50 protein-coding genes, 2 tRNA genes, 1 rRNA gene and 1 other RNA gene (1 of these 54 running past the window's edge) are annotated in these 57671 nt (G+C 66.4%); 33 read left to right on the plus strand and 21 right to left on the minus strand.

Translation table 11 applies throughout. From position 1 onward, the window contains the following. Positions 1-3: 3 nt before the first annotated feature. Positions 4-120: ribosomal RNA gene (gene rrf, locus ACLJQ7_RS41305) — 5S ribosomal RNA — on the plus strand. A 122-nt stretch (positions 121-242) separates the two neighbouring features. Here the strand turns inward: rrf and ACLJQ7_RS41310 are convergent. Next, on the minus strand, positions 243-689 hold the full coding sequence (locus tag ACLJQ7_RS41310; RefSeq protein ID WP_410653640.1) for an Lrp/AsnC family transcriptional regulator: 447 nt from the start codon (positions 687-689) through the stop codon (positions 243-245). A gap of 107 nt (positions 690-796) precedes the next feature. On the opposite strand from ACLJQ7_RS41310, the gene ACLJQ7_RS41315 reads away from it, so the two are divergent. From ACLJQ7_RS41315 to ACLJQ7_RS41340, 6 genes are all read left to right on the plus strand, one after another. Beyond that, the gene (locus tag ACLJQ7_RS41315) at positions 797-1249 is read left to right on the plus strand and encodes a rhodanese-like domain-containing protein (protein ID WP_410653641.1); all 453 of its coding nucleotides are present in this window, start codon (positions 797-799) and stop codon (positions 1247-1249) included. Positions 1250-1335: 86 nt separating this feature from the next. Then, positions 1336-2091 carry a type 1 glutamine amidotransferase gene (locus ACLJQ7_RS41320; protein WP_410653642.1) on the plus strand — a complete coding sequence of 252 codons (756 nt, stop codon included), beginning with the start codon at positions 1336-1338 and terminating at the stop codon, positions 2089-2091. A 93-nt stretch (positions 2092-2184) separates the two neighbouring features. Then, positions 2185-3315 carry an anion permease gene (locus ACLJQ7_RS41325; RefSeq protein ID WP_410653643.1) on the plus strand — a complete coding sequence of 377 codons (1131 nt, stop codon included), beginning with the start codon at positions 2185-2187 and terminating at the stop codon, positions 3313-3315. A 107-nt stretch (positions 3316-3422) separates the two neighbouring features. Next, on the plus strand, positions 3423-6395 hold the full coding sequence (locus tag ACLJQ7_RS41330) for a bifunctional [glutamine synthetase] adenylyltransferase/[glutamine synthetase]-adenylyl-L-tyrosine phosphorylase (RefSeq protein ID WP_410653644.1): 2973 nt from the start codon (positions 3423-3425) through the stop codon (positions 6393-6395). 128 nt (positions 6396-6523) lie between these two features. After that, the gene (locus ACLJQ7_RS41335; RefSeq protein ID WP_020633826.1) at positions 6524-6958 is read left to right on the plus strand and encodes an acyl-CoA thioesterase; all 435 of its coding nucleotides are present in this window, start codon (positions 6524-6526) and stop codon (positions 6956-6958) included. Positions 6959-7354: 396 nt separating this feature from the next. Beyond that, entirely contained in the window at positions 7355-7693 is a 339-nt protein-coding gene (locus tag ACLJQ7_RS41340) for a hypothetical protein (RefSeq protein WP_410653645.1), read from the plus strand. Between the two features lie 107 nt (positions 7694-7800). On the opposite strand, the gene ACLJQ7_RS41345 is transcribed toward ACLJQ7_RS41340, so the two are convergent. The 6 genes from ACLJQ7_RS41345 to glnA form a co-directional block, all read right to left on the minus strand. After that, positions 7801-10878 carry a type III restriction-modification system endonuclease gene (locus ACLJQ7_RS41345; RefSeq protein WP_410653646.1) on the minus strand — a complete coding sequence of 1026 codons (3078 nt, stop codon included), beginning with the start codon at positions 10876-10878 and terminating at the stop codon, positions 7801-7803. 4 nt (positions 10879-10882) lie between these two features. Next, positions 10883-12847, minus strand: coding sequence for a site-specific DNA-methyltransferase (locus ACLJQ7_RS41350; RefSeq protein ID WP_410653647.1), 1965 nt, complete (start codon positions 12845-12847; stop codon positions 10883-10885). A gap of 2 nt (positions 12848-12849) precedes the next feature. Next, positions 12850-13563 (minus strand): DUF4391 domain-containing protein, encoded by a 714-nt coding sequence (locus ACLJQ7_RS41355; RefSeq protein ID WP_410653648.1) that lies wholly within the window; start codon positions 13561-13563, stop codon positions 12850-12852. Continuing rightward, positions 13556-16825 carry a helicase-related protein gene (locus tag ACLJQ7_RS41360; protein WP_410653649.1) on the minus strand — a complete coding sequence of 1090 codons (3270 nt, stop codon included), beginning with the start codon at positions 16823-16825 and terminating at the stop codon, positions 13556-13558. The genes ACLJQ7_RS41355 and ACLJQ7_RS41360 overlap by 8 nt, the downstream gene beginning before the upstream one ends. Next, complete coding sequence (locus ACLJQ7_RS41365) at positions 16826-17125, minus strand: hypothetical protein (RefSeq protein WP_410653650.1); 300 nt, start codon at positions 17123-17125, stop codon at positions 16826-16828. It abuts the gene before it with no gap. 689 nt (positions 17126-17814) lie between these two features. Beyond that, positions 17815-19239: a type I glutamate--ammonia ligase gene (gene glnA / locus ACLJQ7_RS41370; protein WP_007033879.1), complete on the minus strand. Its 1425-nt coding sequence runs from the start codon at positions 19237-19239 to the stop codon at positions 17815-17817. Positions 19240-19411: 172 nt separating this feature from the next. Here glnA and ACLJQ7_RS41375 point away from each other — a divergent pair, with 172 nt between their 5' ends. Beyond that, positions 19412-19897, plus strand: a complete 486-nt coding sequence (locus ACLJQ7_RS41375; protein WP_410653651.1) for an RDD family protein — start codon at positions 19412-19414, stop codon at positions 19895-19897. Positions 19898-19962: 65 nt separating this feature from the next. Here the strand turns inward: ACLJQ7_RS41375 and ACLJQ7_RS41380 are convergent, their stop codons facing one another. Both ACLJQ7_RS41380 and ACLJQ7_RS41385 read right to left on the minus strand, forming a co-directional pair. Further along, the gene (locus tag ACLJQ7_RS41380; RefSeq protein WP_410653652.1) at positions 19963-20472 is read right to left on the minus strand and encodes a hypothetical protein; all 510 of its coding nucleotides are present in this window, start codon (positions 20470-20472) and stop codon (positions 19963-19965) included. Between the two features lie 548 nt (positions 20473-21020). Beyond that, on the minus strand, positions 21021-21749 hold the full coding sequence (locus ACLJQ7_RS41385; protein ID WP_410653653.1) for a DUF4191 domain-containing protein: 729 nt from the start codon (positions 21747-21749) through the stop codon (positions 21021-21023). A gap of 63 nt (positions 21750-21812) precedes the next feature. Here ACLJQ7_RS41385 and ACLJQ7_RS41390 point away from each other — a divergent pair, with 63 nt between their 5' ends. From ACLJQ7_RS41390 to ACLJQ7_RS41415, 6 genes are all read left to right on the plus strand, one after another. Next, positions 21813-23900: an ATP-dependent DNA helicase UvrD2 gene (locus ACLJQ7_RS41390; RefSeq protein ID WP_410653654.1), complete on the plus strand. Its 2088-nt coding sequence runs from the start codon at positions 21813-21815 to the stop codon at positions 23898-23900. A gap of 216 nt (positions 23901-24116) precedes the next feature. Then, the gene (locus ACLJQ7_RS41395) at positions 24117-24383 is read left to right on the plus strand and encodes a hypothetical protein (RefSeq protein ID WP_410653655.1); all 267 of its coding nucleotides are present in this window, start codon (positions 24117-24119) and stop codon (positions 24381-24383) included. A 167-nt stretch (positions 24384-24550) separates the two neighbouring features. Then, positions 24551-24934, plus strand: a complete 384-nt coding sequence (locus ACLJQ7_RS41400) for a WhiB family transcriptional regulator (RefSeq protein WP_410653656.1) — start codon at positions 24551-24553, stop codon at positions 24932-24934. Further along, entirely contained in the window at positions 24931-25182 is a 252-nt protein-coding gene (locus ACLJQ7_RS41405; protein ID WP_410653657.1) for a hypothetical protein, read from the plus strand. The genes ACLJQ7_RS41400 and ACLJQ7_RS41405 overlap by 4 nt, the downstream gene beginning before the upstream one ends. A gap of 104 nt (positions 25183-25286) precedes the next feature. Further along, positions 25287-26156 (plus strand): class I SAM-dependent methyltransferase, encoded by an 870-nt coding sequence (locus ACLJQ7_RS41410; RefSeq protein WP_410653658.1) that lies wholly within the window; start codon positions 25287-25289, stop codon positions 26154-26156. Next, positions 26153-26332, plus strand: a complete 180-nt coding sequence (locus ACLJQ7_RS41415) for a hypothetical protein (protein ID WP_219145742.1) — start codon at positions 26153-26155, stop codon at positions 26330-26332. Before ACLJQ7_RS41410 ends, ACLJQ7_RS41415 begins: the two co-directional genes overlap by 4 nt. Positions 26333-26335: 3 nt before the next feature. Here the strand turns inward: ACLJQ7_RS41415 and ACLJQ7_RS41420 are convergent, their stop codons facing one another. The 3 genes from ACLJQ7_RS41420 to ACLJQ7_RS41430 all read right to left on the minus strand — a co-directional run bounded on the left by ACLJQ7_RS41420 (position 26336) and on the right by ACLJQ7_RS41430 (position 29842). Then, a complete protein-coding gene (locus ACLJQ7_RS41420; RefSeq protein ID WP_410653708.1) occupies positions 26336-27247 on the minus strand; it encodes a hypothetical protein in 912 nt (303 codons plus the stop codon). A gap of 142 nt (positions 27248-27389) precedes the next feature. Further along, the gene (locus ACLJQ7_RS41425) at positions 27390-28730 is read right to left on the minus strand and encodes an ABC1 kinase family protein (protein ID WP_410653659.1); all 1341 of its coding nucleotides are present in this window, start codon (positions 28728-28730) and stop codon (positions 27390-27392) included. Between the two features lie 77 nt (positions 28731-28807). Beyond that, on the minus strand, positions 28808-29842 hold the full coding sequence (locus ACLJQ7_RS41430) for a hypothetical protein (protein WP_410653660.1): 1035 nt from the start codon (positions 29840-29842) through the stop codon (positions 28808-28810). A gap of 163 nt (positions 29843-30005) precedes the next feature. On the opposite strand from ACLJQ7_RS41430, the gene ACLJQ7_RS41435 reads away from it, so the two are divergent. After that, positions 30006-30569 carry a M48 family metallopeptidase gene (locus ACLJQ7_RS41435; RefSeq protein ID WP_125789290.1) on the plus strand — a complete coding sequence of 188 codons (564 nt, stop codon included), beginning with the start codon at positions 30006-30008 and terminating at the stop codon, positions 30567-30569. A 6-nt stretch (positions 30570-30575) separates the two neighbouring features. Here ACLJQ7_RS41435 and ACLJQ7_RS41440 read toward each other — a convergent pair whose 3' ends face one another. After that, positions 30576-31925 carry a zinc-dependent metalloprotease gene (locus ACLJQ7_RS41440; protein ID WP_410653661.1) on the minus strand — a complete coding sequence of 450 codons (1350 nt, stop codon included), beginning with the start codon at positions 31923-31925 and terminating at the stop codon, positions 30576-30578. 203 nt (positions 31926-32128) lie between these two features. Between ACLJQ7_RS41440 and ACLJQ7_RS41445 the strand changes: the two genes are divergently transcribed. Beyond that, positions 32129-33133: a PDZ domain-containing protein gene (locus tag ACLJQ7_RS41445; protein WP_410653709.1), complete on the plus strand. Its 1005-nt coding sequence runs from the start codon at positions 32129-32131 to the stop codon at positions 33131-33133. Positions 33134-33262: 129 nt separating this feature from the next. On the opposite strand, the gene ACLJQ7_RS41450 is transcribed toward ACLJQ7_RS41445, so the two are convergent. Beyond that, the gene (locus ACLJQ7_RS41450) at positions 33263-33811 is read right to left on the minus strand and encodes a PPA1309 family protein (RefSeq protein ID WP_410653662.1); all 549 of its coding nucleotides are present in this window, start codon (positions 33809-33811) and stop codon (positions 33263-33265) included. 156 nt (positions 33812-33967) lie between these two features. Between ACLJQ7_RS41450 and ACLJQ7_RS41455 the strand changes: the two genes are divergently transcribed. Together ACLJQ7_RS41455 and ACLJQ7_RS41460 are read left to right on the plus strand one after the other, a co-directional pair. After that, entirely contained in the window at positions 33968-36964 is a 2997-nt protein-coding gene (locus tag ACLJQ7_RS41455; RefSeq protein ID WP_410653663.1) for a UPF0182 family protein, read from the plus strand. A 67-nt stretch (positions 36965-37031) separates the two neighbouring features. Further along, a tRNA-Met gene (locus ACLJQ7_RS41460) sits at positions 37032-37105 on the plus strand. 230 nt (positions 37106-37335) lie between these two features. Here ACLJQ7_RS41460 and ACLJQ7_RS41465 read toward each other — a convergent pair. Continuing rightward, complete coding sequence (locus ACLJQ7_RS41465) at positions 37336-38793, minus strand: FAD-dependent oxidoreductase (RefSeq protein WP_410653664.1); 1458 nt, start codon at positions 38791-38793, stop codon at positions 37336-37338. A gap of 93 nt (positions 38794-38886) precedes the next feature. On the opposite strand from ACLJQ7_RS41465, the gene ACLJQ7_RS41470 reads away from it, so the two are divergent. From ACLJQ7_RS41470 to ACLJQ7_RS41505, 8 genes are all read left to right on the plus strand, one after another. Further along, on the plus strand, positions 38887-39480 hold the full coding sequence (locus tag ACLJQ7_RS41470) for a TetR family transcriptional regulator (protein WP_410653710.1): 594 nt from the start codon (positions 38887-38889) through the stop codon (positions 39478-39480). Between the two features lie 83 nt (positions 39481-39563). Beyond that, a tRNA-Met gene (locus ACLJQ7_RS41475) sits at positions 39564-39637 on the plus strand. A gap of 272 nt (positions 39638-39909) precedes the next feature. Continuing rightward, positions 39910-40410, plus strand: coding sequence for a PadR family transcriptional regulator (locus tag ACLJQ7_RS41480; RefSeq protein WP_410653665.1), 501 nt, complete (start codon positions 39910-39912; stop codon positions 40408-40410). A 66-nt stretch (positions 40411-40476) separates the two neighbouring features. Then, entirely contained in the window at positions 40477-41580 is a 1104-nt protein-coding gene (gene prfB / locus ACLJQ7_RS41485; protein ID WP_034322242.1) for a peptide chain release factor 2, read from the plus strand. A 135-nt stretch (positions 41581-41715) separates the two neighbouring features. Continuing rightward, a complete protein-coding gene (gene ftsE, locus ACLJQ7_RS41490) occupies positions 41716-42405 on the plus strand; it encodes a cell division ATP-binding protein FtsE (RefSeq protein WP_076161040.1) in 690 nt (229 codons plus the stop codon). Between the two features lie 51 nt (positions 42406-42456). Next, entirely contained in the window at positions 42457-43350 is an 894-nt protein-coding gene (gene ftsX, locus ACLJQ7_RS41495; RefSeq protein ID WP_410653666.1) for a permease-like cell division protein FtsX, read from the plus strand. Positions 43351-43401: 51 nt separating this feature from the next. Beyond that, positions 43402-43884, plus strand: a complete 483-nt coding sequence (smpB, locus tag ACLJQ7_RS41500; protein ID WP_034322147.1) for an SsrA-binding protein SmpB — start codon at positions 43402-43404, stop codon at positions 43882-43884. After that, positions 43881-44777 carry an amidohydrolase family protein gene (locus ACLJQ7_RS41505; RefSeq protein WP_410653667.1) on the plus strand — a complete coding sequence of 299 codons (897 nt, stop codon included), beginning with the start codon at positions 43881-43883 and terminating at the stop codon, positions 44775-44777. Before smpB ends, ACLJQ7_RS41505 begins: the two co-directional genes overlap by 4 nt. Here ACLJQ7_RS41505 and ACLJQ7_RS41510 read toward each other — a convergent pair. From ACLJQ7_RS41510 to ACLJQ7_RS41530, 5 genes are all read right to left on the minus strand, one after another. Further along, positions 44767-46092 carry an acyltransferase family protein gene (locus ACLJQ7_RS41510; RefSeq protein WP_410653668.1) on the minus strand — a complete coding sequence of 442 codons (1326 nt, stop codon included), beginning with the start codon at positions 46090-46092 and terminating at the stop codon, positions 44767-44769. The genes ACLJQ7_RS41505 and ACLJQ7_RS41510 overlap by 11 nt on opposite strands. 93 nt (positions 46093-46185) lie before the next feature. After that, positions 46186-46419 (minus strand): hypothetical protein, encoded by a 234-nt coding sequence (locus tag ACLJQ7_RS41515; RefSeq protein WP_410653669.1) that lies wholly within the window; start codon positions 46417-46419, stop codon positions 46186-46188. An 81-nt stretch (positions 46420-46500) separates the two neighbouring features. Then, positions 46501-47142 carry a response regulator transcription factor gene (locus ACLJQ7_RS41520; RefSeq protein WP_219145731.1) on the minus strand — a complete coding sequence of 214 codons (642 nt, stop codon included), beginning with the start codon at positions 47140-47142 and terminating at the stop codon, positions 46501-46503. Positions 47143-47194: 52 nt separating this feature from the next. Continuing rightward, positions 47195-48334, minus strand: coding sequence for a sensor histidine kinase (locus ACLJQ7_RS41525; protein ID WP_410653670.1), 1140 nt, complete (start codon positions 48332-48334; stop codon positions 47195-47197). Then, entirely contained in the window at positions 48331-49008 is a 678-nt protein-coding gene (locus tag ACLJQ7_RS41530) for a sensor domain-containing protein (RefSeq protein ID WP_410653671.1), read from the minus strand. Before ACLJQ7_RS41530 ends, ACLJQ7_RS41525 begins: the two co-directional genes overlap by 4 nt. A 155-nt stretch (positions 49009-49163) precedes the next feature. Here ACLJQ7_RS41530 and ssrA point away from each other — a divergent pair. Next, positions 49164-49536: a transfer-messenger RNA gene (gene ssrA, locus ACLJQ7_RS41535) on the plus strand. 466 nt (positions 49537-50002) lie between these two features. Continuing rightward, the gene (locus tag ACLJQ7_RS41540; protein ID WP_125680489.1) at positions 50003-50218 is read left to right on the plus strand and encodes a hypothetical protein; all 216 of its coding nucleotides are present in this window, start codon (positions 50003-50005) and stop codon (positions 50216-50218) included. Here ACLJQ7_RS41540 and ACLJQ7_RS41545 read toward each other — a convergent pair. After that, positions 50206-50991, minus strand: coding sequence for an IclR family transcriptional regulator (locus ACLJQ7_RS41545; RefSeq protein ID WP_410653672.1), 786 nt, complete (start codon positions 50989-50991; stop codon positions 50206-50208). The two genes, ACLJQ7_RS41540 and ACLJQ7_RS41545, sit on opposite strands and share 13 nt — an antisense overlap. 339 nt (positions 50992-51330) lie before the next feature. On the opposite strand from ACLJQ7_RS41545, the gene hutH reads away from it, so the two are divergent. The 5 genes in view from hutH to hutI are tightly spaced (at most 4 nt apart) and all read left to right on the plus strand, a layout consistent with a single transcriptional unit that may run on beyond the window. Beyond that, complete coding sequence (gene hutH, locus ACLJQ7_RS41550) at positions 51331-52857, plus strand: histidine ammonia-lyase (protein ID WP_410653673.1); 1527 nt, start codon at positions 51331-51333, stop codon at positions 52855-52857. A gap of 4 nt (positions 52858-52861) precedes the next feature. Further along, complete coding sequence (hutU, locus tag ACLJQ7_RS41555) at positions 52862-54514, plus strand: urocanate hydratase (protein ID WP_410653674.1); 1653 nt, start codon at positions 52862-52864, stop codon at positions 54512-54514. Continuing rightward, positions 54511-55707 (plus strand): allantoate amidohydrolase, encoded by a 1197-nt coding sequence (locus ACLJQ7_RS41560; protein ID WP_410653675.1) that lies wholly within the window; start codon positions 54511-54513, stop codon positions 55705-55707. Before hutU ends, ACLJQ7_RS41560 begins: the two co-directional genes overlap by 4 nt. Then, positions 55704-57008 (plus strand): formimidoylglutamate deiminase, encoded by a 1305-nt coding sequence (locus tag ACLJQ7_RS41565; protein WP_410653676.1) that lies wholly within the window; start codon positions 55704-55706, stop codon positions 57006-57008. Before ACLJQ7_RS41560 ends, ACLJQ7_RS41565 begins: the two co-directional genes overlap by 4 nt. Continuing rightward, positions 56996-57671, plus strand: partial view of an imidazolonepropionase gene (gene hutI, locus ACLJQ7_RS41570; protein ID WP_410653677.1) — the 5' portion only. The gene runs 491 nt beyond the window's last position; 676 of the gene's 1167 nt are visible here — the first part of the coding sequence; it begins with the start codon at positions 56996-56998; its stop codon lies beyond the right edge, outside the window. Before ACLJQ7_RS41565 ends, hutI begins: the two co-directional genes overlap by 13 nt.

Here is a 57671-nt window from a genome sequence, read left to right on the forward strand (position 1 = left end):
TGTTTCGGTGGTTATAGCGTCAGGGAAACGCCCGGTCCCATTCCGAACCCGGAAGCTAAGCCTGACAGCGCCGATGGTACTGCAACCGAAGGGTTGTGGGAGAGTAGGACACCGCCGGACTAACATTGAAGTAAAGGGTCCAGGCCCCGGTCGAGAACCACGAGTTCTCCCGGGGCCTGAACCCTTTTTCATGTCTGCCTCGCCAAGTGGTAGCAAAGGTCCCTTGCTCCCCCGCTCGTCGCTCAGCAGGTGGGCCGGACGACCGCGCGCCTGCGCACAGGAGACGAGAAGACCAGGGAAGTCGTCGTCTCCCCATAGCGCTGCATCCGCTCTACGAGTTCCTCCAACTCCGCGGTGTTCCGGCAGGCGACTCGCACCAGCCAGCATTCGTCACCCGTCACGTGATCGGCGTCGAGAACTTGGGGAAGCGGGAGGATGGTTTCGCGGAAGCGAGCCGTGTCCAAACTCCGCACCTTCGCCCGAACCACCGCCTCGATCGGTAACCCGAGCTTCGCCACGTCGACGTTGGCCGAGTATCCGGTGATGATCCCCTTCTTCTCGAGCCGACGAACCCGCTCGGTCACCGCGGGCGCGGACAGCGACACGCGTCGACCGAGTTCCGAGAAGGTCAGCCGGCCGTCGGACTGGAGTAGTTCGAGTAGCTGCCAGTCGAGATCGTCGAGGTTCACAGAACTCCAGGTTGATCGTCGTGTCCACCAGGAAACTCCAGGCTAGACGCCGGCAAGGCCTGGATTGTCCGATGTTGTGGATGATCACTGGTCAGCAGGATTGAGGCATGACGACCGAACCCCGTGTACTCATGTTCCCGCCCTTGGACAGCGCGACGGCCGCCGCCCACCTGCGCGCCGAGCTCGCTCTCGAGGTAGACCCGGATGACCTGGTCCGTGACCTCACCTCTGGTACTCAGCAGGAGTACATGATCGTCGAAACTCGAGCTCCCGAAGCCTTCGCGTCAGCTCGCATCCCCGGTGCGATCAATCTCCCCTACCGGGAGATGACGCCCGAGTCGGTCCGCGAGTTGGACCGTGACCTCGTCTACGTCTGCTACTGCGAGAGCATCCACTGCAACGCCGCGACCAAGGGAGCACTGAAACTCGCGGAGCTCGGCTTCAAGGTGAAGCGCCTGTCCGGCGGCATCACCGCCTGGCAAGCAGCCGGCTACCCCGTTGACCGGGACGCCTCGGTACCAGCTACCGCCCCGACGGCCACTCCCCGCTGCGCCTGCTGACCAAGGAAGCAGGGGACCTTTGCTACCGCGATCCCTCGAGCGATAGCAAAGGTCCCCTGCTCTCCCGGCGGTCGTAGGCTGGGGACGTGACCGCTCTCAAGTTGCTCGTCATCCAGCCGGATGCATCAGACCCGATCGGCCCTCTCGGTGACTGGCTCACCGAGGCGGGAGCCGAGCTTGACATCAGGTTGCTGCCCGATCAGACGCTTCCCCTCGATCTTGATGGGTACGCGGGCGTCGTATGCCTCGGCGGGGGGATGGGCGCCAATGATGACGGCGATCATCCGTGGCTGGCGGACGTACGGAAGCTTCTTTCGAGGGCCGCGGGCGCGCGCATCCCGACCCTCGCGATTTGCCTCGGCGGACAGCTCCTGGCGGTGGCCTTGGGCGGCAGCGTCGCCACAGGCGATCAAGGGCCTGAGGTCGGCCCAGGTCTTGTGTCCAAGAAGGACGCTGCTTGGACCGATCCGCTCTTTGCGGACTTGCCGCTCATGCAGGACGTCCTGCAGTTTCACAACGACGCGATCACTCGGCTGCCCGTAGGCGCCGAGCTTCTCGCCTCCTCGCCGCGGTATGCCTGCCAGGCCTTCCGATTCGACCGTTGTGCCTACGGTGTCCAGTTCCATATCGAGACGACGCCGGAAGTGGTCCTCGACTGGGCGGGGCAGTCGCCGGAAATGGCAGAACTCACCCGGCCGGACGTACTGACCCCGGAAAATCTCGCTCGGGTGCATGCCGACATCACCGAAACCTGGCGGCCGTTCGCCCATCGCTTCGTCCGACTGGTGTCCGGTGACCTCGCCCCGGCTGCGCAACGTCAACGTACATTGCCGATGGCTTAACGGCCCATGTCTCAAATGCGTATGGGTTATTAACACTCAGGTCATGCCGTCAGGTACCTTGCGAAGGGAATTTCGAAGGGTTCGGAGGTCGGGGTGGAGCCCTCAGTGTTGGTCGTGCTCGTCGTCGTCACGGCCCTAATTTTCGATTTCACGAACGGGTTCCACGACACGGCCAACTCGATGGCGACGTCGATCGCCACCGGGGCGTTGCGCCCCAAGGTCGCGGTGACGATCTCCGCGGTCCTGAACCTGGTCGGCGCCTTCCTGTCGGTCGAGGTGGCCAAGACCATCTCCAACGGACTGGTCGACGACTCCAAGATCGGGCCGGCGATCGTCTTCGGCGGCCTGGTGGGGGCGATCGTGTGGAACCTGATCACGTGGTTCGTCGGACTGCCGTCCAGCTCGTCCCACGCGCTGTTCGGCGGGCTCATCGGTGCCACGTGGGTATCGGCCGGAACGGACTCCGTCCATTTCGGAAAGATCGTCGAAAAGGTGCTGGTCCCGGCGGCGCTGTCACCGGTCTTGGCCGGCCTCGTCGCGATGATCGTGACGTACTTCGTCTACCGGATCTTCGTTCGCCGCGGCCGCACCGCCGGCTTCCGGGTCGGCCAGATCATTTCGGCCTCGCTGGTCTCGCTTGCCCACGGCACGAACGACGCGCAGAAGACCATGGGCGTCATCACACTGACGATGATCACCGCCGGAACCCTCCCCGCCGGGGCGGGGCCGCCGCTCTGGGTGATCGTCAGCGCGGCGCTGGCGCTCGCGCTCGGCACGTACCTGGGTGGCTGGCGTATCACCTTCACTCTGGGTAAAGGCCTGACGGATATCGATGGCCCGCAGGGCTTCGCCGCGCAGACCAGCTCGGCGGCGGTCATTCTCGCCTCGACGAATTTCGGCTTCCCGCTTTCGACGACCCATGTGTGCTCCGGCGGCATCGTCGGCTCCGGGGTGGGCAGGAACGAATCACCGGTTCGCTGGCGCACGGCCGGCCGCATGGTGACCGCCTGGCTGTTCACCCTGCCCGCCGCTGCCATCGTCGGTGCCGCGGCCGGCCTCGTGACCTCGACAGGCACGGTGGGCACGATCGCTGTCGGTGTCGCGGGCCTGGCGATCGGCATCGGGATCTACCTCCTTTCACGGCGGAGCCCGGTCAACGCGGGCAGCTTCGCCGGCCCAGCCCCGACAGTTCCTGAACAGGAAGTGGGCAGGATCGCCGCTTAGGAGAGCAAGGGACCTTTGCTACCGCTTCCACGTGCGGTAGCAAAGGTCCCTTGCTCCCGTGCGCGTCCGTCTGGTCTCGGGCGTAAGGGCGACTACGGTGGAAGCCGATGGTTGAGCGCGCCAGGCCGACCGCTTCCGTGGCGAGATACGGCTTCACCGATCCCCGTGCCGACGGGCAGCTGCGTGCTGCCGGTTGGTGGACCGAATCAGGCCCGGACGGCTCCGCCGCTGACGTGTTGTCGGCACTTTCCCGTGCGGCGGATCCCGATCTCGCCCTGAGCGGACTGGACCGGATCAGGGAAGCCGACCCCGGCACCTGGAATGAGCTCGACCAGGCGCTCCGTACCCACCGCACCTTCCGGGGCCGGTTACTCGGCGTTCTGGGCACTTCGAGCGCGCTCGCGGACTTCCTGGTCGCGAACACCGACTGCTGGAAGACCCTCCAGGGCGAGAAGAACATTGCCCCAGATCAGTATGTGAACAGTCTGCTCGATCACTTGCGACCGGACGGTGAGCTGCTCACAGGCCTCGAGTCGGAGCAAGCACTTCGCACCGGCTACCGCGAACTGCTGCTCGGAATCGCTGCGGCAGACCTCGGGCATCTCGTCGAACCTGGTCTCCGCCAGCCGCCCTATGCCGAAATCGGGGCCCAGCTCACGACGCTGGCCGAGGCCGCGCTCCAGGTTGGGTTGCTGGTCGCGGAGGCCGAGGTGGGTGCCGCTGCCGAAGGGCACCTGGCCGTGATCGCGATGGGCAAATGTGGCGGTCGAGAGCTGAACTATGTGAGCGACGTGGATGTCATCTTCGTCGGAGATGGAGACCTTTCGGCCGCCACGCGGCTGGCCAGCACGATGATGCGCGTGGTCGGCAAGGCATGTTTCGAGGTCGATGCGGCGTTGCGTCCGGAGGGCAAGGCGGGCGCCTTGGTCCGAACCCTCGACGGTCATGCCGCCTACTATCAGAAGTGGGCTAAGACCTGGGAGTTCCAGGCCCTGCTCAAAGCGAGGCCGGTCGCAGGCGATGCCGAGCTCGGACGTCAGTACGCGGAGATGGTCGCACCAAAGGTGTGGGCAGCGGCCGATCGGGAGAATTTCGTTCCCGAGGTGCAGAAGATGCGGCGCCGCGTCGAAGGCCATGTGCCGTCCGCACACGCCGAACGTGAGCTGAAGCTGGGGCGCGGTGGCCTTCGCGACGTCGAGTTCGCCGTGCAGTTGCTGCAACTGGTCCACGGCCGGATCGACGCCGAGCTGCGTTCCCCGTCCACGATGGACGCACTCGCTGCCCTGGGGGACGGCGGGTATGTCGGGCGCAAGGACGCTGCGGAGCTAGCAACGTCCTACGAGTTCCTCCGGACCATCGAGCACCGGCTCCAGCTTCGCCGACTACGGCGTACGCACTTGTTCCCTGCTGCTTCGGACGTCGGCGAGTTGCGAACGATCGCGAGGGCGAGCGGCGTGCGGTCGGCCCGGGGCAGAAGTGAAGAGGACGTGTTGGTGGCGGAGTTTCGCCGCCATCTGCAGAGCATCCGGCGTCTTCACGAGAAACTCTTCTACCGACCGCTGCTGCAATCGGTCGCGAATGTGCCGACCGAAGCGCTACGGCTGACTACGAAACAAGCCGAGAGCCGCCTCGCCGCGCTCGGTTACGCCGCGCCTGACGGGGCCTTGCAGCACATCAAGGCGCTGACCGCGGGAATGTCCCGCCGGGCGGCCATCCAGCAAGCTCTGCTGCCGGTCTTGTTGGACCTTCTCGCTGATACCCCGGACCCTGACCGTGGACTCCTGTCCTACCGGAAAGTCTCGGAAGCACTCGAAGAAACGCCTTGGTATCTCAGGGTTCTTCGTGACGAGGGCGCCGTCGTCGAGCGGCTCGCATTTCTCCTCGGCACGTCACGTCTGGTTCCGGACCTGTTGGCTCGAGCGCCGGAAGTACTGCAGTTGCTCGGTGATCCAGCGAGGCTGGCCGGCCGTACTCCGGCGGAGGTAGCCACTTCGCTGCGAGCCGCCGTGCGGCGTCAACCGGGGTTGCATGCCGCGGTCGCGGCCGCGAGATCGTTGCGCCGGCACGAGATGCTCCGGATCGCGTCGGCGGATTTGCTGGGGTTGCTCGAGGTCCCAGCCGTCTGCGACGCGCTGTCCAGCGTGTGGGTCGCCGTGCTTCAAGGTGCCTTGGCGGCCGCTTTTCGCCAGCGCCAGACCGAGCTCGGCCAGACTCCCGCGAAAATCGCTGTCATCGGTATGGGGCGGTTGGGCGGGGCCGAACTCGGCTACGGTTCCGACGCTGACGTTCTCTTCGTGTGCGAGCCCGCCGAGGGCGTGTCGGACTCCGAAGCAGCGAAGTTCGCTTCATCCGTCGCCGAGACGGTTCGCAAGATCCTCGGCGCCCCCAGCCCTGACCCGGCACTGATCGTCGACGCCGATCTTCGCCCGGAGGGGCGAAGCGGCCCGTTGGTGCGAACCCTCGAGTCTTATCGCAGTTACTACGGGCGGTGGGCGGAGGTCTGGGAATCACAGGCGCTGCTCCGGGCTCGGTTCATTGCCGGTGACGACGACCTCGGTGCGCGGTTCATCGAGATGATCGACCCCATTCGCTACCCGGAGGCAGGCCTCGACGCGGTTCGCGTGCGGGAGATCAGGCGGATCAAGGCGCGCGTGGAAACGGAACGGATGCCCAAGGGCGCCGACCCGACCCGGCACACGAAACTCGGCCGTGGAGGGCTCGCCGACGTCGAATGGACCGTGCAGCTCATGCAACTGCGTCACGGTCACCAGATCAAGGGGCTCCGGACCACCTCGACGATCGAGGCACTGAAGGCCGCAGCAGAGGCGGGGCTCGCCGAGCCTGCCGAGGTCGAGTCCCTGACCGAGGCCTGGTTGCTGGCGACGCGCGTCCGTAACGCCGGGATGCTGGTTCGCGGTAAGGCGGTCGACGAGATTCCCAGCTCTGGTCGTGACCTCGCCGCTGTCGCGCGAGTGCTCGGCTACTCGGCCGATGACGATCCAGGTGAGTTCCTCGACGCCTACCGACGGACGACGCGACGTGCCCATGCGATCGTGGAGAGCCTTTTCTACCAGGGCTGACCGCTCTGACCTGCGGTTAGGGAGCAAGGGACCTTTGCTGTCGCTTGCGCGGGTTGGAGGAGACGGCAGCAAAGGTCCCTTGCTCACACTCGGCGTCGCGGACGGTGAGTGGCGCTTACAGTGGACCGGTGACTGTGCGCGAGCCATTTCGCACCCGGATCAAGGTGCGTCATTACGAGCTGGACACCCTCGGCCATCTCAACCACGCCGTCTACCACTCGTACGGCGAGGTCTCCAGACTTGAGCTGATGGAGCTCGCAGGTGGGCTCAACTCAGGCATGCGCGATGCGAATCTTGCCTTCGTGCTGCTCGAATCCCACATCGTCTTCCGACGCGAGCTTCGGGCAGGCGATGTCGTCGACGTGACCTGCGACGCCAAGTTCGGTACCGGCAAGACCTTCCACATGGACTCGAACATCTACAAGGTCGACGGCACCCTCTCCGCGGAGATCACGTGCACGCTGGGCTTGATGGATCTCGAGCGACGCAAACTTGTGGACGATCCGCGTGGCCGTATCGAGCGAGCTGGCGTCGACCTCAAGGTTCTTTCGACTTCGGAGTAGCCGTACTGGCCTGGCCGAACAAGAAACGCCGGTGATGAGGGCGCTTCCGCACCTCACCACCGGCGTGCTCTTGGTGTTTCCTACCGCACGATCACACGTCGTAGTAGCGCGCAGCTGATTCGCTGACCTGCATCTTTGCTGGCGGCACCGTACTTGACCTGGTGGTTTGTGGTTGTTGTCAGTGTTGCGGTCAATATTTTTCAACGCATGACGACTTGGGCCCAGGGTTCCACTGGCGCTGTTGCTGGATACTTACTGTGAGCTGTCATCATGCGTGTGTCGGCGTCGCGTGAAACGGCATCATTGTCGAAGGGCAACGGGACCCGCTCGGTGAAAGTAGGGAGTGCCCAACGTGGAGGACTGGGCGGAGTCCGCCCTCGTTACCGGGCTCAGAGGATGCCGATCAAGTCCATCGCGCGTCAGCTCGGGATCGGCCGCAACACCGTCCGTGGTGCGCTGGCCTCCAACGAACCACCGAAGTACCAGCAGCTGACCAAGAGATCGATCGTGTACGCGGTCGAGCCGCAGATCCGGCAGATGCTGGTGCAGTGGCCGACTGTGCCGACGACGGTGACCGCAGAACGGATCAGTTGGACCGGGTTCGGGCAGCTCGGCCGGCCGCCGATGCTGGTCGTGGGGGCGCCGTCCCGCCAGAGCCTGGACCTGCGGGCCGGAAACCGCGTCGCACCGATGTCAGCGAACCAAGCGATGCGGGTATGCCACGTCAGAGGATGAACCATGGCATACCCGGTGTCCGCTGGCAGATCTTGATCAAAGCTCCGCGTTTGCCCTTCCTCGCCGGGCCGAACCCCGGTAGTCAATCCTGAGGATTTACCCCCCAGTTACGCCCCTACGATCTGGAGCAGGTTCTCGAAGGTGTCGACCACGTCATAGGTGACGTTCTCAGTGCCTGCCTTCTCGTTGAGCGATCTGAAGAACTTCCGAGCGCACTCGATCTTTGCTTCCTCGATTCTCCTTAGCTGGAGCGTGGACATCGTGCCCTTGGTCTCGGCGACGAAGTAGACATGCTTGACCTTGTTCTCGCGGAAGGCAATCGCCCAGTCCGGGTTGTAGTCGCCGACCGGGGTTGGGATGAAGAATCCGCGCGGCAGCTTGGAGTAGACGACAACCTCGTCGCTGACGTCGAGCTTTTTGACGAACAACCGCTCACCCTTCGAGTCGGTGACCACGTACTCGTAGACGCTCTTCTTGAGCTTGTCGCCGGCCTTCGACAGGTCTTGCGCGGTCTGATTCTCGGTGAAGATCGAGGAGTCGTAGCGGCCTTCGAGCGGGTCGTAACTGAGGTGCTCGACGATCACCGTGGCCTTCTGCTCGTTGATGAGCCGGGCGGCCTCGGTGATGAACTGCTCGGGGTTCTGCTTGAACTTCGCGAACGTGCCGGGGTTGATGCCCGTAAGGATTGCCGCGCAGGTCTGGCGGGTGAGCTGGGTCTTCTCCGCGATTTCCCCGAGCAGGTCGTATTTCACCGTGGAGCCCGCCGAGACGGCGGAGTGCTCGACCTTCGTCTCCGACACCTTGAACCCGGTCCCTGCTTCGAGCTGCTCGACTTCAAGTCCCACGACCTGCTTGCCGGCCTCGACCAGGTACTGCATGACTGTCACGTTGAGCGACTTGTCGAGCGTGTGGATGCAGTTCTTGATCAGCTCGGCGGAGTCGAACTCGACCTGGTAGACGGACTTGTGGTTGATGCGGCTCCACAGCTCTTGGAACTCGCGCTTCTTGAAGTTCGCTTCGTTGAACGGGATCTTCTTCGGCTTGCGGCCGTCGGCCGGCTTGGGCACGTCGAGGTACAGCGCATCGACGAGTGGCCACACGAAGTCGATGACCGGCTTGAGCACTTCGGCCATGGGGGCGGCGAGTGTTCCGTCGGCGCGGGCGTCCCTGTACGCCTGCGTCACCAGGCCATCGTCGTCGATGTAGTCGTTACGGATCAGGTGGTTGTAGAGCGCCTGCGCGAGCGACTTCTCCAGCACGCTGGTGGAGCCGTCGGCGAGCTTGATTTGCTTACCGATGAAGTAGTCGACTGTCGCCTTGCGCGGGCGGGCCGACAGCGACTCGATGATCTCCTTCTGCAGGGCGGTGACGAAGTCGGTGTAGGACTCGTCGGTGACGACGGTGAGCTCGTTGATTTCGTGGACGATGACAGGATTGTCCATCCGCTCGCCGTGCTGGTCGACCGACAGACGCAGGCCCCGGCCGATCTCCTGTCGCCGCGTGGTGGTGTTGTCGCTCTTCTTGAGCATGCCCATGACGAACACGTTGGGGTTGTCCCAGCCCTCGCGCAGCGCCGAGTGCGACCAGATGAATCGCACCGGCTCCTCGAACGACAGAAGCCGTTCCTTGTCCTTGAGGATCAGGTCGTAGGCATCGACGTCGTCCGACTGACCTGCGAAGTCGCCACGCGCGGCGATCTTGCCGTCGATTGAGTGGCCGGTCTTCTTGTCGATCGAGAAGTAGCCCTCGTGCGTCGACCGCACCGGGATCGCCTCGACATGCGCGCGGTATCGCTCGGCGGCCTCGTCGAAGTCGAGCTGGCCCAGGTAGTCAGCGAGCACCGCCTCGTACTCCTCCTCGAACACGCGGGCGTACTCGCCCAGCGTGTCCACGTTGTCGTAGTCACGGTATTTGACGACCTCGTCGATAAAGAACAGCGACAGTGCCTTGATGCCTTGCGCGAACAGTTCGCGCTCTTTATCGAGGTGGGCGCGGATGACTTCCCGGATCTGAATCCGGCGCTTCACGTCGTCGGTCACGTCTTGGGTGATCTCGCCGGCACCGATGAGGTCACCGTTGCTTAGCTCGACGATGTCGCGGTTCGCATCGACATCCCTGATGAACAGGCCCCTGTACGCCTCGATGCCGCCGGAGATGTCGTGCAGATTCATGCCCTGGCTCAGCCGCTTCACCTGCCGCCTGATGCCCTGGGCGGTCTGCACCTCCAGCTCGATCCGAGCCTTCGGGAAGTCCGTACCTTTGCCGACCTCCAGCCCGTCCACATACAGGTAGGCGGTGCTGCCGGCCAGGTGCCTGACCTTGATGCCGCGCACCGCGATCTTCTTCACCAGCTTCTGGTTGTACGCGTCCACGGCGTCCAGGCGGTGTACCTTGGTGCGCTCGATCTTGTGGGTCGCCGAGTAACGCAAAGCGAACAGCGCCTTGAACAACCCGAGCGCCTCCAGCGATTTCGACGGCTTCTTCCCATCGCCCTCGATCTTCTGCGGCTCATCGATGATCAGAATCGGACGGTTCGCCGCGATCACGTCGATTGGCCTTCGCGACTGGAAGTCGTCGAGCACCTCGTAGATGCGGCGGGCGTCCTTGCCGGTGGCGTTGAACGCCTGGATGTTGATGATCATCACCTGCACGCCCGAGTCGGAGGAGAATCGCTCCAGCTCGTGCAGCCGCGAGGAATTGTAGACGAACGTGCGAGGCTTGGTGCCGTAGAGCTGCTGGAAGTGCTCGGCAGTGATGTCGAAGGACTTCTTCACGCCCTCGCGGATCGCAATCGACGGCACGACCACGATGTACTTCGACCACCCGTACCGCTTGTGCAGCTCCATGATCGTCTTGATGTACACGTAAGTCTTGCCCGTACCGGTTTCCATCTCGACGTCGAGATTGATCGGGGCCGCTGACCTCTTGACGGGGTCCTTGAGGTCTTTCGACTGCTCCAGCCCGCGCGCCTGTTGCACTCGGTGCACGTTCGTCAGTAGTTGTGGGGGCGTCAGAGCGATCTCCGCGTTGCGCAGACCGGCGTCGTCCAGCAAGGTTTGTGCAGCGTCCTTGCCGGGGTCGATGCGGTACTTCACGCCGTCGGCGTACGGCTGCCCGGTGAACACGTCGACAACGGCATCGACGGCCTCGGTCTGGTACTGCTGGACCTTGAACTGGAGCTTCATCGGGTCAGATCGCCCTTACCTCTGTCTCAGGTGACACCTCGCGGAAGATCTGCTCGGCGTTGATGCGTGCGGCGTCGGTCGCGAAGCCCGCATCCAGGAACACGGCGCGCAGCGGATGCCGCGCCGCGATTGCCCTTACGACCACGTCGGTCACTTCGTCGGCAAAGCACGCGATCAGAGCGCCATCGGCGACCGACAGCACTCGCCGGGCACCAACGTCCTCGACCGTGATCGGCTCGGCGACGTCGAGCCCCCAGTCGAGCAGCACCTGGAAGAGCAGGTCTTCGTCGGTGCGGCCGGGCTTCACGCTGCCGATCGCCTCGATGAGCGCGTTCTGCACCAAGTCATCGGCGGTCGCGAGCGTGTCAGCCATGCTGGTCGTGGCAACGTGCAGCGACCGAAATCCGACATCGAGGTCGGCACTCAGCAGCCCGCCCCCCTGCTTCACTTGTGCGCCGGCGCGGCGTAGGCGCTCCCGGGCGATGTCGGCGATGGAGTTGTAGTCCGGGTGGTCAACTGCCTCGTCGAGCTGGACGAGGATGTATCGGCGATGCCCGCCATCGGCTGCATTGAGGTCCATGACGGCGTGGCCAGTCGAACCGGAGCCGGCAAAGAAATCGAGGACGACGGCGTCCTTAGCCCCACCGGTGACGAGACGGAGCCATCGCGCAAGGACGCGCCGGTCCTTGGGGTTCTCGAAGACGATCTCGCCCATGAGGTTGCGCATGTCGGTGCTAGCGGCCTTGCGATCCTGCTCGAACACCGAGATCGCGACCTGCTCGCTCGTCTCGTCAAGGAAACGAATCCCCCGGGGGATCGCGGTCTCGTCCGGCCCGAACCAGATCTGCCCTCCCGCGATCCGGCGATCCATCTCGTCCTTCTGATAGCGCCAGCCGGTTTTCGGAAGCGTTACCGGCTTTCCCGTCTTCGGATGGAGAACCTGGTATGTGGGCCCGCCCCGGCCCGGCCACGTGATGTCGTGGTATGTGTTCATCGGTCGGCCGGTCCCGGACTGAAGCTGGTCGTACCGCGCCACTGAATCGGTGATTTCACCGGCGGCCTTTTTGCTCTTGAGCCAGGCCTTCCACTGGACGGACGCGACGTCGTCGCTCGGACGAGTCGACCAAATCGAGGCGGCTTTCGCCAGCGCCGTGTCGAGACCTACCTTGGGCTCGCGCCACCGCACTCCAAGTTCGCCGAGTCGCGTCGCATTCTTCGCGTAGATCAGCATGTAGTCCGCGCCGTTGGAGACGTATCGGGAGTCATTCTTGCGCCCGCTCTGCCAGACGACGTTTGAGATGAAGTTCTCGGCTCCGAAGACCTGATCAAGGAGCAGGCGGAGATTCGCATGCTCGTTGTCGCCGATCGCGGCGATCATGATCCCGTCGTCCGTCAGCAGACCACGCGCCAGCTTCAGCCGGGAGTACATCATGCTCAGCCAGTCGGAGTGGAAACGACCGTTGGCCTCGGTGTTCGCGATGAGGCGGTCGCCGGTCTCAGACTTTTGGCCCGAGCGGGCGAGGTAGTCGGCGCTCGACTCGGCGAAGTCGTCGTCGTAGACGAAGTCGTTGCCCGTGTTGTACGGGGGGTCGATGTAGATCACATTGATCTTGCCGAGGTAGGACTCCTGGAGCAGCTTGAGTGCTTCAAGGTTGTCACCCTCGATAAAAAGGTTCCGGGTCGTGTCGAAGTCGACCGACTCGTCGCGGACGGGGCGCAAGGTCTTGGCGATCGGCGCGTTGGCCGCGAAGGCGGCGGCGCGCTTGCCTGGCCAGTCGAGCTGGTAGCGCTCCTGTGGGCCTTCGATAATGTGGTCGGATAGCTCCTGGCGCAGCAGATCGAAGTCGACGGCGCGCACCGGCTCGCCATTGGAGTCGATAGTCTCGGTGACGACCGTGGGGAACAGCTCGGCGATGGCGTCGATGCTGCGCTGGGTGAGGTCTGGCGAGTGCATCTTGAGCTTATCCACTGTCATTCCTTGTTGTTCGGGGTGCGGTCGATCAGCTCGGTGAGCACTGCGGTGCGTTCCTTGATCTGCTTGCGGATTTCGATCTTACGGTTGAGTTGTGGTTCGGTGCGCAGCTTCTTGTTCAGTGCGGCGATTTCACGCTCGAGCTTGCGGGCGCGGCCCAGTCTTTCGGTTGCCTGTGACACCGTCTCGCCGACGCGGGTCGCGACTGGTAGTAGCGATGCAAGTATGGCCGCGTACAGGCCCGGTAGATCGAGCGCCGTGGGTAGAGGTCGTCGGGGCGCGTCAGAGGGTTGCCAGTCGGTCGTGAAGTACGGTCCGATCTTCGGCACTTTGCCGTCGAGCGCCTTCTGGGCTGCGACTGTACGCAGACGGTCGTTGCAAGCGACCTCGAAGATGATCGGGAAGTGCACAGATCTGTCGATGGCGGTCAGCACGTCGTCGGAGACATCCTCGCCCTTGGTCTCGACGGTGAAGATCTGGATCTCGGGCACCGCGGTCGTGCCGCGCAGGCGGATGGTGTCGTCGGCGAGCTTGTAGGCCCAGGTGATGCGCTGAATGTCATCGACGAATCTCGCGCGCAGTGCGGTGCGGACGTTGCCATGCTCGTAGAACTTCGTCTTCGGGACGGTGCGGCCGAACGCGGCGTTCGCGGGCCAGCGGTAGAGGATCGGGGTGGTTTCGGCAGTTCCGGCCGCTGGTGAGGCGTCAATCATCGGTGGGCTCGTCGACTATGGCGAGGAAGGCGATCAGCTCGAAGTCATCGAGCCCGGCGATGGTCTGCGCGAGCGCAGTCGTGTGACCGGGACTGAACAGGCTATCGACGTCGCGCTTGTCGGTGAGGTCGATCATCGAGCGGATCGCATCGGTGAGCAGGCGACTATACGTGCCCATTTCGGCCCCGTCGCGAGTGGCAGCGTTGAAAACGCGGCACACCTCCCACGCGGGCTCGTCACGGTTCCGGCATCCGGCGCGGATCAGATCGAGCAGGTGCTTGACCTCGGTGTGATCGGCGATCACCTGTCCTTCGTCGTCGAGGTAGACGAGGTAGTGCGGGTGCAGCCTGTTGCCACGGTTGAGATGCTGGTCGGCGTTGATATTGCGCAGCACGAAGATCGCGCCGGGCTTGAGCCCCTTTTCGGGCTGGGCGGGGACGACTGCATGCAGTCCCTTCGGGGTGCCGGCCAGGTCGCCATACTCCTTGAGGTAGCCGAGCAGGTCCATGCGGAAGTCGTTCAGGCCGAGGTCGGTGATCGACACGCCGGTGCGAACGTCTTCGAGTTCGATTACTTCGTCCTGGAGCTTGCGGAGCTGCTCCTTGCGGAATGCGGCATCGCTGGCCTCCGGGTCGAGAAGGTTGTCGTCGCCTGTTCCGCCGAGGTTGGCGGCGACCATGCGGTTCTCGACGCGCTCCTTGAGGTTGATGTATTCGTCCAGCGAGATGTCTGGCCAGAAGTTCACCAGCTGGATACGCTCGTTGGTCGAGCCGATACGATCGATTCGGCCAAATCGCTGGATGATCCGCACAGGGTTCCAGTGGATGTCGTAATTGACCAGGAAGTCGCAGTCCTGAAGGTTCTGGCCTTCACTGATGCAGTCGGTGCCGACTAGTAGGTCGATCTCCGAGGTCTCCTGCGGCATCACTAGGTGGCGCTGCTTCGACTGCGGGGAAAACAGGGTGAGGATCTGCTGGAAGCTGTATCCCTTGCCGACCGTCGTGGACGGGTTGCCCTGGCCGGTGACGAGGGCGCTGTGGTAGCCGCGCTGTTTCAGCACTGGGGCGAGGTTCTTGTAGAGGTACTCGGCCGTGTCGGCGAACGCGGAAAAGATCAAAACCTTGCGGTTGCCGGGGTTCAGTGGCTGCTGGAACTTGGCGTCGAGCCGCTCGAGCAGTGCTCGAAGCTTGGAATCGCGCTCGGGGGTGATGCCGCTGACCGAGCGCAACAGGTTCTGGATCACCGCGCCGTCGTGGGCGAGGTCGCGGCTCCACGACTCGACATCCATGTCGGCCAGGTCGATCTGCACCTTCCGGCCGACCGTGCCGCTGGTGGGGAACTCGAAGTCGTCATCGTTGGTGTCCACGTCGGTGAACGCGGAGACGATGTCGGCGATGTTCGCAGCGTGGTTGTCCACAGCTTCGATGGCCTCGGCGACCGCGTGCTCCAGCCGATTGAGGGTCAGGCGGAACGCTTCGATGCTGCTCTCCAGCCGCTTGAGCAGATTCACCGTCATGAGCTTGCGGATGCCCTGCTCGCGGTTGGCTGCGCCAAGGTTCGCGTTTTCACCACCCATGTAGTTCTGGCCGGCACCTGCTCCGTAGATTTGCTCGTACTTGTCTCGGCGGCTTTCGAACACGTACGCCAGCGGCGTGTAGACCGCCAGGGTCAGGAGCTGGAGCTGTTCGAAGATCTTATTGAATGTCGGAACGCCTGCCAGGTCAGTCAGCGGCGGCCGCAGGGATTCCGGTTTCATCCGCTCTGGGAACGCGCCAATGTCGGCGGTGTCGTAGAACGCCTGGATGTGTTTGCGCGAGCGCGCGATGGTCACGGCGTCCAGCAACTCGAAGAAGTCGAAGTCCAGCTGGGCGAGGATGGCGTCAGTTGTGCGCAGCTCCGGCGGTAGGTCGGACCACTCGTTAAAGACGCGCTGGGCTTGCCGAAATACCTCTTCGATCGACTGGATGTTGAGTTTCGTGGCAAGCTGCGTCGAATCCCCCGCGTAGGCGAGGGCCAGCTGATTGCGCAGATCGTTGAAACGATTGTTGACCGGGGTTGCGGAGAGCATCAACACCTTTGTCTTCACTCCCGCACGGATGACTTTACGCATCAGCCGCTGGTAGCGGGTCTCCCGCTGGGCGATGATGTCGGCATTGCGGAAGTTGTGAGACTCGTCGATCACGACTAGGTCGTAGTTGCCCCAGTTGATTAGGTCCAGTCGCTTGCCCAAGGACTCGCCACTGTCGCGCGACAAATCTGTGTGGGCGAGGACGTCATAGTTGAAGCGGTCTTTTGTGAAAATATTCGTTGTGTAGTTCGAGTTGTAGTTCGTCCAGTTTTCAGTTAGCTTCTTCGGCGCCAGCACGAGTACGGTCTTGTTGCGCAGCTCGTAATACTTGATCACGGCCAGCGCTGTGAACGTCTTCCCCAGTCCCACGCTGTCGGCAAGGATGCAACCGTTGTAGGTTTCCAACTTGTTGATCACGCCGGTCGCAGCGTCCTTCTGGAAGTTGTAGAGCGCATTCCAAATCTCGGTGCCCTGGTAACCAGTGCGGTCGTTCGGCAGCACGTCCTCGCTGATGTCTTCGAGGAACTCGTTGAAGAGGTTGTAGAGGATCAGGAAGTAGACCCGTTGTGGGGAGTTCTCGGCATACACGCTCGCGATGTGCTCTCGGACCGCCTCGGTCACGTCGTCGAGTTGGTCTGGGTTGTGCCAGATCTGGTCGAAGAGCTGCATGTATTGGCGCGTTGCCAGCTTGTCGTCGATCTTGTGCACCATGTTAGACACCGCGGGGCCGCGTTCATACCCGAGGTCGGCGGTCGTGAAGCCGTGGAGTGGTGCGTAGGCGGCGGTGTCATCGACCACAGCGAACGACTGCATCGGCGCGCCTGTGTGGTTCGAGCGGAACGTGACCTTCTGTCGCACCCACTCAGCACATTCACGTGCGATGGCCCGTTGGGTCAGCTTGTTGCGCAGCCGAATCTCGAACTCTGTGCCGTACAGTGCAGCATCCTGGCTCTTGTCGTTCGGGATAAAGAACTGCCGGTTTTCCTGCGCGGGTTTGCCGGTCGCCTTCGTCGTTGTGAACGATGGAGCGGTGAAGATGAACTCAAGTTCCTTGATCGACTGAAGTTCACGCCTCAGTGCTTCGAATGCGAAGATCGAGAACGTGCTCGCTGCGATACGCAGCTTGGAGCCACGCTTTATCGAAGCCTTTAGATCGTCGCCGAAGAACTCATTGAGGTTGTCGATGATGCGCACTCAGACGTCACCATCCTTCGGCCTGGAACCAGGTGACGCCCCGCCGCTATGTACCCGGTTGCCGGCAACCTTGCTGGCGTTGAACTCCGGGATGTTGAAGAGAGGGCGGGCCTGCGGCCGCTTGTTGCGACTGGTCATGTAGCGGTTTTTTGAGCCGCTCGCCTTGAACACGAAGAGGAACCGGCCGAACACCGTCGTCGGCCTCGGCCGAACTTCAGGCGGCAAGTGGCAGTCGCACATGGTCGCTCGCCGTTCCACGTGGGGCGACGTCGTACTCCCAGGCCCGAGTTCGTCCGTCACCTAGCCATCCCCCCAGCATCGTTTGTTGAGTGTCAAGAACGTCTTCCATTATGGGCGCGGCAGCACCAATCACCGAGCTGGCCACTCCGGCAAAGGCGGAACCACCGACTGGTCAACGCTGGCGACGAGGCGAAACAAGGCATGAGTACGCGGTCTCCCGGGCGCCCGTGGTGACGGAGACGGCATACCTGCGGGCGATCGAGAAGCCCTCCTTCGCGTGCATCTCCAACTCCGGGCCTCATGATGACGCCAGTCAGGCTGGTGGCTGGCTCTGACAGGTATAGCCAGTTGGTCGGTGTGCATCGTTACGGCCAGATCATGGTGAGCTTCGGACCAGGTCGGTAACCGCCACATCGGCTTCTGGTCCGTTGCGCACACGACCATGTTATGGCGACGAAGGATTCTGACGACGACTGGCCGGGTTCCTGCTGTTCTTCTCCACGTGAACGACCTCGGTACTTCGTCGACGAGTTGCGGTTACGTTGTGTAGCGAATTCTCGTACTGACTGGTCTTCGAGAACGGGACGTCACAGGCCAGGTCGATGTGGGCCGTGTTGATCGTGTTGGGCCGAACACGATCATGGCCCGCCAGCACAATGCTGGCGGGCCATGATCTTCGTTGTCAGACGGCCCTTAGAGTGGTCTGAACGTCGTTCCCGCTGGCCAGACTACTCTAGGGACTCCTAGGATCACACGTCGTAGTAGAGCGAGAACTCGTACGGGTGCGGACGCAGCCGCAGCGGGTCGATCTCGTTCTCACGCTTGTAGGAGATCCACGTTTCGATCACGTCGGGAGTGAACACGCCGCCCTCGAGCAGGTAGTCGTGGTCGGCTTCCAGCGTGTCGAGTACCGCGCCGAGGTCGCCCGGGACGAGCTTGACGTTCTGGGCCTCCTCCGGCGGCAGCTCGTAGAGGTCCTTGTCGATGGGCTCCGGCGGCTCGATCTTGTTCTTGATGCCGTCGAGACCGGCCATCATCATCGCCGAGAACGCGAGGTACGGGTTGCCGGACGAGTCCGGGCACCGGAACTCGGCGCGCTTGGCCTTCGGGTTGTTGCCCGTGATGGGGATACGGACACAGGCCGACCGGTTCCGCTGCGAGTACACCAGGCTGACCGGGGCCTCGAAGCCCGGCACGAGCCGGTGGTACGAGTTGACGGTCGGGTTGGTGAAGGCCAGCAGGCTCGGCGCGTGCTTGAGCAGACCGCCGATGTAGTGGCGGGCGGTGTCGGACAGACCCGCGTACCCCGACTCGTCGTGGAACAGCGGCGTGCCGTCCTTCCACAGCGACTGGTGGCAGTGCATGCCCGAGCCGTTGTCACCGGCGAGCGGCTTCGGCATGAAGGTCGCGGTCTTGCCGGCGGCGAACACGGTGTTCTTCACGATGTACTTGAACAGCTGCAGGTCGTCCGCAGCGTGCAGCAGCGTGTTGAACTTGTAGTTGATCTCGGTCTGGCCGGCGGTGCCCACTTCGTGGTGCGCGCGCTCGATCTCGAAACCGGAGCCCTGCAGGTTACGGACGATCTCGTCGCGCAGGTCGGCGAAGTGGTCGACCGGCGGGACGGGGAAGTAGCCGCCCTTGAACTTCGTCTTGTAACCCTGGTTGCCACCCGGCACGTCGGCACCGGTGTTCCACCAGCCCTCGACGGAGTCGATCTCGTGGAACGAGGCGTGCTCGGCCGAGTCGAACCGGATCGAGTCGAAGATGTAGAACTCGGCCTCAGGACCGAAGAACACGTTGTCCGCGACGCCGTACTCGGAGATGTACTGCTCGGCCTTGCGCGCGATGTTGCGCGGGTCGCGGCTGTACGCCTCGCGGGTGAACGGGTCGTGCACGAAGAAGTTCAGCGAGAGCGTCTTCGCCTTGCGGAACGGGTCGATGCGAGCAGTCTCGGGGTCCGGAAGGAGCAGCATGTCGGATTCGTGGATCGACTGGAAACCACGCACCGAGGAGCCGTCGAAGGCCAGGCCTTCTTCGTAGGCTTCCTCGTTGAACGCCTTCGCCGGAACGGTGAAGTGCTGCATAACGCCGGGCAGGTCGCAGAACCTGACGTCGACGACCTCTACGTTCTCGTCGGCGATAAGGCGCTGAATGTCGTCTGGAGTAGTGGGCACCCTCGGTGACTCCTTCTCGTTCGTTGCCGGCGGCAGTACTCTCTTCGGCTCACGCTAAGAGCGCGGTGTTGCCCGACCGTCACCCGTATGTTTCGCCGGTGTTAACGGGGCGGCGATATCGGGTAGTCGACCAGGGCGAATGTGGCCCGCGCCACCGGCATACCCTGGATGGGTGGCGAGATGGACCGGAGAATGGCTGCCCGGAGCCGGAGACGAGACGACGGCCGGTGGCGAGGGTACGCAGCGGTGGCGTGGTGAGCGACTCGGCTTGCCCCAATCGGGTGTCGGCTCGGTAGCGGGCGGCGGCGCACGCCTTCTCGGCCTGCTCATCGACCTGGCTCTGGCCTCGCTGATCACCACTCTCTTTGTGACTCCCAGTCTTCAGGATCCGGCCGTCATGCAGACCTTCAACCTCTGGTCGGTCGGAGTCTGGGCCGCGATCACGGTCATTCCCGCCGCCTTCTTCGGGTTCACCCCCGGTATGGCGGTGGTCGGAATCCGCGTCGCCAGGCTCGACGGCGCGAAAATGGTCGGAACATGGCGTGCCCTCGTACGGGGGGCGCTGACCTTCGTGATCATTCCGGCCGCGATCCGCAACATCGATGGGCGAAGCTGGCTCGATCGGCTGACCGGAACCGTTGTGATCCGCATGCGATGACCTCAGGTGGGGGAGCAGGGGACCTTTGCTCTCGCCGGAGGGGACGGCTGTCGGGCCGGCAGTCGTCAGGCGGCCGGTGCCGCAGGGACGCTCCCGAGATCTGGAGGCGGTCGTTGACGGGCTCGACGATGAGCTGCGCGCAGGTCCTGGATCACCACCATGGGCTCGTCACGTAGCTGTGCCGGACTCACCTGGACGACGATGAGGCCTGGAGAGACCATGGCCGGCCTCTCGGACACCCTGTCCGGTTCGAGAGCGACCTCGTCGTAGCGGACTTGCAGTGCGACGCCGACCTGCGGCCACCAGGCATCGGCGATCCCGACGACCATTCCGTCCGGAGCCCGTAGCTCTGCATTCCACACGGGTTTGGGCAAGCCGCTGCGCTCGACGGCAGACTCCAGCCACTGCTCGACGGCGGAGTCGACGCCGTCCTGGAGTGCGTTGACGACTATTCGAGGGAGCGCCGAGCCGATCGTGCTGGCCTGGGCCAGCTCGTCTCGAAGCTCCTCTGGAGTACAGAGCCCGCGATGGACGGCGTCGTGGATCATCGCGCGCACCGCCTTGAGTTCGTCCATGCGCCGAGCCGCGTCGATCAGGGCTCGGGCTAAAGGAGCGACAGGCAGCCCGTCGATCTCTACAGGTTCCGGCAGGTGGATCGTTCGTTCTACGACGGCGAATCCCCAGGTCGCAACCTTGCTCCGGTGAGGGATCAGGGTGTGCGCCCGTCTTTCTGGCGGGAGTCTTCGGACCCCGTACAACCTTGCGGCCTGTACTCCGGTGAGCATCGCCTCCGGGCCCGCGTGAGTCAGTGCGACCTTCAGGAGCTGGTGCTTGCTCGGTGGGGCACTGGTCAGAAGGATGACACCGGGTATCGGACGCCGCCACGGGCCACCTTCGCGGCAACGGCGCGAGATCGAGGAATGGGAGTGCCCGAGGGCGACAAGTTTCGCCCGGGCGGCCACGCCGTCCGGGAACATCGCTGCCAGCGCCTTCTGCGGGGCGCTCGAGGTTCGGTCCACACAGTGATCATGCGACCACCCACCGACAGTTTTGCCCGGAGACGAATCAGGGGTCCTTTGCTACCGCACGCGGCGGTAGCAAAGGGCCCCTGATCCTGGTTTCGTCAGCGGCGACGGATGGTGCGCTGGACGTTGCGCATCTTCGCGCCGGCGGGCATCGGGCCCTTGGGCATGGCGGCACCGCGGCTGCCGAGCGCGGCCAGCTTCGCTTCCAGCGCGTCGACCTGGGCGGGCTTGAGGTTCCGCGGCAGCTTCATCAGGTGGCTCTGCAGCTTCTTCAGCGGCACCTGCTGCTCTTCGTTGCCGATGATCACGTTGTAGATCGGTGTCTCACCGATCAAGCGGGACACACGCTTCTTCTCCTGCGCGAGCAGGGACTTCACGCGGTGCGGCGCACCCTCGGCGACGAGCACGACACCGGGACCACCGAGAACTCGGTGCACGGCGTCGAGCTGAGTGGTGGCGGCCACGGTCGGCGTCACCTTCCAGCGGCCCCGCATGTTCTCGAGCGCCCAGGCCGCGGCACCCGGCTGGCCGTCGGCCTTCGAGTACACGGTCTTCTGGACCCGCCTGCCGAAGATGATCACAGCGGCCAGCGCGCCGAGCAGGATGCCCAGCGGCAGCACTACCCAGTGGACGTCGAAGATGAACCCGATGCCGAATACGACACCGGTGATGACCAGGAGCGATCCGACCATCCAGGGGATGAGCGCCTTGTCTTCCTTGCGCTGCATCTTGAAGGCCTCGAAGATCTGCCCGCGGCGAGCCTTGCTCGCGGCGCGCTTCTCCTTCTTGGCCAGCTTCGCTGCTTCCTTGTCCTGCTTTCCCGCCATGTGACCAGGATACGGCCGCGTGCCCTGCGCCGATCCCGTCGGGCCCTCTGCGAGGATCGGGACGTGGTTAGCGCATCGTCCCCGAAGAGTCGTCCAGGCCTGCTCGATGGGCTCGACCCCGAGCAACGCGCCGCCGCCTGCGCGCCGAGGGGGCCGGTCTGTGTCCTCGCGGGAGCAGGGACCGGCAAGACCAGGACGATCACACACCGCATCGCCCACCTGGTCCGTTCCGGCCACGTCGCCGCTGGTCAGGTCCTCGCCGTCACTTTCACGACCCGCGCCGCGGGCGAGATGCGCACACGTCTTCGGGGGCTGGGTGTGGACGCCGCCCAGGCACTCACTTTCCACGCCGCAGCCCGCCGTCAGTTGCGATATTTCTGGCCCCAGGTCGTCGGGGACCGGCCTTGGGAGCTGCTCGAGAACAAGTTCCGCTACATCAGCCAAGCCGCCACCAAGGCCGGTCTCGGCACCGAAACGGAACTGCTGCGTGACCTCGCCAGCGAGATCGAGTGGAGCAAGGCCTCTTTGGTGTCGCCGGACGACTATCCGGTGGTAGCCGCGCGGACCCAGCGGGACACACCGGCGCCCGCCTCGCAGGTCGCGGAGGTCTACCGCAACTACGAGAAGGTCAAGAACGCCGCGCAGGTCCTCGACTTCGACGACCTGCTCCTGCACACCACGGCCGTCCTCGAGGAGCACACGGTGGTGGCCCAGGAGTTCCGCGAGCGCTATCGCTGCTTCGTCGTCGACGAGTATCAGGACGTAACTCCGCTGCAGCAGCGGCTGCTGGACGCCTGGCTCGGCGGCCGTGACGACTTGACCGTCGTCGGCGACGCCAACCAGACCATCTATTCGTTCGGTGGTGCTTCTCCCCGGCCGCTCCTGGAGTTCACTCGGAGGTTCCCCGAGGCGACCGTCGTGAGGCTCGAGCGGGACTATCGGTCGACTCCGGAGGTCGTGGCTCTCGCCAATCAAGTGATCGGTGCCGCGCGCGGTCGTCCCGCGGGGTCGAGGTTGAAGCTGATCGGCCAGCGCCCTTCCGGGCCGGTCCCGCGGTTCGCCGAGTATGACGACGAGACCGCTGAGGCCGCGGCTGTCGCGCGCAGGATCCGTGATCTGCTCGACAGCGGGGTGGCGGCCAGCGAAATCGCGGTGCTTTACCGCGTCAACGCCCAGTCCGAAGCCTACGAGCAGGCCCTGGCGGAGATGGGCATCCCGTACCTGGTCCGCGGCGGCGAGCGGTTCTTCGCCAGGGCCGAGGTCCGGCAGGCCATGTCCGCGCTGCGGATGGCGTCGACCGACGCCTACACCGGCGAGCTGGTGACCCGCGTGCGCTCCGTCCTCGCGAAGGTGGGGCTCACCGATCAGCCTCCTGCCGGAGGCGCGGCGAAAGAGCGGTGGGACGCGCTTCTCTCGATCGTCGAGCTGGCCGAGGAACTGGCTTCAACCGTCGACGACGCGGATCTTCCTCGATTCGTGGCCGAGCTTGAACAGCGGGCGACAGCTCAGCATCCACCGACAGTGGAGGGCGTCACCCTGGCCTCGCTTCACGCGGCGAAAGGCCTCGAGTGGGATGCCGTGTTCCTCGTCGGCCTCGCCGAGGGAACCATGCCGATCCTCCACGCCGACGGCGACGACGCGGCCATCGAAGAAGAGCGCCGCCTCTTCTATGTCGGCGTCACACGAGCGCGAGAACACCTGTCGCTGTCGTGGGCCCTGGCCAGGACGTCGGGAAATCGCCGTAATCGGCGCCGTAGCAGGTTCCTCTACGGCCTCATCCCCGAAGATCACCCGGCGGCGAGGGTCGCACGATCGCAGCAACCGAAGCAGGCCGGTAACAAGGCCCGGTGCCGCGTGTGCGGCGGGCCACTGCTGGAGACGCTCGACATCAAGCTCGGTCGATGTTCTCGTTGCCCGTCCAACGTCGACGAGCAGTTGCTCGAGAAGCTGAAGTCCTGGCGGGGGGAGCGTTCGCGGGAGCTCAAGGTGCCGGCCTTCGTCGTTTTCACGGACGCGACGCTCGTGGCCATCGCCGAGCAGCGACCGACCGATGACACGGCCTTGTGTGCCATCTCCGGGATCGGCGCGACGAAGCTCGAGCGCTTCGGAGCGGAGGTTCTCGACGTCGTGCGAGCCTCGGTGGAGACTTGACCGCGTCCCGGGCTTGATCCACGCGGCGAACCTGCTGCTCAGAGCCGATCTTCGCAACTTCGACGGATTTTCTGGAAAATAAGTTGCCTCGGTGCGGCCGGTGGCAATAACCTGCAGGTACCGGGCGGGAAGCGCCCGGTCTGGGGAAGAACTTCTACAACACAGCGTAGACCGCAGGGCGGCTCGCGCGCGACAGAGAAAGGTGGTGTCAGTGAAATGAGGATCAACATGAAGCTCACGAACCCTGGCACCCGTCTGTCCTGCGTCGCGGAAGTCCCGCAGGCACAGCGCCAGGGCACCTTCATGCCCGTGAGCATCCTTGCCGCCCGCGGCACTCAGCGTCTCAACCGCCGCTGGGTTACCGCCGACGAGACCTTCACGCACGCTGCCGCCTTCGGTGGGGCGTACGTGAACGGTGGCGTCGATCTGCCGGTCATCAAGCAGTTCCGTGTTCCGTTGTCCAAACGGGAGCGAAGTTCCTGACGTAGTCAGGATCAGAGGCTCACGAAGGCCGCGGAACCGGTTACCGGATCCGCGGCCTTCGTGTTTTTTGCTGCACAAACAAGTTGGCTGCACAACCTAATTGGGGTTCAGCGTTGTCCAGTTCCACAGTGAGTACGAATTCCGTTACGGCACAGAGGAGTGCACTTATGTCATCGGCCATAGCCTTCGCGCCGGGGGAGGCCCTGCCCTTCGCCGACGCAGGCGTCGTCGACCTGCTCGACGCCATCGACTCGCCCGAGTCGATGCTTCCCTGCCGTTCGGGCGATGCGGACCTGTGGTTCGCCGAGTCGCCGGCAGAGCTCGAGCGAGCGAAGGCGTTCTGCGCGGACTGCCCGGTCCGTTCCGCCTGCCTCGCGGGCGCTCTTTCGCGGCGTGAGCCGTGGGGCGTCTGGGGTGGCGAAATCTTCGAGCGTGGCGTGGTCGTCGCGCGGAAGCGGCCCCGTGGCCGCCCCCGGAAGAACCCGGTCGTCGAGCCCGCCGCGGAGGCTCGCGCCGTCGCGCGCAAGGTCGAGCGGAGCGCTGCGGCATGACCGTCGAACTCATCACCACCAGGGATTACGAGGCGCGGACGGGAACTCACGCGCCGGCCGAATTGAACGAGATCAAGGTCGAGGAGACCAGCGAAATGTTGCTTTATGAAGAACTGTCCAGAGCCCGAATACGAGACCTCGAGGAGGGAGTCCGCGCGCAGCGGGCTCGGAGCGGCCCACGCGCCGCGCGCAGGTGGACCAAGGTCGCCCGCTGGGCGACGCGGCGAGCCGAGCGCTATCAGGCCTGACCACTCGGGGGAGCGGGGGACCTTTGCTATCGCGGCGCGATAGCAAAGGTCCCCCGCTCCCTTTTGGGACGTTGGTGCGGCTCGGCGTGGTGTTCACTGGGGGAATGGCCGTACACACGCATGACGACATCGACTGGTCTGACCGGCTTCGTTCGCTTCGCCTGGCCGAGGCACTCGACGCCGAGCCGATGCGGGCGGCGGCCCGACGGCTGCTGGAGGGCATGCCGGACAGGCCGACCATTCTCGACGTTGGTTGTGGCGCGGGCGGGATGAGCGTGCTCTTCGCCGAGGAGCTCGCCTCCATCGGCGCCAAGATCGTGCTGGTCGACGCGACCGAGCATCTTCTCACCGAAGCGTACCGAGTCGTCAGCGCGGCTGCCGGGGAGAGGGCCACAGTCGAGACCATCCACGCCGACGTGGCCGACGAACGATTGCCCGCCAAGCTCCCTGCCGCCGATCTGGTCTGGGCTTCCCGAGTGGTCCACCACCTGCCCGATCAGCAAGCGGCCATCGGCACCCTCGCCCGGCTCGCCCGCCCCGGCGGGCTGGTCGCCATCTCCGAGGGCGGCCTGGACTTCAACTGCCTCCCCTGGGATCTAGGCATCGGCCGCCCCGGGCTCGAGGACAGGCTGCTCGCCGCGCGCGGCGAGTGGTTCGCCGAAATGCGGGCAGGAATCCCCGGTTCGGTTTCCATGCCTTACGGCTGGAACATCGCACTGCAGCGAGCCGGCCTCACCGACGTCGATTCCTTCGGCGTGCTCATCCATCACCCGGCGCCCGGCCCGGAACTGCTGCGCGAGTTCGTCATCGAGCGGGTGACGTGGCTCAAAGAGGTCGCAGGCGATCGCCTCGGCGAGGACGACCACGAGACCGCGGCCGCGCTGGTGGATCCGGCGAATCCGGCCTTCCTCGGCGTGCGCCGGGATCTGTTCCTCCAAGGGGCGAAGACGGTCCATTGTGGACGGCGATCGTGAGCGACCAGGCCACTTGCTCGTTGTGCGGCCGGATCCGCGGTGGCGACGAGGAGCCCGCGCAGACACTCGCCTGGGTTTCCACTCGCGAGAAGAACGTCGTGCGCTGGATGTGCCCCGCCTGCGCTCGCCGCCACACCCGCGATATCGAAGGAAAGCTGCCGGACGAGTACTGGTGAGCCTCAGGCGGCGTCGATCCGGCCGATCGTGCGGACCTTCGGCCTCGGTGTCCGCGTCGCTTCGCCGAACGCCCTGACGAGCTCCGCCGCTACTTCCAGCGGAACCTTCTTCAGCTGGTCGATGGTGCAGCGCACCAGTACGGTCCCGGTCGCGGTCAGCGCCAGCGGGTGGAAATTCGCGGCGCCCGGTTTCGGAGCCCGGAACTGCCACGCCATGCCGATGTCGTCCCACCAGGCGTCGGCGGTGCCGATGGGGCGCCCTCGTCTGTCGCAGAGTGTCGTGTTCCACGACGGCTCGGGCAGCGGGCAGCTGCTGAGGACTTTCTTCGCCAGTCCATGCGCGTACGTCTCCTCGGGATCGACGCGTCGCAGAGCAGTGCGGACCGCGGCCGAGCCTCGCCGGTTGCCGGAATCGAGCTCCTCGCTGAGTTCGTCGAGCGTGCACAGACCCCAATACAGCGGCAGCGAGATCAGCTCGTCGATTCGCAGGGGGTCGAGCTCCAGCCGCGCGAGATCGAGCGCCGCCCGCGCCGGCGGCGCGAACGGGACGCCGTCGATCATGGTCGGCGGCGGCATCCGGGTGGTCCTTCGCGGCAGCATGCCGGGTTCCGCAGGCACGCGCCGATAGTCGGGAACAAGGAGATGGACCTCCCGTGTCAGCGAGCAGCCGACACCTCGTGCGCGTAGCGCGTCGGCACCGGTCACCACGACCTCCGGCCCGAACCGTGCGACAGCGGCTTGCAGCAGCTGAAGCCGGGTGGGCGCGGAGTCGCGCAACAGGATCACGCCCGGCATCAGCCGTCGCCAAGGACCGCCCGGGCCGCAGAGCTTCGCGGCGTAGCGCGCGGTGACGCCCGCCTTCCGCAGCTCGCGGTTGGTGACGATCCCGGATTCGCTGGTGTTACTGAGCGCCATGAGTCGGGCGCTTCGTGTAATGGTCATGAATCGAGGATGACCGCTGGGCCGACCGGGTGGAACCACTTCCCCGAACTTGTGGACAACTCCCCCGAGCAGCCCCGTTTTCGGCTCTGTCGCCCCGTTCCCTGTGGATAACTTCTCAGGCCGCGAAGCCCGGCTGCCATCGTTCGACGATCGCGCGCGCGGGGATCTCGGCGTCGAGCTGACAGAGGATGCCGGTCGAACCGGCGGTCACCCGGTGGATCATCAGGTACTCGGGCGGCAGGTTGAGGGAGCGGCCGATCCGGAAATCCCGGCCGCGGGTGTCGCCGACCCGGCCCGCCTGTCGCTGCATCCAGCGACGGGTGAAATGAAACGTGTCGCCCGCCAGCGGTTCGGTGAACGGCGCCAGGTAGGCGAGCACGTCGTCGGCCCGCAGGTCCGCGTCACCCCGGATGAAGCCGGACTCCCTGAGCAGCCGCATCAGTTTCGCGGATTCGCCGTCGAGTGCCAGCCTGGTCATCTCGCCGAGGTGCTGCGGGATCCCCTCGGGCAGCCGGGACACGCCGCCGAAGTCGATGACGCACAACCTGCCGTCGGCGGTCAGCATGAAGTTGCCGGGATGCGGATCCGAATGCAGGAGCCGGGCTCGTTCCGGCGACGAGTAGTGGAACTCGGTGAGCAGGCGGCCGGCACGGTCTCGTGTCTCCTTGTCGCCGCCGGCGATGATCTTCGACAGCGGGGTTCCGGTGGCCCACTCGGTGACGACCACCTTCGGCGCGCTGGCGACCACGCGGGGGATCAGAAACCCGGGAACGCCTTCGAACGCCTTGACGAAAGCACGCTGGTTCTGCGCTTCGGCCTGGTAGTCGAGTTCTTCGTTCATCCTTTCGGCGAGTTCCGCCAGGAGCGGCTTCACTTCGGTTCCTGGCACGAACGCCTGGAACAACCTGCTGAACCGCTGGAGCTGCCGAAGGTCGCTTCGCAGGGCGTCGTCGGCTCCGGGGTATTGCACCTTGACGGCGACTTCGCGACCGTCGTGCCAGGTCGCGCGGTGGACCTGGCCGATGCTCGCGGAAGCGGCAGGCTCGTCGTCGAAGGCCGCGAACCGCTGCTTCCAGGTGCGCCCCAGTTGCTCGGCCAGCACCCGATGGGTCTGGCGAGTTGGCATGGGCGGCGCGGCGGCCTGAAGCTTCGTCAGGGCCTCGCGATAGGGCTTCGCCATCTCGTCCGGCACCGCGGCCTCGAAGACGCTCAGCGCCTGACCGAACTTCATCGCGCCGCCCTTGAGCGTGCCGAGGACCTCGAAGAGCTGCTCCGCCGCCTTGGCGGACAGTGTCGCGTTGACCTCTTCGGCGCTTTGCCCGGTCAGCCGCCTGCCCCAGCCGCCGACCGCCCGCCCCGCTATACCGAGCGGGATGCTGGCCAGCTTCGCCGTTCGCGCGGCCCCGTTACGGGGGATGGCGGCTTCACGGTCCTCGGCGCTGCGGGAGTCGGTCACCTTCGCGATTCTGCCTTGATTCACTGCGCCCGCGCAGCCTGTTGCGGGTGTGGGTGTGGGCTACGTCGCTCGCCGTATCAACGAGCGCCGCATCCGCATGCGGTGTGCGGCGGCCAATCGCGATGCCGGATCTTGCCGTCGAAGAAGTCGATCTCCAGCGTGGCGTTCCAAGCGGGCGGGGCCTGGTCGCTCGGGGACAGCAGCCTGAGCGCTTGCGCGGCGGCGAGCGCGGCGCAGGCCTGAACGGAGCCGAGGTCGGCTCGCTGCACACGGCCGACGAGCTGGCTCGCCACCCTCGGCCAGGAGTCGTCGCGGCCGGCCCGGTGCAGGTCGGCGCAGCGCAGGCAGCTGCTGCGGCCGGGCACCACCAAAGGTCCCACGATGCCGACCCCGTCCCGGACGCGCACCGGGAGGTGGTTGATCCCGTCGCGGAAGAGTTCGTCGACCACTTCGGGAGCGGGCACCACGGCGTCGGTGAGCAGTGCGAGTTCCGGCCGGCGGTCCGAGTAGAGCCGGGTTGTCACGGTGTCCGCCCTGGTGCGGTGCACGACCTGGGCCAGCGCGTCCCGGCGTGGCATGCCGATTTCGGCTTCGGTGTAGCCCGAGCCCAAGTCGCCTTCGAGAACCGTGCCCGAAGCCCGGACGTCGATATGCCCGACTCCGCCGTTGGCGAGCAGGACGGCGATGGCCACCGCCAGCCTGCCGTCGCCGTGGATCGCCACCGCGGTGCGTTTGCGGCGGGCCGTCATGGCCGTCTGATGGTGACGTGCGCGAAGTGACCAGAGCCCTGTCTCCGGTCTCGGTCGCGGATGGCGTTCGGACTGGCCCGCGTCGGTCACGAGACCTCGGGCGGTCAGGTCCGTCATCAGGTCCCGTAGCTGATCGTCGTGTTCGCTCTGCGCGAGCACGATGTCGTCCGCGGCCTGTTTTCCGTCCAGTCCGCGGAGGGCTTCGGCCACCTCGGAGGCGACTCCGGCGATCACCACGGCGTGTGCGGGGTCGAGGCCGATCTGGATCTCGCCGTTTCCCCGTTCCAGCACATCCAGCCCGGGAAGCAGGGTGGGGAAGGCGGGCAGGATGATCGATCGCAGGTCCGGTTCGCGCAGGTTCATGATCGCAGGATCGCACCCCTCCGTGGCCCGGCCGCTCGGAAGAACGCGAGTTATCCACAGGTTGACCCCGTTGTGGACAACTGGAGGCTGTGACCTTTCGGCTCTCGGAGTTGTCGGTGACTGGCCTTACCGTGGTCGAGTGGTCGAAGCACGGACGCCCTCATTGAGGGGCCGGGACACGACGAATCCGTCGGACACTCCCGAACACAAGGTCGAGGTACGGCGTAGCCAACGCCGCCATCGGACCGTCACTGCGTACTGGGACGAGGACACCCTCGTCGTGCTGATCCCTGCCCGGATGACCCGGGCCGAGGAGAAGCACTGGGTAGCCGAGATGCAGCGCAAACTGCTGCGCAAGGGCCCGCGGCAGGCCTCGCCGCCGAAGGCCTCCGACGAGGCGCTGCTGGCGCGCTGCGCCGTGCTCTCGGCGAAGTATCTGGACGGAAAGGCGATACCCGCGAGCGTTCGCTGGGTGCCGCCGATGCGGACGAGGTGGGCGTCCTGCACGCCGGTCGACGCGACGATCAGGGTCAGTGATCGCCTGCGCAGGGTGCCGGGTTGGGTGCTGGACTACGTCCTCGTGCACGAACTCGCGCACTTGAAGGAACCAGGGCACAACGCGGCGTTCTGGGAGCTCGTTCGCCGTTATCCCAAGACCGAACGCGCCATCGGCTACCTGGAGGGTCTGTCCTCCGCCGCCGGATGGGGCATCGCGGCGGAGGACTGACGTGCCTCAGTTCTCTTCTTCGTCGCCCTTGGGCTTGTTCTTCTCGCGCTCGGTGCGTTCGATCTCGGCGATCGGGTCGATGCCTTCGAGCGTCGACTCGCCATCGCCGAGGCGTTCGGAAAAGTCGAGCGGCTCGTCGAGGTCGTCGGCGGTCGGCATCAGGTCGGGGTGGGACCAGAGGCCGTCCCGCTTCTCGATGCCGTGCTGGTCGCCGACGAGCTTCCACAGCGAGGAGGCCGCCCGCATCCGCCTGGGCCGGAGCTCAAGCCCGACCAGGGTGGCGAAGGTCTGCTCGGCGGGGCCACCCGTGGCCCGGCGGCGGCGCAGCGTCTCCCGAAGCGCGTCCGCGCCCGGCAGCCGGTCGCCGATGGCCTCGGCGACCACGACGTCGACCCAGCCTTCGACCAGCGCGAGCAGGGTCTCCAGGCGGTTCAGCGCCGCCTTCTGCTCGGGCGAGGTCTGCGGCTCGAGCAGGCCGGAGGACATGGCCTCTTCGATGCTGGCGGGGTTCGACGGGTCGATCTGGCCGGCGAGCTGTTCCAGCGCCGAAGTGTCGACGGAGATACCGCTGGCGAACTCCTCGACCGTGGCCAGGAGCCGCTGCCGCAGCCAGGGGACGTGGGCGAACAGCCGCTGGTGGGCGGCCTCGCGAGCGGCGATGAAGACCAATACCTCACTGGTCGGCAGCTCCAGGCCCTCGGTGAACTTCTCGATGTTCGCCGGTAGCAGCGCGGAAGTGGCCGCGGGGCCGAGCGGGAGACCGACCTCGGTGGAGGTGAGCACTTCGGAAGCCAACTGAGCGAGCGCGTTGCCGAGCTGGGAGCCGAAGGCCATCCCGCCCATCTGCCCCATCATCGAGAGCAGCGGGCCGGCGGCCTGCTTGGCCTCCTCGGGCAGGGCCTGGACCCACGCGCCCGAGACCTGCTGGGCGACGGGGTCACAGAGGCGCTGCCAGGTGGGCAGGGTCTTCTCGACCCAGGAACGCGCGGACCAAGCGACGGTCGTCGTTGCCCCTGCGGGCAGGATCGTCGCGGCGTCCAGCCACAGCTCCGCCAGGTGGGCGGCGTCGCGGACGGCCGTGCTCGAGTCGCCACCACTGGATGACGAAAAGCCGAGTTGGACGTCGGCGTTTCCACTGCTGCTGAGGTTCTGCAACGCGATCTGTTTCGCCAGGTCATAGTTGACCGGCCCGGTCGAGCTGCCGGCCTGGCTGAGCATCTGGCCCAGCTGGCTGAGCATCTGACCGAGCTGATTGAAGGCCTCGGCGCCGGAGGGCTGGCCGCCGGAGTCCGACGGCTCGTTCTCGCCTCGTTTGTCGGGATCGGGCGGTCCGAAGCCGAACGGGGGTTTGCTCATGGCACCACCGTACGCGGGTCCGGGGATTCACAGCTCGTCAAGTGGAGTGATGAGCGTGGCCTTCACCGAGAAGCGAACACCGTCACCGTACGCTGTCACGCGTGACAGAGCCCTCGGAGGAGACCACAGGAGCGCGGAGCCGTGCGGGCTCCGCGGGTGACCAGGACCGCTCCGAACGGCGGCTGACCCGGCGCGGCTGGACGCTGCTGGTCAGCGGCGCGCTGTTCGTCGCCTTCGCGCTGGTCGGGTTCTTCATCCCGGTGCCGTATGTGGCGATCAGTCCCGGGCCGACCTACGACACCCTCGGCAAGGACGCCGCCGGGCAGTCAGTGATCCAGGTCAACGGGCACGAGATCTTCCAGACCTCCGGCGAACTGCGGATGACGACGGTCTCCTTGCGCGATGGCGGCATCACGCTGTTCAACGCGCTCGGGCTCTGGGCAAGCGGCCGGTACGCGCTGGCGCCGCGCGAGGAATATTTCAAGCCGGGCGAAACCAACGAGCAGGTCCGGCAGGAGAACATCCAGCAGTTGCAGGACTCGCAGACCGCCGCCCAGGTCGCCGCGCTGCGCCGCAAGTTCCCGGTGAAGGTGCTCGCGAAGACGATCGTCTCCGGCAGTCCCGCGGACAAGGTGCTCGCTCCCGGCGACCGGCTTCTGGTGGTCAATGGGCAGACCGTCACCGAGGCGACCGAGGTTCGCGCTGCCCTCGACGGGACGAAGCCGGGGCAGACCGTCCAGATCACTTTCAAATCCGATGGGCAGGCTGAACGCACCGTGCCGCTCACGCTCGCGCAGCGGCCCGATGGCCCGGAAGGTTTCATGGGCCTGACCGCCGTGGACCGGGCCGACGTTCCGTTCGATGTGAAGATCTCGCTGCAGGACGTCGGCGGCCCGTCGGCCGGCCTGATGTTCGCGCTCGCGATCGTCGACAAGATGGAGCCCGGTGACCTCGCCGGTGGCAGGCATATCGCCGGGACGGGCGAAATCTCCGAGAAGGGCGTCGTCGGCCCGATCGGCGGCATCTCGTTCAAGGTGGTCGGCGCTCGCGAGGCCGGCGCCACCGACTTCCTCGTCCCCGCGCACAACTGCGCCGAGGCGAAGACCGCCGCGCCCGAGGGGCTGAACCTGATCAAGGTGTCCACGCTGGACGAGGCGATCGCGCAGCTCGAGAACCTCAAGGCGGGAAGGCCGACCGCCTCCTGCTGACCGCCGCGGGAGCAAGGGACCTTTGCTACCAGGTCGCGGATCTGCCGGAAGTGAGCAAGGGACCTTTGCTATCGCTCGCCGCGCGCCCTGGCCGGCGGTAGCAAAGGTCCCTTGCTCTCTTTCTGCAGGTCAGGGCAGCAACGTCGCCTTCAGCGCTTCGAGCAGGTTGGGCGCCAGCTCCGGGTTCTCGATGATCTCGTCGACAGGGACGTCATCGGGTTCGGAGGGCTGCCCGGCGCCGCGAAGCCGCATGACGCACGCTCCGGCGCCATCCCGCAGCACAGCCGCGACGAGGCGGGCTTCGGTCCGGCGCGGGTGGTCGGCGGCCGCTTGCCGCAGGCGTTCGGCATCGGTCTCGGGCACGACGGGAAGCTCGGCTTCGGCGTCCGGCGGCAGCACGATGATCTCCTGCGCGAGCGCGCAGCCCAGCACCAGATCGGGCCACGCGATCTGCGCGAGTGCTTCAGCCAGGTCACCGTCCGGCAGAGCCTCCTGCGCGACGGGCGTCAGCGGGGCGGACGGGTCGAGTTGCCCGGCCAGTTCGGGTTGTTCGTCCAGCAGCGCCGCGGTCGGGACCAACGCGAACAACTGCGGGGGCTGGTCCCACCCTCCCGAAGCGACGAACTCCTCGACTTCGCGGGCCAGGCCGGCCACGCCCTGCTGCTCACTCGGTGCCATTGGCACATCGTTCCAGGCGGCCGGAGCAGCGGCCTTCCGAGTCCGGTTTGGGCGGGTTCCGGGAACTTCCGACGGCATCCGTAGAGTTAGAGCATCAGGGGCCGCACGCGGTACGCGCGCCTCCGCGAAAAGTTCACCAAACCAGGAGCGTGTGCAGTGGCCACTCGGCCCCCCGTGAGCCTGCCGAAGCTGTCCCGGCGCAGCCGGATACTGCTCATCATCGCCGCCGTCGTCATTCTGGCCCTGCTGCTGGGCGCGAGACTGCTGGACACCTACGTCGACTGGCTGTGGTTCGGCGAGGTCGGCGCCCGCACGGTGTTCAGCACGGTGCTGATCACCCGCGTGATCTTGTTCTTCGCCGTAGGGCTTCTGGTGGGAGGGGCGCTCGCGGTCAGCTTGATGATCGCGTACCGGTCCAGGCCCGTCTTCGTGCCGATTTCCGGCAACGACGATCCGCTCGCGCGCTACCGGTCGGCGATCGTCGGCCGGATCCGCCTGTTCGGTATCGGCATCCCGGTGCTCACCGGGCTCATCGCCGGCGCGTCCGCGCAGAGCGACTGGCAGGTCGTGCAGCTGTTCCTGAACGGCACGCCGTTCGGCCAGACCGATCCCGAATTCGGCAACGACGTCGGCTTCTACGCTTTCGACCTGCCGTTCTACAACTGGCTCCTGGGCTGGCTGTTCATCTCGGTCGTCATCGCGTTCTTCGGTGCGCTGATCTCGCACTACATCTTCGGCGGCATCCGGCTCGCGGGTAAGGGCGGCCAGCTCGCCGGCCCGACCCGAGCCCAGCTCGCCATCACGATCGGCATCTTCGTGCTGCTGAAGGCGGTCGAGTACTTCTTCGACCGCTACAACCTGCTTCTCTCGGATCGGGGAGCCCCGCTGTTCGTCGGTGCGACCTACACCGACCTGAACGCGGTCCTGCCCGCGAAGCTGATCCTTCTGTGCATCTCGGTGATCTGTGCCGTCGCGTTCTTCGCCGGCGCGTTCCTGCGCAATCTGCAGCTGCCCGCCATCGCGCTGGTGCTGCTGATCCTGTCGAACGTCCTCGTCGGCGTCGCGTGGCCCGCGGTACTCGACCAGTTCTCCGTGAAGCCCAACGCGAACGAGAAGGAATCCGCGTCGATCCAGCGCAACATGGACGCGACCCGCCAGGCGTTCGGCCTGACCAACGTCGAGTACAAGGACTACACCGGCAAGTCCGAGGCGACCTCCGCGGAGATCAAGGCGGACAAGGGGACCGTCCCGAACATCCGGCTCCTCGACCCGAACGTCCTCAGCGACACGTTCACCCAGCGAGTCGGCCGTGAGAACTTCTACGGCTTCCCGTCCAAGCTGGACATCGACCGCTACACCCTCAACGGGGTCACGCAGGACTACATCGTCGCGGCCAAGGAGATCAAGACCGAGGGTCTCACCGGCAACCAGACGAACTGGATCAACAAGCACCTCGTCTACACGCACGGAAACGGTTTCGTCGCCGCGCCGGCCAACACGATCGACCGCGCGCTGAAGGATGCCAACTCCGACGGCGGTTACCCGATCGCCACCACCAGCGACACCCAGAACCCGGCGGGCGCCGGGGCGACCGACCCGAGCAAGCCGGGCATCAAGGTGGACGAACCCCGGATCTACTACGGCGAGCTCGCGACCGACGCCGCGTACGCGATCGTCGGCGGCAAGGCGGGGCAGGCGCCCGGCGAGTACGACACCGCCGTCGACCGTGCCTACATCTACAAGGGTTCCGGCGGCGTGTCGATCGACAACTGGTTCAACCGCCTCGTTTTCGCCGCGGAGTACGGAGAGCGCAACATCCTCTTCTCCGACGCCATCGGCGACGGGTCCAAGATCATGTTCAACCGCGAACCGCGGGATCGGGTCGCCAAGATCGCCCCGTGGCTGACCCTCGACGGTGACCCGTACCCGGCGGTCGTCGACGGGAAGATCAAGTGGATCGTCGACGGCTACACGACGATGAACAACTTCCCGTACGCCCAGCAGACCCAGCTCGGCCAGGCGACCAACGACTCGCTCAGCGGCACCACCCGCCAGGCGAACTCCTCGATCAACTACATCCGCAACTCGGTCAAGGCCACCGTCGACGCGTTCGACGGCACCGTGACCCTGTACGGGGTCGAGGACAACGAGCCGGTGCTCAACGCCTGGAAGAAGGTCTTCCCGGGCCTGGTCAAGCCGAGCAGCGAGATCTCGCCGGACCTGCGGTCGCACTTCCGCTACCCCGAAGACCTCTTCAAGGTGCAGCGGGAACTCCTGTCGAAGTACCACGTGAACAACCCTGCGGAGTTCTACGCTCAGCAGGCCTTCTGGAGCGTTCCGCAGGACCCGACGCAGGAAGGCGGCGTGAACGCGTCCGCCTCCGGGGTCGCCAACCAGCCCGGCTACTACGTCCTGGCCACCGCGCCGGGCGACTCCAAGTCGCGGTTCCAGCTGACCAGTTCGCTGACCGGTCTCCAACGGCAGTATCTGGCGGCCTGGATGTCGGTGTCATCGGATCCCGAGGATTACGGGAAGATGCGCGTCCTGAGACTGCCGACAGGCGCCAGCGGATCCACCCAGGTGGACGGTCCCGTCCAGGTCCAGAACAGGTTCCAAAGTGACCCGCGGGTCGCGCAGGACCGGACGCTGTTCAACAACCCGAACGTCACGGTCACCTACGGAAACCTGATCACGCTGCCCGTCGCCAACGGCTTCCTCTACGTGGAACCGGTCTACATCCGGCAACGGAACCAGCTGAGCTATCCGCAGCTGGCCCGTGTCCTGGTCTCCTACGGCACCAAGATCGGGTTCGCGCCGACGCTGAACGAAGCGCTCGACCAGGTCTTCGGGGCGGGCACGGGTTCCGGGGTCACACCGCCGCAGACCGGCGGCACCCCCGGCCCCACGACACCTCCGCCGCCGGGGACGACGACGCCCCAGCCGCCTGCCGGCGGTAACCCGGCGCTCGACAAGGCCGCGGGCGACATGCACGACGCCTGGCTCAAGTTCCGCGCCGCCCAGCAATCCGGGAACTATGCCGACCAGGGCACCGCCCTGGCCGCACTCGAAGCGGCCTCCAAGGCCTACGAGTCGGCCAAGGCCAGCCCGCCGGCATCCGGTGCGCCTCCGACCTCCGGCCAGCCTGGAGGGTGACGTCGCATACCTAAAGGGCACCTGCTTTGCGCCTGCCCGAAACGCAGGCGTAAGGTAGGTGTCACGACGCGGGGTGGAGCAGCTCGGTAGCTCGCTGGGCTCATAACCCAGAGGTCGCAGGTTCAAATCCTGTCCCCGCTACAGAGGTAGGAGGCCCGTGTCTGCGGAAAACGCAGACCGGGCCTCCTTCGTATTTGTCCCGGGGGTCGAACCCCCGGACCCCCGCCAGGGAGGCTCCGCCCCCTGGACCCCCGGGGCGTCGGTCGGGTGGGTGCCCGGGGTGCGGTGGGTGGGGAGCAAGGTACCTTTGCTATCGCCGGTGGGGGGAACGGGGGACCTTTGCTACCGCGTGGGGTAGCGGGGGACCTTTGCTATCGCGTGGGGGTGGGGGCGACCCAGCAGGCGTAGCCATCGGGGCGGTACAGGACGGCTTCCGTGGACGGCCACGGCAGCGCTGTGACCAGCTGGGTGGTCAGATGCGGCGAGCGCGCGTGGGCTCGGGCGGCGTCCACGTGGGCCTGAGTGGTCGTCAGGAGCACGAAGCCTCCGTCGCGGAAGAGCGTGCTGGGACGCAGCGGGCCGGCCTCCGTGGTGACGTCCTGGTCGGTGAGCCGCGAGCCGAGCGCGGGATGCGACGTCCCGTGCGTCGTGTAGCGGATCCCGAGGCCGGAAACCATGCCCGACAGATACCGGCTCACCTCGGGCAGCGCGGTCAGGTCGGCGAAAAGGTCGCGAAGCGCGCGAGTCTCGTGAGACCGCGGAGTCAGCCCCAGCTGAGCGGCGACGTTGTGCAGCACCTGAGCGCCGACGGGGTGCCGCTCGGCCTCGTAGGTGTCGAGCAGGTCGTCACCGGCCCATCCGCGCACTGTCGCGGCGAGCTTCCACCCCAAGTTCATGGCGTCCTGCACGCCAAGGTTCAGCCCCTGGCCACCTGCCGGGAAATGGATGTGCGCGGCATCGCCCGCCAGTAGTACCCGTCCGACGCGGTAGCGCTCCGCCTGCCGCGCCGCGTCGGAGAACTGTGACGCCCAGCGGATTTCCGACACCGTCGCCGTCTCACCGTACGAGTCGAGCAAGGCTTGCCGGACTTCGTCGTGGGAGATGGCGGACCGGATGTCCTTGGGCCGCGAAGCCCTGTCGCCGTACACGAAGCGGTAGAGACCTGGTTCTCCCAGCGGAATCAGGCCTTTGAACTTGGTCGCACCGGTCGGCTCGCCGACGTTCCGCATCGTTCGCCACTGTTTTTGCGCACCGGCGGGGATTTTGTCGAACAGGACGTCCGCGACCACCCCGAAACCTTCACCGTCCACGCCGGGAAAGTCCACGCCGAGTCCTTTGCGTACAACGCTTCGAGCGCCGTCGCAGCCGACCAAGAACTTGGCGTGCAGCCGGTTTTCGCCATCCTCTGTTCGGTACCGAACAGAGACAAAGTCCTTGTCCTGCACGAAATCGATTACTTCGGCGCCGCGGTTCACCTTCGTTCCTTGTGCGGCAAGCCGTTCCTCCAAGTACGCCTCGACCTCTGCCTGCGGAATCCCCAGCTGGAAAGGGAATCGAGTGCCCCAGCCGTCGTAGCCGAGGGGGATCAGCGCGAAATGCCCGTCCTGCACCGTCGTGAACGAACGCTCCTCGGCGCCGTCCAGAAGTCCGCGCAGCTCCAGTATTTCCGCGGTCCGCGGTTGCAGGTTCAGTGCCTTCGACAGTCCTGTGCGCTCGTGATGCCGTTCCAGGACCACGACATCGACGCCGGCGAGGGCGAGTTCGTAGGCCAGCATCAGCCCCGTCGGCCCCGCTCCGGCCACGATCACGTCCGTCCCCAGGTTGTTCATACCACTCCTTAACGACGTTAAATTGACCGGCGGCCAGCGTGCACTTAACATCGTTAAATTGTCAAGGCGCTTCCGCTGGAGTGAGGGATGAAAGTGGGTCTGACCAGGCAGGACATCGTCCGTGCCGGGCTTCGGCTGCTCAGCGACGTCGGGCTCAACGGGCTGACGCTCCGCCTGATCGCGCAGGAACTCGGCGTCAAGGCGCCCGCGTTGTACTGGCACGTGAAGAACAAGCAGGAGCTGCTCGACGAGATGGCGACGCGGATGTACGCGGACGCGATGCCGGGCCGTGTTCCCGAAGGGACGGGGGAACGGGAGACTCTGGAGCTGACGTCACGGGCTTTGCGCCGGATGATGCTCGCTTACCGTGACGGGGCGAAGGTGTTCGCAGGGACTTTCCTGACCGACGACAGCCTTCTCGGTGACAATCCGTTTCAAGGGCGTGTCGACGCGGGGCTCGAACCGTACCTGGCCGGACGGGCGTTGTTCACCGTCTACAGCTACGTCGTCGGGTTCACCATCGAAGAGCAGGCCGTTTATCCGGTTCCGGGCGAACGGGACCCGCGCTACGACGTCACGCCCACGGCCTGGGTGTTCGATGAGGACGTCGAGGGCAGGTTCGCCGACGGGCTGACCATGGTGCTCAACGGCGTCTTCGGCTGGCTGGATGACAAATTCGCGCCATAACTGCTGGTCAAAGGCCCTTGGGGAAGTTAGGGGTACCCGCCTGAAAGCCGGTTTCACCCCCATGTAATCTATTAACACAACGACGCGGGGTGGAGCAGCTCGGTAGCTCGCTGGGCTCATAACCCAGAGGTCGCAGGTTCAAATCCTGTCCCCGCTACTGAAGAAAACGAAGCGCGGATCTGCGGAAATCGCAGATCCGCGCTTCTTCGTTTCCGGGTTTCCGTTGTTCGCGCGGCGATCACTCCCCGTCGTTGGTCGGGGCGGGGGACGGATACCGCTGTCCGTGGCGAAGGCCGGTTGCGTAGCGTGTCCGGTCCATTGTGGACAGGCGTAGTGCGTTGGGCCGAATGAGCGCATATCACTAGCCACAATGGACAGATGTGCTGACCACAGTGGACACAGGTTCCGAAAAGTGGGACCGTAGAGGACGTGTCCGAATTGAATGCAACAGCCGCCGCACTGCTCGGTCTTCTCCACGACGGTCCCGCCACGGGCGGGCAACTGGTCGCGGGGGCGGGTGAGCGTTTCGGCGCCTTCTTCAGCGTGACCCGCAGCCAGGTGTACCGCGAGCTCCCCGCCTTGTCGAAGGAGGGCCTCGTCCGTCTCGGCAAGCAGGGCCCGCGGTCGAGCCAGCAGTACCTCATCACCGCGGCGGGCAAGAAGGCGTTCAAGACGTGGCTGGCCTCCGAAGCCGGTCCTGACCACCTCCGCAGCCCGCTGATCCTGCGTCTCGTGCACGCCGGTTCGCTGACGGTCAAGCAGCGCTCGGCCCTGCTCGAGTCGGCCCGCGCGAGCTACACCCAGCAGCTCGACGAGGCCAAGGCCGCGACGAAGGCCGCCGACGGCCCGTACGCCAAGGCCGTCGCCGAGTTCGCGCAGGCGCAGGCGAAAGCCGCACTGAAACTGCTGGATTCCATCCCCCAGTCCTGACCCGGACAGGTGCCCACGGCCGGTTCCCCGCAACCGGTCGTGGGTTTTGCCGTAACCTTGGCCGACGTGAGTGATGAGTTCGATGCGGCACTGAAGGACCTGACCGGCAAGCTGACGCAGATCGAGTCGGTGATGGACCTGGATGCGCTGCGTGCCCAGGTGGCCGAGCTGGAGGAACAGGCATCCAGCCCGAACCTCTGGGACGACCCCGAAGCGGCGCAGAAGGTCACCAGCCAGTTGTCCCACCGGCAGAGTGAGCTGCGACGCATTTCCGAGCTGCGCCAGCGGCTCGACGACCTGGGCATCCTCGCGGAACTGGCCGAGGCGGAGGGCGACTCCGCCAGCGTGGCCGAGGCCGAGACCGAGCTCACGGCGCTCACCAAGGACATCGACGGGCTCGAGGTCCGCACCCTGCTGTCGGGTGAATACGACCCGCGCAACGCCGTGGTCACCATCCGGTCCGAAGCGGGCGGCGTCGACGCGGCCGACTGGGCCGAGATGCTGCTCCGGATGTACCTGCGGTGGGCTGAGCGCCACAACTACCCGACGGACGTCTACGACATCTCCTACGCCGAGGAGGCGGGCATCAAGTCCGCCACCTTCAAGGTGACGGCGCCCTACGTCTACGGCACCCTCTCGGTCGAGCAGGGCACGCACCGGCTGGTGCGCATCTCGCCGTTCGACAACCAGAGCCGCCGCCAGACCTCGTTCGCGCACGTCGAGGTGATGCCCGAGGTGGAGGAGGTCGACCACGTCGACATCCCCGAGAAGGACATCCGCGTCGACGTGTACCGCTCGTCCGGCCCCGGCGGCCAGAGCGTGAACACGACGGACTCGGCGGTGCGGATCACGCATATCCCGACCGGCGTGGTCGTGTCGTGCCAGAACGAGAAGTCGCAGCTGCAGAACAAGGCGGCCGCGATGAAGGTCCTCCAGGCGCGGCTGCTGCAGCGGAAGAAGGAGGAGGAGCGCGCCGAGATGGACGCGCTCAAGGACGGCGGCTCCAGCTGGGGCAACCAGATGCGCTCCTACGTGCTGCACCCGTACCAGATGGTCAAGGACCTGCGGACCGAGTTCGAGGTCGGCAACCCGTCGTCCGTGCTCGACGGCGAGATCGACGGTTTCCTGGAGGCCGGCATCCGCTGGCGCAAGCAGTCCGGAGCCGCGTAGCGACCCTGCGTGAGAGAGCAAGGGACCTTTGCTGTCACTTTCCGGGAGCGAGTGAGAGCAAAGGTCCCTTGCTCGCTTGGCCGCCGGGACCGGGCTACCCGGGCTTAACGACGGGCATGGGTAGTATGCCGAACCGTGATCCGGCTCGAAGAGGTTTCCAAGGTCTACAAGACCTCGACCCGTCCCGCCCTCGAAAGGGTGTCGGTCGAGATCGACAAAGGCGAGTTCGTCTTCCTGATCGGTCCCTCGGGATCCGGGAAGTCGACCTTCCTGCGTCTCCTGCTGCGTGAAGAGGTGCCGAGCAAGGGTCGCGTCATGGTCTCCAACTTCGACGTCGCCAAGCTCGCCCGTCGCCGGGTGCCGCGGCTGCGGCAGACCATCGGCTGCGTCTTCCAGGACTTCCGTCTGCTGTCGAACAAGACCGTCGCCGAGAACGTCGCCTTCGCGCTCGAAGTCATCGGCAAGCCGCGCCCCACGATCCGCAAGGTCGTGCCCGAGGTGCTCGAACTCGTCGGCCTCGACGGCAAGGCCGACCGTCTCCCCAACGAACTCTCCGGTGGTGAGCAGCAGCGCGTCGCGATCGCCCGTGCCTTCGTGAACCGTCCGCTCGTGCTGCTCGCCGACGAGCCGACCGGGAACCTGGACCCCGACACCAGCCAGGACATCATGTTGCTGCTGGAGCGGATCAACCGCACCGGCACGACGGTGCTGATGGCCACCCACGACCATGGGATCGTGGACTCGATGCGGCGAAGGGTCGTCGAGCTCCAGCTCGGCAAGGTCATCCGTGACGACGCCCGAGGCGTCTACGGCATCGGCCGCTGACCGGCCCCGCCCTCCTCCGTAACCCACGACTTCCAAGGGACATCAACCCCGATGCGCGCCAGTTTCGTCTTCAGCGAGGTAGTCACCGGCTTGCGCCGGAACATCACGATGACCATCGCGATGATCCTCACCACCGCGGTCTCCCTCGCCATGCTCGGCTTCGGCCTGCTGGCCGTCGGCACGATCGACAAGATGAAGGCCAACTTCCTCGCCGATGTCGAGGTTTCGGTCTATCTGGTCAACGACATCAGCTCGGGTGACCCGAACTGCTCGCAGTCCGCCTGCCAGTCGCTGCGCCAGGATCTGCAGGGCAACGACGGCGTCGAGTCGGTCGTGTTCGAGAACCGCGAGCAGTCCTACGAGCGGTTCAAGAAGATGTTCGAGAGCCAGCCGGAACTGCTCGCGCTGACCGGGCCGGAGGCGCTGCCCGCGTCGCTGCACGTCAAGCTGAAGAACCCCGAGCGCAGCCAGGCGATCATCCAGGAGTACACCGGCAAACCCGGCGTCAGCAAGGTCGACGACCAGCAGAAGGCACTGGACCGCGTCTTCAACGCGCTCAACGGTGTGCGGAACCTGGCCTTCGGTGCCGCGCTGATCATGGCCATCGCCGCGCTGCTGCTGATCGCCAACACGATCCAGGTGTCGGCGTTCACCCGGCGCACCGAGGTCGGCATCATGCGGCTGGTCGGCGCGACCCGCTGGTACACGCAGCTGCCGTTCCTCCTGGAGGCGGTGGTCGCCGGCCTGGTCGGTGCGATCATCGGCATCGTCTTCCTCGTGCTCACCAAGGTGCTGTTGCTCGACTTGGTGCTCACCGGGGACGTGTTCCCCGCGGTCGGCATGCTCGAATTGCTGTTCCCGGTGGCGCCGATCCTGCTCGCCGTCTCGATCGTCATTTCGGCGATCACCGGCTATGTGACGCTGCGCCTGTACGTGCGCCACTAGCCGCCCGATAACCACCTGCCCGAACACAGAAACTCACGTAGAGTCGCCGCTATGCCCAAGGAACGTGGACACAAGGTGATCGTGTCGAACCGCAAGGCTCGCCACGATTACTCCATCCTCGACACCTACGAAGCCGGTCTCGTGCTCGTCGGTACCGAGGTGAAGAGCCTGCGTGAAGGACGGGCATCGCTGGCCGACGCGTTCGCCACGGTGGACGACGGCGAAGTCTGGCTGCGGAACGTGCACATCCCGGAGTACGTGCAGGGCACGTGGACGAACCACACGCCCCGGCGCACCCGGAAACTGCTGCTGCACCGCCAGGAGATCGAGAAGCTCATCGGCAAGACCAAGGAGAGCGGCCTTTCTCTGGTCCCGCTGTCGATGTACTTCAAGGACGGCAAGGTCAAGGTCGAGATCGCGCTCGCGAAGGGCAAGAAGTCCTACGACAAGCGGCAGGACATCGCCAAGCGCGACGCGGATCGCACCATCAGCCGGGCCATGGGCCGGGCGCTGAAGGGCCGGTACAACGATTGATCCACGGGCCAGCGTCGGACGCCGAGATCCCCGGTTGGATCTCGGCGCTCGGCATCGACGGGCTCGTGGACCTTCACCTGCACTTCCTGCCCAAGCAGGTCATGGACAAGGTGTGGGCCTACTTCGACCAAGCCGAAGAGCACTACGGCAAGGCCTGGCCGGTGCACTACCGCACACCGGAAGAAGAGCGGATCGAGACCCTGCGCTCGTTCGGCGTGCGCAGGTTCGCGCCGCTGGTCTATCCGCACAAGCCGGGGATGGCCGAATGGCTGACGTCGTGGGCGCTGGAATTCGCGGACCGCGTCCCCGAGGCGGTGCCGACGGGCACCTTCTACCCGGAGCCGTCCGCGCTGTCCGTTGTGGACGGTGCGCTGCGTGCGGGCGCCCGCTGTTTCAAGGCGCACGTCCAGGTCGGCGCCTACGACCCGCGTGACGAGCTGCTGGACGGCGTCTGGGGCGCGCTGGCGGACGCGGGTGTCCCGGTGGTCGTCCACTGTGGACACGGTCCGTTGAAGGGCGCCTACACCGGGCTACGGCTGTTCGAGGAGATCCTGGTCCGGCATCCCAGCCTGACGCTGGTGCTCGCGCACGCCGGCATGCCGGAGATCGACTTCGCGTTCGAGCTGGCCAGGAAGTATCCGCGCGTGTACCTCGACACCACGATGGTCGGGGTGGAGTTCACCTCGCGCGGCAATCCGCTCCCGCCGGACTGGACGGATCTGCTGGCCGAGTTCCCCGATCGCGTCGTACTCGGCACCGACTTCCCCAACATCCCGTACTCGTACGCCACACAGCTGCGGGCGATCGCCGGCTGGGCCGCCGACGATCGCCTGGGTGAGCCGTTCCTGCGGGCGGTGCTGCACGACACCCCCGCGAAACTGCTCAGCGTTTGAGCTGTGCCACCTCGGTGACCGAGACGGCGCGTCCGAGCATCCGCGTTCCCAGCTCCGAAACCTGGATCTGCTTGCCCGCCAGGAGGAATCCGCCCGTCGCCAGCGCCACCCACGGCGCCGGGCCCTGGGCGAGACCGTCGCTCAGCGGGGCGAAACCGTGCGCGGCCAGCCCGAGCAGGCCGCCTGCGATCGCCAGCCCGGCCACCACCAGCTGAGGCGTGTGGGCGGTCGGCGCGGGACCGGACTTCTGCGTTTCGAACCGGGCGAACATCCGCAGCAAACCGAAGAGCACCAGCCCGCAGGCGCCGAGCCACGCGGGGAGCATCGTCAGCCACAGCACGGAACCCGGTTCGGGGGTTTCGTAGCCAAGGCCGTAGACCGCGACACCGGAGACGACGATCAGCGCCGGCATGTGCCACAGGTAGACGCTCATGAACCGCGGACCGATCCACTTCAGCGCGGCGTCGAGACCCGGCCGGGTGGCCATGGCGTTCAACTGCGGTTTGAAGGCCAGCAGGAGCCCGATCTGGCCGATCGCGAGGAAGGCCAGCAGCACGGTCGGCGGGCTCATGTTCGACACCGGGGCACCCGGCATGCCGATCATGCTCGCGGGATACGGGCCGAAGGCGACCATCAGCGCGGTGATGCCGAAGCCGGTGCCCGCCATGCCCAGCGCGGCGTTGCGGCTCAGCGCACCGAGACGGCCTCGCGTGTAGTGGAAACCGAGCTGGTGCACGGCCATCCAGACGAAGATCGCGTTCGCGAAACCGATCAGGCCGAGGTCGTTGAAGCGGGCGACGTCGACGAGGACCGCGGCGGCGAGCATCACGAGCGGGACCTTGAGGCCCCAGCGCCGGTGCGCGGTGGCCATCAGCGGGGTGAGCAGCACGGTGAGCACGTACACGGCCAGGAACCACAGCAGCTGCGCGGCGATCGCACCGCCGACCTGCAGCGGCTGTTCCGGAATGCCCATCCCGCGCAGGATGTCCGGGACGAACAGCCAGACGGCCACCAGCGGCAGCACCGGGATCATCAGCCGCTTGAGGCGGGCCGCGAGCCAGGAGCGGGAACTTTCCGCGCGGCTCAACGAGATCAGGTTCGCCGCGCCGCCGGCGAAGAAGACGAGCGGCATGACCTGGCTGAGCCAGGTGATGACCCACCAGCCGGGCGTCGCGAGGGCGTTCCCGGTCGAGAGATGGCCGTCGGCGTACGAGAGCACCGGCATTCCCCAGTGCTGAACGACGACCGCGAGGATCGCGACCGCTCGGACGATGTCCAGGAACCTGTCCCGGCCCTGTTTCTGGCTCGTGTGCATGAAAAAGAGCCTGGTGCTTCGAGGCCGGGAAAACAGCGGTGCGGGCCGCCGTATCGATCTTCCTGTTTTCGCCCTCGGAAGGTGGAGTTTTCCCTACCCCACGCCGTCGGTCTCGGGCTCCGGGAGCGGGGCGGCGCACAGCCGGAACTCCCAGCAGTCGTCCTCGGCGAGGCCGAGTTCGTAGCGGGTCTCGATCTTCGGGCCGTCGTGCAGATGGACGTGTTTGAGGACGGTGCCCGCGACCGGCTCGGTGTCACCGAGTTCCTGGACGCGTCCGTCGAGGGGGCCGCCGAAGAAACGGGCGCTGTGGGAGGGCCTGTCGGTCATGGTTCCTCCTCGGTTCGGCGCGTCACCCACCTACAGTCTGCCCATGTTAGGTGAGTGACGGCGTCGCCACCAAGAGCTACTTCAGCGTCCTAAGTAAGTGAGCACCGCGCGGACCCGGCGGTGTTCCACCGAACTCGCTTCGAGGCCGAGCTTGGCGAAGATGTTGCCGATGTGCTTCTCGACCGCGCCGTGCGAGACGACGAGCGAGTTCGCGATCGCGGTGTTCGAGAGCCCTTGCGCCATCAGCCCCAGCACCTCGGACTCGCGGGCGGTGAGCGCGTCGAGCGGGTTCTTGCGGCCCCGGGCCATCAGCTGCGCGATGACGTCCGGGTCGATGGCCGTGCCACCGCCGGCGACACGTTTGACCGCGTCGAGGAAATCCCCGACGTCGGCGACGCGTTCCTTGAGCAGGTAACCGACTCCGCCCGCGCCGCCGGACAGGAGCTCGACGGCGTAGCTCTCCTCGACGTACTGGGAGAGCACGAGAACGGGCAGGCCCGGGATGACCTCACGAGCGCCCAGAGCGGCGCGCAGGCCCTCGTCGGTGAAGGTGGGCGGCATCCGCACGTCGACGATCGCGAGATCCGGCCGGTGCTCCTTGACCGCGACCAGCAGGTCGTCACCGTTGTCCACGGCCGCGACGGTCTCGATGTCCTCGTCGGCGAGGAGGCGGATCACCCCCGCGCGCAACAGAACCGCGTCTTCGGCGATGACAACCCGCATGCTGCCCCCAGCGTCGTGAGTGAATGGCAGAGCCTATTCACTCACGAGCGGGTCACCATTGGCACGGCAGGTCCGCGCGAATCACCGTCGGGCCGCCGGGCGGGCTGACGACGGTGATCACGCCGTCGATCGTGGCGGCCCGGTCGGCGAGCCCCGCGAGGCCGCCACCTGGCCGGACTTCGGCGCCACCGTGCCCGTTGTCGGTGATCTCGACGATGACCATCGAGTCGGTGCGCCACACCTTCACGCCCGCTTCGGTCGCTCCCGAGTGCTTCGCGATGTTCGTGAGTGTCTCGCCGACGATGAAGTAGGCCGTCGTCTCGACCGCGGCGGGCGGCCGCGGTTCGACGTCCACCTCGACGTCGACGTGGATCGGTGATTTCGCGGCCTGTGCGGACAAGGCGGCGTCGAGACCGCGGTCGCCGAGTACGGCCGGATAGATCCCGCGGGCGAGATCGCGCAATTCCGAAACCGCGAGTTTGGCGTCGAGATGCGCCTCGTCGATCAGTTCGCGCACCGCGTCCGGATCCTGGTCGAACTTCGACTTCGCGCGGCCGAGGCTCATCGCGACGGCGACCAGGCGCTGCTGGGCGCCGTCGTGCAGGTCCCGCTCGATACGGCGGCGTTCGGCCTCGGCGGCGTCGACACCGCGAGCCCGCGACGCCTGCAACCGCTCGGCCTTCCGCTCCAGCCGCTGGGTGCGGTTCGGGCCGAGCAGCGAGAACGCCAGGTTTCCGTGCAGCCACCCGAGCCACGGGGTGACCCAGATCGCCATCGGCAGCAGCACGATCGACGCGATCGCGATCGGAAGCTCCAGACACGCCAAGGGGAACGCCGCCATCAGGTAGGCGAGATCGCGCCACGTCGTCGCGTCGGTCAACCGGGTCAGCCAGCGCTTGACCAGCGAAAGCCCCTCGACCGGCAGGCGTTCGACCGGCTCCAGCGGAGTCTCGAGCATCGTGCGCGCCCAGCCCCGCTCGCGGTCGGCGGACCAGCGGATGAAATTGGTCGTGGCCATGAGGATCGGGAAACCGATCCACACCACGGCCGTCGCGATGCCGACCGCCAGGCCGACGACGATGAGAACGAACTGCAGGAGCCGGAACACGAAGCTGACGATCATGTAGACGATCGACCGCAACGGCCGCGGCCGCGGAATCCCCACCTGCTGAACTTGCTGGTCGATCGTCATCCCTGAACCTCGCCCCATGAATCCTCCAGACGGCGGCGCTGGGCGTGGGTCGGCCCGAGCAGCGCCGCCGCCAGCCGGGCGTGCATTCCGGCCAGCGCCTTCGTCAACGCTACCGACAGCGCGATGCAGAGCACTCCGAGCGCCGCCCAAGGCAGGGCCGAGACCGTCGAATCGACGGTGAACCACGCGTTTTCCCAGGTCGGGAAGCGGTACTCGCCGCCGGGCAGGAAGCGGTAGAAGATCGGCAGGCCCGCCAGGCCGAGACTGGTCGACCAGAACACCGTGACCAGGACGAACTCGACGATGCCGAGCGGGAAGAGCAGGAAGAAGTAGCCGAGGTCGCGCCAGGTCGAGCCGTCCTTCAGCCGTGCCTTCCAGCGCACGGACTGGCCGGCGACGGGTAGTGGGAGATACGGCAGGTCGATGTAGCGGTCGAGCAGCGCGTACACCCTGGCGCGTTCCATCCGGGCCGCGCCGCGGACCGTCAGGATCACCAGCGCGAGGATGGGCAACCCGACCCAGACCACCGCCGTGCCGATGCCCGCCGAGATGAAAGACGTCAGGAGCGCGAAGGCCAGGACGCCCATCGGCAGGTTCATCAGCAGGTAGACGAGCGAGCCGCCGAACGACGGATCGGCCCTGCTCAGCTCCCGCTCGGCCGCTAGCGAGCTCATGGTCGTGCTCCTCTCTGGTGCGAGGAGTCCAGCATCGCGCCCGCGGTCGTCCGGTGACATGGTGCGCGCGGGCATCTGCCAGGTAGGGCTAGCCCCACCTGCGGGATTAACCCGGTTGCCGTCCGCGTTATGATGTACAGGTTGTGTCCCACCAAGGGGGTGAACGGTTTCGACTTTGGACGTTGAATCAGGAGAAGCGTGCCGGTGCAGGCGAGAGACCACCGTAAGCGTCATCGCAAACCAATAAGCGCCGAGCCTAAGAGCCAGCGCGAGTTCGCTCTTGCTGCCTAAGCAGTAGAGCAACTCTGTCGGTCCGGGGTCGCCTCCGACCCGGTCACCGGCATCAGCTAGGAGGCTTGCCGCCACACTCGGCTGCGGGGTGTGGTTGGGAAACAAACAGTGGCTGGGCTCGTCACTTCAGCTTGTTCGCGTGACTGAAGGGGCCAAGTAGAGACATAGCGGACTGCGCACGGAGAAGTCCTGGTGATACGCCAGAGGACCCGGGTTCAATTCCCGGCACCTCCACTGGTCGACGGAGCGGCCCTGCCCCCTGAGGGGGGTGGGGCCGCTTCTTTGCGTGTCGGGCATGAGGACGGTGAGTGCTCGGGCAGACACTCGCCGTCAGGTGTCATAGGGCCGTCAAGTCACGTCGCTCGAATGTCGACAATTTTCCGTGATCCAAAGCTTGAATCCGAAGGCAAGGTAGGGGCCGCCGGCCGGAGTACGAGATCATCGCCGACGCGATCGCGGACGGGACCGGTGCGCGCCGCGAGATCGTGCGGGGATGGGGCATCTGGTGCCGGACACGGGCGCGCCGTTCAACACCCGGCTCGAGTCTTTTTTGAATCACGGAGAGTAGCGAAAACTAGATCGTTTTTGTCTCAATTCACCCGCGCCGGGAACTGCCGCGGGGTGGGATGTCATGCTGAGTGTCCGACCATGGCCCTCTTTCGAAACGACCCCGTGTCGCCGGAGGGCCGGAAGAAGGTGGCAGATGACCTGGGCTAGGCATTCCAGTCGTCCCGACCCCGCTGAAGACCAGAGCCGGATGGCCGGTGTGCGAGCGGAGGAAGAAGTCCGCCTCACGCTGCAGAACGGCAGGGCCGCACGAACCGTCGCAGGGCACGCTTCGGATGCCCTCGACTGTGCTGAACTGCTGGCGATGCTCGGGCTCGAGGGAGTCCAGAAGAAGCACGCTCAGCGCATCTGACCCCCGATCCGGGTGGTCAGTTCGGCCGCGGTCAGGCGGACCTCCTCGGCGAGGACCGGCCAAGTCTCCTCACACCCCTCGGCTCCCGGGCAGAGGTGGCGGAGGGTCACGCTGATCGCGGCCATCGGCCGGCCGCCGTGGTCGAAAACCGGGCAGGCCACCGAGGCGAATCCTTCGGTGACGTGTCCATCTTCGACCGCCCAGCCGAGCCTGCCCTCCGCGTTCAGCGTCCGGCGCAGTTCGGCGAGAGTGCGCGGGCCGCGACCGGTGCGCAGGACGAACGCCGACGCGTTCGGAAAGAGCGCACGGACGTGTGGTGACGGCAGGTGCCGCAGTATCGCCCTGCCCGAGGCCGTGAGCTGGCCAGGCAGCCGGACGCCGACCTCGGTCACCAGGGTTTCCGGGCGGGTGGGCCGCTCTTTGACCAGGTAGAGCGACTCGTTGCCGTGAAGCACGCCCAGATGCGCGGTGTGGCCGACGCGGTCGGCGAGTTTGCGCAGCAGCGGGAGCGCGAGCCGCTCCAGCGGGTCGTGCCGCAGGTAGGCCGAGCCGAGCTCGAACGCGGCGATACCGAGGCCGTACCGGCGCTCGGCGGGCAAGTGCGTCACGAAACCGGCGGTCTCCAGTTCGGCGAGCAGGTGATACGTCGTCGAACGCGGCAGGCCGAGTTCGCGCGCGATCGCGGCCGCCGACACCGGGCCCGGTCGCGCCGCGAGGGCGCGAAGGATGCCGAGGCCGCGTCGCAGAGCCGGGACCTCGCTGCTGTCACCCATGCCGACCTCCTGTTTCGCTTCGGCGGGGGAGCAAGGGACCTTTGCTATCACTTCTCTCAATGTTGAGGTAAGTGATAGCAAAGGTCCCTTGCTCTCTTTCCGCAGGTGACCGTGTGGGTTTTGGGACGTCAGATGTCCCAAAACCCACACGGTCGGTATGCATCGCTACGCGGAGTACGGGGTGTGTGGAAATAGGGACACTCAACGTCTCTAATTCCACACACCCTCCGCCGCCGCGGTAGCAAAGGTCCCTTGCTCCCACCGCGCGTGTCTTGGATACCAGACACAACCACCGGTTGGGGCCGCCCACCAGCGGGCATGGCGTTGTCCAATGGAGCTATGCCGGAAACCGTACTTCTGGGCTCCGAACCGCTTCGGCCCGAACAGGTCGTCGCGGTCGCCCGTGACCACTCGCCCGTCGCGGTCAGCGAAGCGGCCGAGAAGAACCTCGCCGCCACGCGTCAGCACATCGACAACCTCGCGCACGCCGAGACGCCGACGTACGGCGTTTCGACGGGCTTCGGGGCGCTCGCCACCAGGCACATTCCGCTCGAGAGCCGCACCGCCCTGCAGCGGTCGCTGATCCGGTCGCATGCGGCGGGCGCGGGGCCGGTCGTGGAGACCGAGGTCGTGCGCGCGCTGATGCTGCTGCGCCTCCGCACTCTCGCCAGCGGGTACACCGGTATCCGGCCGCAGACCGCGCAAGCGCTTGCGGCCCTGCTCAACGCCGGGATCACGCCGCTCGTGCACGAGTACGGCTCTCTCGGCTGCTCCGGTGACCTCGCGCCCCTCGCCGCTGTCGCGCTCGCCCTGATGGGAGAGGGCGAAGTCGAGTACAACGGCGAAGTCGTCCAGGCCGGCGTAGCGCTGAAGCACGCTGGCATCGAGCCTGTCCTTCTCGCGGAGAAGGAGGGCCTCGCCCTCACGAACGGGACCGACGGCATGCTCGGCATGCTCCTGCTCGCCGCGGCCGACCTTCGCAAGCTTCTCGACACCGCCGACATCACCGCGGCGATGAGCGTCGAAGCGCTCCTCGGCACCGATCGCGCCTTCGCGGCCGACCTCCAGGCGCTGCGCCCGCATCCGGGCCAGGCGCTGAGCGCCCAGCGGATGTGGACGGCACTTCAGGACTCGAAGATCGTCGAGAGCCACCGCGGCCCCGATTGCAACCGCGTGCAAGACGCGTACTCCCTTCGCTGCGCGCCCCAGGTGCACGGCGGCGCACGCGACAGCCTCACGCACGCCGAACTCGTCGCCGAGCGTGAGCTTCACTCCGCGGTCGACAACCCGGTCGTGTTGTCCGACGGCCGCGTCGAGTCGAACGGCAACTTCCACGGTGCCCCGGTCGCGTATGTGCTCGACTTCCTCGCCATCCCGCTCACGGACGTCGCCAGTATCGCCGAGCGCCGCACGGACCGGATGCTCGACAAGGCCCGATCGCACGGCCTGCCGCCGTTCCTCGCCTTCGACCCCGGCGTCGATTCCGGCCACATGATCGCGCAGTACACGCAGGCGGCCATCGTCAGCGAACTCAAGCGGCTCGCGGTGCCGGCGTCGGTCGATTCGATCCCGAGCAGCGCCATGCAGGAGGACCACGTCTCCATGGGCTGGTCCGCCGCGCGCAAGCTGCGCAAGGCCGTCGAGGGCCTCAACACGGTCCTCGCCATCGAACTGCTCACCGCCGCGCGGGCACTCGACATGCGCGCGCCCCTGGTCCCGTCGCCGGTCACCGGCCGGGTCCGGGATCTCGTCCGCACCAAGGTCGAGGGCCCCGGCCCCGACCGTCATCTGGCGCCGGAGATCGCCGCCGCCGAAGAACTCGTCGCGTCGGGTGCCGTCCTCGCCGCGGCCCAACTGGAGGTCTGAGCCCATGACCCGCACGGTCCGTGCCGCCCGAGGCACCACACTCACCGCGAAGAACTGGCAAACCGAAGCCGCGCTGCGGATGTTCCACAACAACCTCGACCCCGACGTCGCCGAGCGCCCGGAGGACCTGGTCGTCTACGGCGGTACCGGCAAGGCCGCCCGCAACTGGGCGAGTTTCGACGCGATCACCCGCGAACTGACCGGTTTGGAACAGGACGAGACGCTGCTCGTCCAGTCCGGCAAGCCGGTCGGCGTGTTCCGCACGCACGAATGGGCGCCGCGGGTGCTCATCGCGAACTCCAACCTCGTCGGCGACTGGGCGACGTGGCCCGAGTTCCGCCGCCTGGAGGCCCAGGGCCTGACCATGTATGGCCAGATGACCGCGGGGTCCTGGATCTACATCGGCACGCAGGGAATCCTGCAGGGCACGTACGAGACTTTCGCCGCCGTCGCCAAGAAACGGTTCGGGGGCAGCCTCAAGGGCACGCTCACCGTCACCGCCGGTCTCGGCGGCATGGGCGGCGCGCAACCGCTGGCGGTCACGATGAACGACGGCGTCGCGCTCGTCATCGAATGCGACCCGCAGCGCGCCCACCGCCGCGTCGAGACCCGCTACCTCGACGAGGTCGCCGATGACCTCGACGACGCGATCCGCCGGGTGGAGGTCGCGAAGAAGGAGAAGCGCGCGCTGTCCGTCGGTGTGGTCGGCAACGCCGCCGAGGTGCTGCCCGAACTGCTGCGCCGTGGTGTCGAGGTCGACATCGTCACCGACCAGACCTCCGCGCACGACCCGCTTTCCTATCTGCCCAAGGGGATCGGCGTCGACGAATGGCAGGACTACGCCGACAAGAAGCCTGACGAGTTCACCGAGCGCGCCCGCGAGTCGATGGCTGAGCACGTCGACGCGATGCTGGGCTTCCTCGACAAGGGCGCCGAGGTCTTCGACTACGGCAACTCCCTGCGCGGGGAAGCGAAACTCGGCGGCTGCGAGCGCGCGTTCGATTTCCCGGGGTTCGTGCCCGCCTACATCCGCCCGCTGTTCTGCGAGGGCAACGGCCCGTTCCGCTGGGCGGCGCTGTCGGGCGATCCCGAGGACATCGCGGCGACCGATCGCGCGATGCTGGAACTGTTCCCGGAGAACGAATCCCTCGCACGCTGGATCAAGCTGGCGGGGGAACGCGTCGCGTTCCAGGGGCTTCCGTCGCGGATCTGCTGGCTCGGCTACGGCGAGCGGCACCTCGCGGGCCTGCGGTTCAACGAGATGGTCGCCAGCGGCGAGCTGAAGGCGCCGGTCGTCATCGGCCGCGATCACCTCGACTCGGGCAGTGTCGCCTCGCCGTACCGCGAGACCGAGGGCATGGCCGACGGTTCCGACGCGATCGCCGACTGGCCGTTGCTGAACGCGCTGGTCAACACCTCGTCGGGCGCCAGCTGGGTGTCGATTCACCACGGCGGCGGGGTCGGTATGGGCCGCTCCATCCACGCGGGTCAGGTCAGCGTGGCCGACGGAACCCTGCTGGCGGCGCAGAAACTCGAGCGGGTGCTCACCAACGACCCGGGTATGGGCGTCATCCGGCACGTCGACGCCGGGTATGACCGCGCCGCCGACGTCGCCGACGAGCGCGGCGTGCGCGTGCCGATGCGGGACGCCGAGTGACCGCGTCCTCGCTGCTGGCGGAGATCTCGGACGTCGGCCGCGACCCGAAGCGCGGCGGCTACTCCCGTCACGCCTTCGACGCGGCCGAAACCGAACTCCGCGAGTGGTTCGTCGAACGCGCGGGCCGGCTGGGACTGGGCGTCGAGACCGACCGCAACGGCAACATCTGGGCCTGGTGGGGCACACCCGGCCCGGACGCGGTCGTCACGGGAAGTCACCTCGACTCGGTGCCCGGCGGCGGCGCCTTCGACGGCCCGCTCGGCGTCGCGAGTGCGCTCGACGCGGTGGAGATCTTGCAGGGCAAGGGATTCCGTCCCGGCAAGCCGTTCGCCGTCGTGGTCTTCGCGGAGGAAGAGGGTGGTCGCTTCGGCGTGCCGTGCCTCGGGTCGCGGCTGCTGACCGGGACCATCGACGCGGACAAGGCACGGGGCCTGCGCGACCCGGACGGCGTCACGTTCGCCGAAGCGGCGGCGAAAACCGGCCTCGATCCCGAACGGGTCGGCCGCGACTCCGAGCGGCTCGGGCTGATCGGGCGGTTCCTCGAACTGCATGTCGAGCAGGGGCGGGGGTTGATCGACCTCGGTTCGCCGGTCGCCGTCGGCAACACCGTGATCGCGCACGGACGGTGGCGATTCTCCTTCCAGGGGCAGGGAAACCACGCCGGTGCGACGTTGATCGGCGATCGTCGTGACCCGATGATCCCGGCGGCCGAGACCGTGCTCGCCGTGCGGAAGCTGGCCAAGGCGACCGCCGACGCGAGGGCCACCGTGGGCAGGCTCGTGCCGATTCCCGGCGGGACCAACGTCATCGCGTCCACTGTGGACCTGTGGCTGGACGCGCGGGTGCCGGGTGCGAATACGCCCGAGCTGGTCGCCGAGATCGCGAAGCTGGCCGAAGAGGCGGCCGGGCAAGAGGGTTGCCGAGTCGCGGTCACCCGGGAGTCGTACTCGGATGACGTGATCTTCGACGACGCGTTGCGCCGTGACCTGGGCACCTGGCTGGGCGGGCCGCCGGAACTGCCGACCGGTGCCGGGCACGATGCCGCGATCCTCGCCGGGTTCGTCCCGTCCGGGATGCTCTACGTGCGCAATCCCACCGGCATCAGCCATTCGCCGGAGGAGTTCTCCGAGGCGGCGGACGTCGACCACGGTGCCCGCGCGCTCGCGGACGTCCTGGAGAAACTGTCGACATGACGACATATTGGTGTGAACGTGCCTGGCTGCCGGACGGGATCGCCGATGCCGTCCGGATCGAGGTCGACGGCGGCAAGATCACTTCGGTGACGGTGAACGCGCCTCGCGAAGGCACTGTCCTCAATGGACTCACCTTGCCGGGGTTCGCCAACGGGCACTCGCACGCGTTCCACCGTGCGCTGCGTGGCCGGACGCATCACGATCGCGGGACCTTCTGGACGTGGCGCGAGCGGATGTACTCGCTCGCGTCACGGCTGGATCCGGATTCGTACTACCGTCTGGCGCGCGGGGTCTACGCGGAGATGGTGCTGGCCGGGTACACGAGCGTCGGCGAGTTCCACTACCTGCACCACGCGCCGGGCGGAAAGCCTTATGCGGAGCCGAACGCGATGGGCGAGGCGCTGCGGCAGGCCGCCAGGGACGCCGGGATCCGGCTCACGCTTCTTGACACCTGCTACCTGGCGGGCGGCATCGGCATCGAACCCGACGAGGTCCAGCGGCGGTTCTCGGATGGGACGGCCACCAAGTGGGCGCAACGAGCCGGCGAATTGCGGGAGGACGAGACGTTCCGGGTGGGCGGCGCGATCCATTCCGTGCGCGCCGTTCCCGAGGATGAATTGTCCGAAGTGGACAACGGAACGCCCGATGATCGGCCACTGCACATCCATCTTTCCGAGCAGCGGGCCGAAAACGAGCAGTGCATGGCGGCCTATCATTGGACTCCGACTGGGCTGCTCTGGGACAACGGAGTGCTCAGCGAGCGGCTCACCGCGGTGCACGCGACGCACCTGACCCCGGGCGACATCAAATGGCTTGGCGAGGCGGAGAGCCGCGCCTGCTTCTGCCCGACGACCGAACGGGATCTCGGCGACGGCATCGGGCCCGCGCGGACGCTGCTGGACGCGGGAGTGCGGCTGTCGCTCGGCAGTGACAGCAACGCGGTCGTCGACGCGTTCGAGGAGACCAGGGCGCTGGAACTGAACGAACGGCTCGCCAGCGAGAAGCGCGGGCGGTTCACCGCGGAGGAACTGCTCGTGGCGGCGACGGATCACGGCGCGGTCGGCTGGGACGAGGTCGGCGAGCTGGCTCCGGGCGCGGGCGCGGACCTGGTGACGGTCGGTCTCGGCTCAGTGCGGACCGCGGGGATCGAGCCGTCCGGGGTGGTCTTCGCCGCCTCCGGCGCGGACGTCCGGGACGTCGTCGTCGCGGGGCGCGAGATCGTCCGCGACGGCGCGCATCAGCTGATCGACCGGCCGGAAACGGTCTTGGCCAAGGAGATCGAGGCATTGTGGCAGTCCTGATCACGGGAATCGGCGAACTCACCACGAACGACGCCGAGCTGGGCAAACTCCGCGACGCGGCCGTCGTCGTCGAGGGCGAAACGATCGCCTGGGTCGGCGCGGCCGCGGACGCGCCCGAGGCGGACGAGCGGGTCGACGTCGAAGGCCGCGCGGTGCTGCCCGGCTGGGTGGACAGCCACACGCACCTGGTCTTCGCCGGGGACCGGACCGCCGAGTTCGAGGCGCGGATGGCCGGGAAGGCGTACAGCGCCGGAGGGATCGCGGTCACCGTCGAAGCGACGCGGTCGGCTTCCGACGAGCAGCTGGCGGCGAATCTGCGGCGGCACGTCGACGAAGCGGCGAGGCAGGGCACGACCTGCCTGGAAACGAAGACCGGATACGGGCTCAACGTCGAAGACGAGGCGCGTTCGGCGCGGATCGCTGCCGAGGTGGCCGACGAAGTCACCTTCCTCGGCGCGCATCTGGTGCCGCCGGGCGCGGACGCAGAGTCCTATGTGGACTTGGTCTGCGGTGACATGCTCGACGCCGTCGCGCCGCTCGTGCGGTGGGCGGACGTGTTCTGCGAGACCGGCGCGTTCGACGAGGCGCAGTCCGGGCGGGTGCTGAAGGCGGCGCGGGAACGCGGGCTCGGGCTGCGGGTGCACGGGAACCAGCTGGGGGAGG

It is taken from the genome of Amycolatopsis sp. cmx-4-54, assembly GCF_046548895.1.
In the GTDB taxonomy this organism is placed as follows: domain Bacteria; phylum Actinomycetota; class Actinomycetes; order Mycobacteriales; family Pseudonocardiaceae; genus Amycolatopsis.

What these genes read in the sequence shown, in the direction of transcription:
- ACLJQ7_RS41315 (WP_410653641.1), top strand. Translation starts at nt 797, where the DNA reads ATGACGACCGAACCCCGTGTACTCATGTTCCCGCCCTTGGACAGCGCG.
- ACLJQ7_RS41330 (WP_410653644.1), top strand. Translation starts at nt 3,423, where the DNA reads ATGGTTGAGCGCGCCAGGCCGACCGCTTCCGTGGCGAGATACGGCTTC.
- ACLJQ7_RS41340 (WP_410653645.1), top strand. Translation starts at nt 7,355, where the DNA reads ATGCCGATCAAGTCCATCGCGCGTCAGCTCGGGATCGGCCGCAACACC.
- ACLJQ7_RS41345 (WP_410653646.1), bottom strand. Translation starts at nt 10,878, where the DNA reads ATGAAGCTCCAGTTCAAGGTCCAGCAGTACCAGACCGAGGCCGTCGAT.
- ACLJQ7_RS41355 (WP_410653648.1), bottom strand. Translation starts at nt 13,563, where the DNA reads ATGATTGACGCCTCACCAGCGGCCGGAACTGCCGAAACCACCCCGATC.
- ACLJQ7_RS41380 (WP_410653652.1), bottom strand. Translation starts at nt 20,472, where the DNA reads ATGGACGAACTCAAGGCGGTGCGCGCGATGATCCACGACGCCGTCCAT.
- ACLJQ7_RS41385 (WP_410653653.1), bottom strand. Translation starts at nt 21,749, where the DNA reads ATGGCGGGAAAGCAGGACAAGGAAGCAGCGAAGCTGGCCAAGAAGGAG.
- ACLJQ7_RS41395 (WP_410653655.1), top strand. Translation starts at nt 24,117, where the DNA reads ATGAGGATCAACATGAAGCTCACGAACCCTGGCACCCGTCTGTCCTGC.
- ACLJQ7_RS41400 (WP_410653656.1), top strand. Translation starts at nt 24,551, where the DNA reads ATGTCATCGGCCATAGCCTTCGCGCCGGGGGAGGCCCTGCCCTTCGCC.
- ACLJQ7_RS41405 (WP_410653657.1), top strand. Translation starts at nt 24,931, where the DNA reads ATGACCGTCGAACTCATCACCACCAGGGATTACGAGGCGCGGACGGGA.
- ACLJQ7_RS41410 (WP_410653658.1), top strand. Translation starts at nt 25,287, where the DNA reads ATGGCCGTACACACGCATGACGACATCGACTGGTCTGACCGGCTTCGT.
- ACLJQ7_RS41420 (WP_410653708.1), bottom strand. Translation starts at nt 27,247, where the DNA reads ATGGCGCTCAGTAACACCAGCGAATCCGGGATCGTCACCAACCGCGAG.
- ACLJQ7_RS41430 (WP_410653660.1), bottom strand. Translation starts at nt 29,842, where the DNA reads ATGAACCTGCGCGAACCGGACCTGCGATCGATCATCCTGCCCGCCTTC.
- ACLJQ7_RS41440 (WP_410653661.1), bottom strand. Translation starts at nt 31,925, where the DNA reads ATGAGCAAACCCCCGTTCGGCTTCGGACCGCCCGATCCCGACAAACGA.
- ACLJQ7_RS41450 (WP_410653662.1), bottom strand. Translation starts at nt 33,811, where the DNA reads ATGGCACCGAGTGAGCAGCAGGGCGTGGCCGGCCTGGCCCGCGAAGTC.
- ACLJQ7_RS41465 (WP_410653664.1), bottom strand. Translation starts at nt 38,793, where the DNA reads ATGAACAACCTGGGGACGGACGTGATCGTGGCCGGAGCGGGGCCGACG.
- ftsX (WP_410653666.1), top strand. Translation starts at nt 42,457, where the DNA reads ATGCGCGCCAGTTTCGTCTTCAGCGAGGTAGTCACCGGCTTGCGCCGG.
- smpB (WP_034322147.1), top strand. Translation starts at nt 43,402, where the DNA reads ATGCCCAAGGAACGTGGACACAAGGTGATCGTGTCGAACCGCAAGGCT.
- ACLJQ7_RS41510 (WP_410653668.1), bottom strand. Translation starts at nt 46,092, where the DNA reads ATGCACACGAGCCAGAAACAGGGCCGGGACAGGTTCCTGGACATCGTC.
- ACLJQ7_RS41515 (WP_410653669.1), bottom strand. Translation starts at nt 46,419, where the DNA reads ATGACCGACAGGCCCTCCCACAGCGCCCGTTTCTTCGGCGGCCCCCTC.
- ACLJQ7_RS41520 (WP_219145731.1), bottom strand. Translation starts at nt 47,142, where the DNA reads ATGCGGGTTGTCATCGCCGAAGACGCGGTTCTGTTGCGCGCGGGGGTG.
- ACLJQ7_RS41525 (WP_410653670.1), bottom strand. Translation starts at nt 48,334, where the DNA reads ATGACGATCGACCAGCAAGTTCAGCAGGTGGGGATTCCGCGGCCGCGG.
- ACLJQ7_RS41530 (WP_410653671.1), bottom strand. Translation starts at nt 49,008, where the DNA reads ATGAGCTCGCTAGCGGCCGAGCGGGAGCTGAGCAGGGCCGATCCGTCG.
- ACLJQ7_RS41540 (WP_125680489.1), top strand. Translation starts at nt 50,003, where the DNA reads ATGACCTGGGCTAGGCATTCCAGTCGTCCCGACCCCGCTGAAGACCAG.
- ACLJQ7_RS41545 (WP_410653672.1), bottom strand. Translation starts at nt 50,991, where the DNA reads ATGGGTGACAGCAGCGAGGTCCCGGCTCTGCGACGCGGCCTCGGCATC.
- hutH (WP_410653673.1), top strand. Translation starts at nt 51,331, where the DNA reads ATGCCGGAAACCGTACTTCTGGGCTCCGAACCGCTTCGGCCCGAACAG.
- hutU (WP_410653674.1), top strand. Translation starts at nt 52,862, where the DNA reads ATGACCCGCACGGTCCGTGCCGCCCGAGGCACCACACTCACCGCGAAG.
- ACLJQ7_RS41565 (WP_410653676.1), top strand. Translation starts at nt 55,704, where the DNA reads ATGACGACATATTGGTGTGAACGTGCCTGGCTGCCGGACGGGATCGCC.